The sequence below is a fragment of the Agrobacterium sp. V1 genome (assembly GCF_030518355.1).
In the GTDB taxonomy this organism is placed as follows: Bacteria; Pseudomonadota; Alphaproteobacteria; order Rhizobiales; family Rhizobiaceae; genus Agrobacterium; species Agrobacterium cucumeris.
This window is the reverse complement of the sequence record NZ_JAULSF010000002.1, coordinates 1,666,450-1,724,120: the sequence shown is the minus strand read 5'-3', so window position 1 is coordinate 1,724,120 and position 57,671 is coordinate 1,666,450. Positions and strand designations below refer to the sequence as shown.

The 57,671-nt window shown below is 57.8% G+C and carries 47 protein-coding genes, 1 tRNA gene, 2 rRNA genes and 1 pseudogene (2 of these 51 only partly in view); 27 read left to right on the top strand and 24 right to left on the bottom strand.

Annotation, left to right across the window (positions count from 1 at the left end; translation table 11 throughout):
• The 3 genes from QSV77_RS21745 to QSV77_RS21735 all read left to right on the top strand — a co-directional run.
• Positions 1 to 1,068, top strand: a 23S ribosomal RNA gene (locus QSV77_RS21745); it begins 1,731 nt to the left of the window's first position.
• A gap of 252 nt (positions 1,069 to 1,320) precedes the next feature.
• Positions 1,321 to 1,435, top strand: a 5S ribosomal RNA gene (gene rrf / locus QSV77_RS21740).
• Positions 1,436 to 1,658: 223 nt separating this feature from the next.
• Positions 1,659 to 1,735: transfer RNA gene (locus tag QSV77_RS21735), tRNA-Met, on the top strand.
• Between the two features lie 481 nt (positions 1,736 to 2,216).
• On the opposite strand, the gene ureG is transcribed toward QSV77_RS21735, so the two are convergent.
• The 4 genes from ureG to QSV77_RS21715 all read right to left on the bottom strand — a co-directional run bounded on the left by ureG (position 2,217) and on the right by QSV77_RS21715 (position 8,036).
• Complete coding sequence (ureG, locus tag QSV77_RS21730; protein ID WP_269702265.1) at positions 2,217 to 2,828, bottom strand: urease accessory protein UreG; 612 nt, start codon at positions 2,826 to 2,828, stop codon at positions 2,217 to 2,219.
• 870 nt (positions 2,829 to 3,698) lie between these two features.
• Complete coding sequence (locus tag QSV77_RS21725; RefSeq protein WP_302735030.1) at positions 3,699 to 4,760, bottom strand: AI-2E family transporter; 1,062 nt, start codon at positions 4,758 to 4,760, stop codon at positions 3,699 to 3,701.
• Positions 4,761 to 4,904: 144 nt separating this feature from the next.
• The gene (locus QSV77_RS21720; protein WP_302735029.1) at positions 4,905 to 6,716 is read right to left on the bottom strand and encodes an SLC13 family permease; all 1,812 of its coding nucleotides are present in this window, start codon (positions 6,714 to 6,716) and stop codon (positions 4,905 to 4,907) included.
• A 216-nt stretch (positions 6,717 to 6,932) separates the two neighbouring features.
• Positions 6,933 to 8,036, bottom strand: a complete 1,104-nt coding sequence (locus tag QSV77_RS21715) for an alpha/beta hydrolase (RefSeq protein ID WP_283159208.1) — start codon at positions 8,034 to 8,036, stop codon at positions 6,933 to 6,935.
• Positions 8,037 to 8,351: 315 nt separating this feature from the next.
• On the opposite strand from QSV77_RS21715, the gene QSV77_RS21710 reads away from it, so the two are divergent.
• The 6 genes from QSV77_RS21710 (at position 8,352) to QSV77_RS21685 (ending at position 18,294) form a co-directional block, all read left to right on the top strand.
• Entirely contained in the window at positions 8,352 to 10,181 is a 1,830-nt protein-coding gene (locus QSV77_RS21710; protein ID WP_302735028.1) for an SLC13 family permease, read from the top strand.
• 118 nt (positions 10,182 to 10,299) lie between these two features.
• Positions 10,300 to 11,082, top strand: a complete 783-nt coding sequence (locus QSV77_RS21705) for an alpha/beta fold hydrolase (protein ID WP_302735027.1) — start codon at positions 10,300 to 10,302, stop codon at positions 11,080 to 11,082.
• A 241-nt stretch (positions 11,083 to 11,323) separates the two neighbouring features.
• The gene (locus QSV77_RS21700) at positions 11,324 to 12,388 is read left to right on the top strand and encodes an AraC family transcriptional regulator (RefSeq protein ID WP_302735026.1); all 1,065 of its coding nucleotides are present in this window, start codon (positions 11,324 to 11,326) and stop codon (positions 12,386 to 12,388) included.
• 316 nt (positions 12,389 to 12,704) lie between these two features.
• Positions 12,705 to 13,769 (top strand): helix-turn-helix domain-containing protein, encoded by a 1,065-nt coding sequence (locus tag QSV77_RS21695; protein WP_302735025.1) that lies wholly within the window; start codon positions 12,705 to 12,707, stop codon positions 13,767 to 13,769.
• Positions 13,770 to 14,014: 245 nt separating this feature from the next.
• Positions 14,015 to 15,151, top strand: a complete 1,137-nt coding sequence (locus QSV77_RS21690; RefSeq protein WP_302735024.1) for an efflux RND transporter periplasmic adaptor subunit — start codon at positions 14,015 to 14,017, stop codon at positions 15,149 to 15,151.
• On the top strand, positions 15,148 to 18,294 hold the full coding sequence (locus tag QSV77_RS21685; RefSeq protein WP_302735023.1) for an efflux RND transporter permease subunit: 3,147 nt from the start codon (positions 15,148 to 15,150) through the stop codon (positions 18,292 to 18,294). Before QSV77_RS21690 ends, QSV77_RS21685 begins: the two co-directional genes overlap by 4 nt.
• A gap of 197 nt (positions 18,295 to 18,491) precedes the next feature.
• On the opposite strand, the gene QSV77_RS21680 is transcribed toward QSV77_RS21685, so the two are convergent.
• From QSV77_RS21680 to QSV77_RS21635, 10 genes are all read right to left on the bottom strand, one after another.
• Entirely contained in the window at positions 18,492 to 19,523 is a 1,032-nt protein-coding gene (locus QSV77_RS21680; RefSeq protein WP_302735022.1) for an urea transporter, read from the bottom strand.
• Between the two features lie 86 nt (positions 19,524 to 19,609).
• On the bottom strand, positions 19,610 to 21,313 hold the full coding sequence (gene ureC, locus QSV77_RS21675; RefSeq protein WP_269702285.1) for an urease subunit alpha: 1,704 nt from the start codon (positions 21,311 to 21,313) through the stop codon (positions 19,610 to 19,612).
• Between the two features lie 9 nt (positions 21,314 to 21,322).
• Positions 21,323 to 21,628 (bottom strand): urease subunit beta, encoded by a 306-nt coding sequence (locus tag QSV77_RS21670; protein WP_142842997.1) that lies wholly within the window; start codon positions 21,626 to 21,628, stop codon positions 21,323 to 21,325.
• 10 nt (positions 21,629 to 21,638) lie between these two features.
• Entirely contained in the window at positions 21,639 to 21,941 is a 303-nt protein-coding gene (ureA, locus tag QSV77_RS21665; protein WP_142842996.1) for an urease subunit gamma, read from the bottom strand.
• 25 nt (positions 21,942 to 21,966) lie between these two features.
• Entirely contained in the window at positions 21,967 to 22,725 is a 759-nt protein-coding gene (locus QSV77_RS21660; RefSeq protein WP_269702289.1) for an urease accessory protein UreD, read from the bottom strand.
• A 135-nt stretch (positions 22,726 to 22,860) separates the two neighbouring features.
• Positions 22,861 to 23,421 (bottom strand): YqhA family protein, encoded by a 561-nt coding sequence (locus QSV77_RS21655; protein WP_269702290.1) that lies wholly within the window; start codon positions 23,419 to 23,421, stop codon positions 22,861 to 22,863.
• Positions 23,422 to 23,487: 66 nt separating this feature from the next.
• Positions 23,488 to 24,168 (bottom strand): urease accessory protein UreF, encoded by a 681-nt coding sequence (locus QSV77_RS21650; protein ID WP_302735021.1) that lies wholly within the window; start codon positions 24,166 to 24,168, stop codon positions 23,488 to 23,490.
• Between the two features lie 83 nt (positions 24,169 to 24,251).
• Positions 24,252 to 24,830 (bottom strand): HupE/UreJ family protein, encoded by a 579-nt coding sequence (locus tag QSV77_RS21645; RefSeq protein ID WP_269702293.1) that lies wholly within the window; start codon positions 24,828 to 24,830, stop codon positions 24,252 to 24,254.
• Positions 24,831 to 24,914: 84 nt separating this feature from the next.
• The gene (locus tag QSV77_RS21640) at positions 24,915 to 26,351 is read right to left on the bottom strand and encodes a GntP family permease (protein WP_302735020.1); all 1,437 of its coding nucleotides are present in this window, start codon (positions 26,349 to 26,351) and stop codon (positions 24,915 to 24,917) included.
• Between the two features lie 630 nt (positions 26,352 to 26,981).
• Positions 26,982 to 27,899 carry a LysR family transcriptional regulator gene (locus tag QSV77_RS21635; protein ID WP_271362870.1) on the bottom strand — a complete coding sequence of 306 codons (918 nt, stop codon included), beginning with the start codon at positions 27,897 to 27,899 and terminating at the stop codon, positions 26,982 to 26,984.
• A 155-nt stretch (positions 27,900 to 28,054) separates the two neighbouring features.
• Here QSV77_RS21635 and QSV77_RS21630 point away from each other — a divergent pair, with 155 nt between their 5' ends.
• Both QSV77_RS21630 and QSV77_RS21625 read left to right on the top strand, forming a co-directional pair.
• Positions 28,055 to 28,828, top strand: a complete 774-nt coding sequence (locus tag QSV77_RS21630; RefSeq protein ID WP_302735019.1) for a type 1 glutamine amidotransferase domain-containing protein — start codon at positions 28,055 to 28,057, stop codon at positions 28,826 to 28,828.
• A 358-nt stretch (positions 28,829 to 29,186) separates the two neighbouring features.
• Positions 29,187 to 32,234, top strand: coding sequence for an autotransporter outer membrane beta-barrel domain-containing protein (locus tag QSV77_RS21625; protein WP_302735018.1), 3,048 nt, complete (start codon positions 29,187 to 29,189; stop codon positions 32,232 to 32,234).
• A 54-nt stretch (positions 32,235 to 32,288) separates the two neighbouring features.
• On the opposite strand, the gene QSV77_RS21620 is transcribed toward QSV77_RS21625, so the two are convergent.
• Positions 32,289 to 32,747, bottom strand: coding sequence for an Lrp/AsnC family transcriptional regulator (locus QSV77_RS21620; protein ID WP_302735017.1), 459 nt, complete (start codon positions 32,745 to 32,747; stop codon positions 32,289 to 32,291).
• A gap of 123 nt (positions 32,748 to 32,870) precedes the next feature.
• Here QSV77_RS21620 and QSV77_RS21615 point away from each other — a divergent pair, with 123 nt between their 5' ends.
• On the top strand, positions 32,871 to 34,154 hold the full coding sequence (locus QSV77_RS21615) for a cystathionine gamma-synthase family protein (RefSeq protein WP_302735016.1): 1,284 nt from the start codon (positions 32,871 to 32,873) through the stop codon (positions 34,152 to 34,154).
• Positions 34,155 to 34,273: 119 nt separating this feature from the next.
• Here the strand turns inward: QSV77_RS21615 and QSV77_RS21610 are convergent, their stop codons facing one another.
• From QSV77_RS21610 to QSV77_RS21575, 8 genes are all read right to left on the bottom strand, one after another.
• On the bottom strand, positions 34,274 to 35,002 hold the full coding sequence (locus QSV77_RS21610) for an ABC transporter ATP-binding protein (protein WP_302735015.1): 729 nt from the start codon (positions 35,000 to 35,002) through the stop codon (positions 34,274 to 34,276).
• Entirely contained in the window at positions 34,999 to 35,868 is an 870-nt protein-coding gene (locus tag QSV77_RS21605) for an ABC transporter permease (protein ID WP_271362875.1), read from the bottom strand. The genes QSV77_RS21610 and QSV77_RS21605 overlap by 4 nt, the downstream gene beginning before the upstream one ends.
• A complete protein-coding gene (locus tag QSV77_RS21600; protein WP_142842987.1) occupies positions 35,865 to 36,860 on the bottom strand; it encodes an aliphatic sulfonate ABC transporter substrate-binding protein in 996 nt (331 codons plus the stop codon). The genes QSV77_RS21605 and QSV77_RS21600 overlap by 4 nt, the downstream gene beginning before the upstream one ends.
• Before the next feature lie 149 nt (positions 36,861 to 37,009).
• Positions 37,010 to 38,338, bottom strand: coding sequence for an LLM class flavin-dependent oxidoreductase (locus tag QSV77_RS21595; protein ID WP_269702307.1), 1,329 nt, complete (start codon positions 38,336 to 38,338; stop codon positions 37,010 to 37,012).
• A gap of 310 nt (positions 38,339 to 38,648) precedes the next feature.
• The gene (gene ggt / locus QSV77_RS21590) at positions 38,649 to 40,403 is read right to left on the bottom strand and encodes a gamma-glutamyltransferase (RefSeq protein ID WP_302735014.1); all 1,755 of its coding nucleotides are present in this window, start codon (positions 40,401 to 40,403) and stop codon (positions 38,649 to 38,651) included.
• A gap of 292 nt (positions 40,404 to 40,695) precedes the next feature.
• Positions 40,696 to 41,799, bottom strand: coding sequence for a DUF4037 domain-containing protein (locus QSV77_RS21585; protein WP_302735013.1), 1,104 nt, complete (start codon positions 41,797 to 41,799; stop codon positions 40,696 to 40,698).
• Positions 41,800 to 41,909: 110 nt separating this feature from the next.
• Positions 41,910 to 42,812 carry a LysR family transcriptional regulator gene (locus tag QSV77_RS21580; protein ID WP_302735012.1) on the bottom strand — a complete coding sequence of 301 codons (903 nt, stop codon included), beginning with the start codon at positions 42,810 to 42,812 and terminating at the stop codon, positions 41,910 to 41,912.
• A 141-nt stretch (positions 42,813 to 42,953) separates the two neighbouring features.
• A complete protein-coding gene (locus QSV77_RS21575) occupies positions 42,954 to 43,532 on the bottom strand; it encodes a hypothetical protein (RefSeq protein WP_302735011.1) in 579 nt (192 codons plus the stop codon).
• Positions 43,533 to 43,659: 127 nt separating this feature from the next.
• Between QSV77_RS21575 and QSV77_RS21570 the strand changes: the two genes are divergently transcribed.
• The 11 genes from QSV77_RS21570 to QSV77_RS21520 all read left to right on the top strand — a co-directional run bounded on the left by QSV77_RS21570 (position 43,660) and on the right by QSV77_RS21520 (position 54,321).
• The gene (locus QSV77_RS21570) at positions 43,660 to 43,998 is read left to right on the top strand and encodes a hypothetical protein (protein WP_302735010.1); all 339 of its coding nucleotides are present in this window, start codon (positions 43,660 to 43,662) and stop codon (positions 43,996 to 43,998) included.
• Between the two features lie 26 nt (positions 43,999 to 44,024).
• The gene (locus QSV77_RS21565) at positions 44,025 to 45,038 is read left to right on the top strand and encodes a zinc-binding alcohol dehydrogenase family protein (RefSeq protein WP_302735009.1); all 1,014 of its coding nucleotides are present in this window, start codon (positions 44,025 to 44,027) and stop codon (positions 45,036 to 45,038) included.
• A gap of 110 nt (positions 45,039 to 45,148) precedes the next feature.
• Complete coding sequence (locus QSV77_RS21560) at positions 45,149 to 45,868, top strand: L-dopachrome tautomerase-related protein (protein WP_302735008.1); 720 nt, start codon at positions 45,149 to 45,151, stop codon at positions 45,866 to 45,868.
• Entirely contained in the window at positions 45,869 to 46,213 is a 345-nt protein-coding gene (locus QSV77_RS21555; protein WP_302735007.1) for a hypothetical protein, read from the top strand. It abuts the gene before it with no gap.
• A 51-nt stretch (positions 46,214 to 46,264) separates the two neighbouring features.
• Positions 46,265 to 46,573, top strand: coding sequence for a putative quinol monooxygenase (locus QSV77_RS21550; RefSeq protein ID WP_302735006.1), 309 nt, complete (start codon positions 46,265 to 46,267; stop codon positions 46,571 to 46,573).
• Between the two features lie 18 nt (positions 46,574 to 46,591).
• Positions 46,592 to 46,732 (top strand): hypothetical protein, encoded by a 141-nt coding sequence (locus QSV77_RS21545; protein ID WP_302735005.1) that lies wholly within the window; start codon positions 46,592 to 46,594, stop codon positions 46,730 to 46,732.
• A gap of 134 nt (positions 46,733 to 46,866) precedes the next feature.
• Entirely contained in the window at positions 46,867 to 47,445 is a 579-nt protein-coding gene (locus QSV77_RS21540; protein WP_302735004.1) for a nuclear transport factor 2 family protein, read from the top strand.
• Positions 47,446 to 47,648: 203 nt separating this feature from the next.
• The gene (locus QSV77_RS21535; RefSeq protein ID WP_302735003.1) at positions 47,649 to 49,619 is read left to right on the top strand and encodes a TonB-dependent receptor; all 1,971 of its coding nucleotides are present in this window, start codon (positions 47,649 to 47,651) and stop codon (positions 49,617 to 49,619) included.
• Between the two features lie 2 nt (positions 49,620 to 49,621).
• Complete coding sequence (gene cobN / locus QSV77_RS21530; RefSeq protein ID WP_302735002.1) at positions 49,622 to 53,518, top strand: cobaltochelatase subunit CobN; 3,897 nt, start codon at positions 49,622 to 49,624, stop codon at positions 53,516 to 53,518.
• 18 nt (positions 53,519 to 53,536) lie between these two features.
• Entirely contained in the window at positions 53,537 to 53,995 is a 459-nt protein-coding gene (locus QSV77_RS21525) for a MotA/TolQ/ExbB proton channel family protein (RefSeq protein WP_271362890.1), read from the top strand.
• Positions 53,995 to 54,321, top strand: coding sequence for a DUF2149 domain-containing protein (locus tag QSV77_RS21520; protein WP_271362892.1), 327 nt, complete (start codon positions 53,995 to 53,997; stop codon positions 54,319 to 54,321). Before QSV77_RS21525 ends, QSV77_RS21520 begins: the two co-directional genes overlap by 1 nt.
• A 359-nt stretch (positions 54,322 to 54,680) precedes the next feature.
• Here the strand turns inward: QSV77_RS21520 and QSV77_RS21515 are convergent, their stop codons facing one another.
• The gene (locus QSV77_RS21515; RefSeq protein ID WP_046801073.1) at positions 54,681 to 54,986 is read right to left on the bottom strand and encodes a hypothetical protein; all 306 of its coding nucleotides are present in this window, start codon (positions 54,984 to 54,986) and stop codon (positions 54,681 to 54,683) included.
• 259 nt (positions 54,987 to 55,245) lie between these two features.
• Here QSV77_RS21515 and QSV77_RS21510 point away from each other — a divergent pair, with 259 nt between their 5' ends.
• From QSV77_RS21510 to gst, 4 genes and pseudogenes are all read left to right on the top strand, one after another.
• Positions 55,246 to 56,934, top strand: coding sequence for a dihydroxyacetone kinase family protein (locus QSV77_RS21510; RefSeq protein ID WP_302735290.1), 1,689 nt, complete (start codon positions 55,246 to 55,248; stop codon positions 56,932 to 56,934).
• 39 nt (positions 56,935 to 56,973) lie between these two features.
• A complete protein-coding gene (locus tag QSV77_RS21505) occupies positions 56,974 to 57,153 on the top strand; it encodes a hypothetical protein (protein ID WP_142842982.1) in 180 nt (59 codons plus the stop codon).
• Between the two features lie 35 nt (positions 57,154 to 57,188).
• A pseudogene (locus QSV77_RS21500) lies at positions 57,189 to 57,481 on the top strand (hypothetical protein).
• 174 nt (positions 57,482 to 57,655) lie between these two features.
• Positions 57,656 to 57,671, top strand: the 5' end (the start) of a protein-coding gene (gene gst, locus QSV77_RS21495; protein ID WP_302735001.1) for a glutathione S-transferase. Its footprint extends 683 nt past the window's final position; 16 of the gene's 699 nt are visible here — the first part of the coding sequence; its start codon is at positions 57,656 to 57,658; the stop codon falls past the right edge of the window.

Here is a 57,671-nt window from a genome sequence, read left to right as displayed (position 1 = left end):
ACGACGTATAGGGTCTGACGCCTGCCCGGTGCTGGAAGGTTAAAGGGAGGGGTGCAAGCTCTGAACTGAAGCCCCAGTAAACGGCGGCCGTAACTATAACGGTCCTAAGGTAGCGAAATTCCTTGTCGGGTAAGTTCCGACCTGCACGAATGGCGTAACGACTTCCCCGCTGTCTCCAACATAGACTCAGTGAAATTGAATTCCCCGTGAAGATGCGGGGTTCCTGCGGTCAGACGGAAAGACCCCGTGCACCTTTACTATAGCTTTACACTGGCATTCGCCAAGGCATGTGTAGGATAGGTGGTAGGCTTTGAAGCAGGGACGCCAGTTCTTGTGGAGCCATCCTTGAAATACCACCCTTATCTTCGTGGATGTCTAACCGCGGTCCGTTATCCGGATCCGGGACAGTGTATGGTGGGTAGTTTGACTGGGGCGGTCGCCTCCGAAAGAGTAACGGAGGCGCGCGATGGTGGGCTCAGACCGGTCGGAAATCGGTCGTCGAGTGCAATGGCATAAGCCCGCCTGACTGCGAGACTGACAAGTCGAGCAGAGACGAAAGTCGGTCATAGTGATCCGGTGGTCCCGTGTGGAAGGGCCATCGCTCAACGGATAAAAGGTACGCCGGGGATAACAGGCTGATGACCCCCAAGAGTCCATATCGACGGGGTTGTTTGGCACCTCGATGTCGACTCATCGCATCCTGGGGCTGGAGCAGGTCCCAAGGGTATGGCTGTTCGCCATTTAAAGCGGTACGTGAGTTGGGTTCAGAACGTCGTGAGACAGTTCGGTCCCTATCTGCCGTGGGTGTAGGAATATTGACAGGATCTGTCCCTAGTACGAGAGGACCGGGATGGACGTATCTCTGGTGGATCTGTTGTCCTGCCAAGGGCATAGCAGAGTAGCTATATACGGAATGGATAACCGCTGAAGGCATCTAAGCGGGAAACCAACCTGAAAACGAGTGTTCCCTATCAGAGCCGTGGAAGACGACCTCGTTGATAGGACGGGTGTGGAAGCATGGCAACATGTGAAGCTTACCGTTACTAATAGCTCGATCGACTTCTTCGTTCCCATTGTTCATGCTCATCGAACGCAGTTCGATGATCTGTTCTGTCCTGACGCCCGAAGGGCTCAGGACGGAGCCGCGCCACAGGGCGCGACGACCTCTGGTCTGTATGGCTGCCATGCTCAACCTCGAGCAAAGGTGGAATACGGATCGGTCACGGAAAGACGTGTTAAATTAAATAGGGCCTTGAGCTCTCCAGCTTCTCGAAACAGCAGTTTCCATGTGAAAACATGGAGCATGTTGCGTTTTGCCGACCTGGTGGTTATCGCGGGGCGGCTGCACCCGTTCCCATTCCGAACACGGCCGTGAAACGCCCCAGCGCCAATGGTACTCCGTCTCAAGACGCGGGAGAGTAGGTCGCTGCCAGGTCTGCAAAACGCAACATCTAATCTTCTCATTCACATTCTTCGGCCCAGCCGATAAAAAAAGGGCCGCTCAAGCGGCCTTTCGTCGTTTAAGACCAGAATAAAAAAAAGACGCCTCGTGCGTCCCTTAAAGGAGACAAATCGCCTTCGGCAATTTGCTCCGGCACCAAGCATAACCGCCATGCGGTTACGCTCTCGCGACAAGTTCTGCGAACTTGCGCTGGTAACGCGGGGTGGAGCAGCCCGGTAGCTCGTCAGGCTCATAACCTGAAGGCCGCAGGTTCAAATCCTGCCCCCGCAACCAAATCCCCTCAAAGACGACAATACAATAAAATACCCTCCCGCCGCGGAGGGCTTTTGCGTTCCAAGCACTCAAACCTATGCATCTTCTGGGTCGTAATCTGCATCTCTTTCTGTGCCGATCCAGCCGTTCGAGATTGCCATAAATCCGGATTTGGCCATGATGCGCAAATCATCCAACGCAGAAGAAAGACGCCGTGACCGCCGAACCTTTGCAGATACTCAAGACCATCTACGGCTATGATACGTTCCGTGGACGCCAGGGCGAGCTGGGTTCCGTGCTCGAGCCGTGTCTTCGAGGATTGCTCTAATTAGACCCAGACCGCGCGCCGGGTCTTATTTGAACATGCGGCATTTCGTAGGCATGGGATCGCCCTGGAAGGGGTGGCCTGCGAGGCTATCATTCAGGAAGCTGGGATGCCGGACACTTGGCAGAATGGCTGCCGGAGCATACGTCGATTGTGTGAGAAGCCGCGGCATGCAGTCTAAAGCCCGCCCTGAACCTGCAGGAACTGCAACACCCTGTCGACCCCGTCTCCGCGTTTCATGTCAGAGAAAACGAAGGGCAATGCCGCGCGCATGCGCAGTGCATCCTTGTTCATGACATCAAGATCGACACCGACATGAGGCGCGAGGTCCATCTTGTTGATAACCAGAAGATCGGACCGGGTGATGCCAGGTCCGCCCTTGCGAGGGATTTCCTCACCCTGGCAGACCGAGATAACATAGATCGTCAGGTCTGCGAGATCCGGTGAAAATGTTGCGGCGAGGTTGTCTCCGCCAGATTCGATAAACACCACGTCAAGATCAGGAAAGCGGCCATTGAGGTCTGCTATGGCCTGAAGATTGATCGAGGCGTCCTCACGGATTGCCGTATGCGGGCATCCGCCGGTTTCCACGCCGACGATGCGGTCGGATGACAAGGCCTGCATGCGAACCAGTGCCTCGGCGTCTTCCTTCGTGTAGATATCATTCGTGACGACGGCGACCGAATAATGGTCGCGCATGGCCTTGCATAATTTTTCGGTCAAAGCCGTTTTGCCCGAGCCTACGGGACCACCGATGCCGACACGCAGGGGACCATTCTTCGACGTCATCGCAACCTCCAACGTTAGAGCGCGGGAAAAATCCCATCAACCGGTTAACAGTGTTTTCGCATGGAAAAACCACGCTTATTACGGATTTCGATACAGCAGGCATGAGAGCAGTTAGAGGAACTGCAACGCATATCGGCCCAGAATCTGCCGCAGGGTCTTTCAGACAAGGTACAACCTTTCACGGGAGGACGTGCGACGTCATGACCAGTGCGCAGGTGAGCAGGTCGCTATTCTCATGTCAATCCACACAATTCTGGCTGCCGAGAATTCACGTCGGTCTGCAGAAGCCGAAATGAAATCTGAAATGACCACATCGCGCCTTTCTCGCATGTGATGCGTAAATCGTCCCCGAAATTGGCGCTGCGTCCCTAATATATCCATGATTTACGCCCCGTTGTTGACATCGTCCCGCAGACCCAAACTATTCCCTGAGCGTCTCACTGGTGGAGGAAACAAGATGCGCCCCGCAACATGGTCTGCGTTTGCTCTCGCTGCTTGCCTTATCTTGCCTGTATCGGTACCGGCTCCAGCCTATGCCGTGTCGATCAACATTCATGTCGGTTCCAATCTCAATTTTGGCCGCGCGATAACGTGCAGGCAGGGTCAACAGCTCATTCAGAATCGTGGCTTCCGAAATGTCCGCCGCGTCGATTGCAGGGGCCGGACATTCGTCTATCACGCCAGGCGAGGCAGCGGAGATTTCGAAATTTCGCTCAGTTCCCGCACTGGACGCGTGATGGAGATACGACGGCTTCGTCGGTAGTAATCCAAGCCGGTATTCGGGGCTGATGGTCCGTTGGGTTGCTGCGAATGTATCTCCCTGGATACTATCTATGCGTTCCTGCCGATACCGTGAAAGAGACCCGACAGTCATGTCTGGCTGCCGCTGTCAGGCACGTCGTCTGTTGTATCTCGCCCGGAAGGTGCGCCAAGAACCACTGCTATCCAGCGGGTTCCGGCGAACTGTGCGCAGAACGTGATGATCGCGATCGTGATCGGCACGCCGATGAATGCGCCGAACACACCCCATATTGATGACCAGAAAAACACCGAGAACAACACCAGGAAAGGCGACATCGCCAGCGCATATCCTGCAACACGCGGCTCTATATAACTTCCGATCGCGAATTGTATCACGTTCAGGCCGGCGAAAATAAAGATCGCGGCCTCCGGCGATCCAAACTGCGCCAGAGCGTAGGCACTCGGCAGAAGCGTCGCAATGAACGGCCCCATAAAGGGAATGTAGTTCAGCGCAAACGCAATGACGCCCCATTCTGTTGCAAAGCGCAATCCGAAGACCGCCGACAACACCCAGACCATAATACCAGTCGTAAGGCTCATCAGCGTGCGTACAAACATGTAGCGTCGGAGCTTGGCCGCGGTCTGCATAGCACCACCAATGACGGCATCCGCCGTGTCTTTTGCCAATGCCCTTCGGATATTGCGCGCGACGGCGTCGGTATCGAGGAGCCCGAGCAATACATAGACGACGACAACGATCCAGAAGGAAATCGTCGTATTCAGCCGGGCTGTCACGCCCTGCAGCATTCGAAGCAGCCAACCGACGTTAAAATGTTCGGCCCACAGCCCGGCGACAACGATGCCATGTCCTTCCAGCCACGTCACAAGATTGCTGTAAAGCATCTGGAAGCGGGGGGCGTCGCTGACGACGGAGCGACCGATGCGGCCGAAACCCCATGCACTGACGGATGCAAGCGCTGTGAAGACACAGATGATTATCCCGACCACAATCGCCAGTGCCAGCAGTCTCGGAAGGCGGTTCTGGAGAGTCTTCTGAACCGGCCAGACAAGGGCAATCACAAGAAGTGCACCGGCGATCGGTGCAAAAACCGCAGCGGCGATCTGCAGCGCAGATATAAACGCGATCGTTGCGATCAGAAAAACAGGGCCGACCAGCGTTGGGTTACTCATAAAGTCGATGTCCCTTCCTGGAGAGGATCGCCAAGGGCTGCGACCTGCGGTGCAGGGCAATCAGGCATAGTTGCAAAAATCCGAGTTGGAACAATCGGTTCACTGTCCCAAAACCATGCGTTCCGTCTCAAATCTATCATGCGACTAGAACGGCCAGATCAGCGGAACCATGAAAACGGCGATCAGGAAGAAAAACACCATGAGCGGCGTCCCAAGCTTCCAGTAATCACCGAACCGGTAGCCGCCTGGTCCCATCACCATCATGTTGGTTGTCGTGGCAATCGGCGTCATGAAGGACGCGGAACCGGCAACACAGAGGCTCATGAGAACCGGCTGCGGATCAATTTGCATGGCAGATGCAGCCGCCATTGCGATTGGAATGACAAGCATGGTTGTAGCCGTATTGCTCATCACCTGCCCAAGAGAGGCCGTGAGCACAAATAAACCGGCAACGAGCGCCGTCGGACCGGCTGAGCCGATTGCCGAGACAAGCTCATCGGCCACGAAAGCTGCCGTACCCGATTGCATCATGGCGGTCGAAATCGGCATCATCGCCCCCACGAGCATTACCGTCGTCCAATGAACGGCGCGATAGGATTGCTCGGGCGTAATAACGCCCGACGCGACCAGAACACATGCGCACAGAATGCCCGCAACCGCGGGCGGCACGATATTGGTCGCCAGCATCACGACAAGGCGGATCAGTGCCACTACCGCAACCTTTGCTCCCGGCCCCATTGGAACGGCCTGCCGGCGAACGAGGTCGGGTGAATCAACAACCAGCACATCGGGATCGTTGAGGCGCAGGTCGAGCGCTTCCCAACTGCCTTCGAGAAGAATGGTGTCACCGGCCTCCAGCGTCGGGTTGGCGTAATCAATTTCCTCGCCCCTTCGATGTACCGCCAAAACGATCAGATCACCACTTTCCGTCGCAACGCCTGGAAACATCGGGCGCCCTATGAGGCCGGAGCGTGGCGGAACCATCACCTCCGCCAGGCCGGAGCGCCGGTTGAAGGCCGAATTTCCACCCTCTACAGGCGCGTCCTCGCGAATGGCAAGATGAAGCCGTGCGGCTGCTTCCGCAACAGCCTGTGCGGTGCCTCGAACCAGCAGATAGTCATCCGGCGTGATGCTCCTGCTTCGAGCAGGTAAACCAGAGGCAAGTGCCTGAACGGCCATGACCTGTATCTCGCTTCCACCGCCCAGATCGACGTTGTCCGCCATTACTCCGACCAGGGGAGAACTGTCGCGGATCCTCAACCGGAAGAGCCCGTCCCGCAGACCGTAGTGTTCGACAAGCGTCTGGGCATGGCGGCTGAAGTCGGCGGGCAGCCGGACATTGCTTTTACGTGGAAGCAGGTCTCTTCCGACCAAGAGTACGATCAGGATTGTTCCGGCGAGAAGCGGCACGCCGATATAGGCAAATTCGATGAAGCCGAACCCCTCTCGTCCGGAATCTTCTAAAGCCTCCGAGACGAGGAAATTCTTGGGCGAACCAGTCAGAAGCAGATTGGCCCCGGCGTGAGCCGCAAAAGCGAGCGGCATCAGCAATTGCGCAGGCGATTGACCGAGGCGAACAGCCGCCAGCACGGCAACTGGCATCATCGCTGCAACAGCTCCGCTTCCGCTGACGAGCGACGTCAGGCAACCGACGGCAAGCATGAGAATAAGCAGGAGCCTGGTGCGATTGTTTCCGCCCGCCTGAGCGATCAGCATTTGTCCGCACCATGCGGTTACGCCGGTCCGTTCAAGCGCAGCGCTGATGATGAAGAGACTGGCGATAAACAGAACGGCACGATCCCCGAAACCCGCAAAGGCCTGTTCCAAAGTAACAAGCCCTGCGGCCCAGAGCGAAAGTGTCGCCGCGAAAGCAACAGCAATAACCGGCAGCCTGTTCCATGCGAAAAGAGCGATTGTCGCAAAGATTATCAGACCGGTGCTCTGGATTGGCGACAAACAAAATCTCCCTGCTCGCAGCGCCGGCCTCGTTCACGCCCGCCTTCAGTGCCGAGTTCCGGGACATCACGTGACCGGATCTCTCTGCCGGGCAAGGTCACCTCGCTACGCTAGCAACTGCGGCAACATTAATGATGAGCGACAAATCCCAAAATTGGGCTGATCGTCCCATTTTCAGCGCCGCATCGAGGGCTCCGCAAAGCAGAATTGGAAAATCTAGGGGGTCGTGGCCATGTCGAATATCAGGATCGGAGCGGTCACCGCAAAGGTTGCGACAGCACCAAGGGCATCAATTGTCGTTGCCGGACCTGCAACATCGACATCCGAGATTTTCTGGCCTCGCAGCAGCCGATCGCCGATCAAGCGGACGGCCTCGGGCCGGGTGGCATAGAGCGCGTGGTTGGTACGATCTCCCGAACTCAGCGCGCTGAGATCAAGAACGGTCACGCCGGAAAGATCAGCCAAGGCTCGCCGGTAGTCTTCCTGCGATGGATCGATCCCCCCGAGACGGGCACCACCGCGCGCGATAAACTGCGAAAGCCGAAGGGCCCGGTCTGTCTGCGCCGCGAAAATGGTGATCTGCGGACGCATCGCCCCCATGTCTTCGACCTGCCGCCGGAAGACGCCGACGTCGAGATCCGGAGATGCAAGGATGAGGTTGGAGATTTTACGCGGGACACCGTGTCGTTGAAGAGCAACCTGTCTGACCGCCTCAACCGCAAGCCAGGCACCCATCGAATGGGCCAGCACGACAACTTCATCGATGGATTTGCTATCTATGGCGGCTTGCAACAGGTTCGCCAGATCCGATCGGGAATAGGACGCGTTGTCGAAGTCGCGCTTGTAGTCCAGAAACTGCCCGCGAGATGGCCAGGAAAAAAGGATCGGAACGGCGTCTGCATCCGTATCGTGCACTAGTTGTGCGAAGCGGAAAACGGAGCGGTCAAACGTTGTTCTGAAACCATGCACATAGACGAAAGCCTTGCGCCGGTGTGGCCCCCGGAATGCAGCCGCAACATCCTCAGTTTTGATCGAGGTCACCGATGTCGCGACAAAATTGCGATCCGGATTTCCCGGCGGCCGCCGGGGGAGTTCAAGGGTACCGGGTTTTCGATTGCGAGGGACTGAAACGACGATCCTGCTATAGGAAACCGAGGCGCCGCGATCACCGCCGAACAATACGCCGGGATCTTTGACCGGCTCCCGCGTTGTTGCGGCAATAAGAGTAATCTGATCGGCGTTCGCGACAGGCGACGTTACGGTCAGCAATCCCGTTCGTGGTGCACAGGCCACCAGACAGGCAGAAAAAACAGCAACCAAGAATATGCTTCGCCTGCGCATTTTTACCTCAGTGAGCCGAAGCGCTGGTGCATTACCTTCCGGCACACTCAAAGCCACTGAGCGACCGGCGGCATACTAACTCAGCTCAAACCGGTCGTCACATGGGATCAACGGCTTACCACGAAAAATCGCCCTTGTTCCGCCAGTCCGGGACGGGTTGCGTAGATTCGGGACTGTGATCCCATGACTTATCGCGGCCTCCGGCTCATCGTGATCATCAGGGTTCAGGCGTGCTGGCGTCAGGCAGCCGTATTGAAAACCGTATCAAGTCGGGTTTGTCAAAGGGAAGCAGGATTGAGCCCGGTAGCCCTCGTTGCAATCATCATCGTTGCCGCAATAGTTTTGTTCATCTCGAACAGGGTACCGGCCGTTGTCGTCGCCATGCTGACTTGCCTGTCCCTGTGGGCGACAGGCCTGCTCAGTCTTGACCAGACCCTTGCCGGCTTCGGTGATCCCGCTGTCATTTTCATAGCAACGCTTTTCGTCGTCAGCTCCGCACTTGAGCTCACCGGCGTCACGGTCTGGATGGGCAAGCGGTTATTGTGGAATGCCGGGAAAAAAAGCCGCAGCCGGTTCTTCCTTGTCATGATGAGCCTAGTTGCCATGCTGACGGCACTGACGGGTATCTATGGAGCGGTGGCGGCCTTTTTACCTGTCGTTGTCGTCACTTCGGTTCGGCTTGGACAAAAAACGTCCCAATTCCTTCTCCCGCTCGTCTTCGCCGCCCATGCGGGATCGATGTTGACGCTGACCGGCACCCCGGTAAATGTTCTTGTCTCCGACGCGAGTATCGACGCCGGCGCTGAAGGTTTCGCATTCTTCGAATTTGCTCTTGTCGGGCTACCCCTTCTCGTTGGCAGCATGCTGATCATCATCCTGTTCGGCGAACGACTGTTACCGCAACGAAACGGTCCTTCGATCCCGTCGGATTTCAGCCGTCATGCACGGACGTTGGTGGAACAATACGGGATTGGAGCAAATCTCCACCGCCTGCGTGTTCGCTCCACCTCGCCCTGCATGGGCAAGGCTGTCTCGACGGTCGACATGGCCCCCTATGTCGGCGCCCGGCTGGTGGCGGTGCATGAGGGTGACACCGCCCAGCCGATAAGACGGCCGCATATCGGGGAAAATGATCATCTCCTTTTGAGCGGAAATCCCGACGCGATCGCAAAATTCGCCGTGGACCTGCATTTGTCGTTTCGGGAACACGAGGAAAACTCGGACGATATCCTTTTCAATCACCAGTCCGGACTGGCGGAAGTTGCTATCCCGCCGCGATCGCAACTGATCGGCCAGACAGTCTTTCCCGGCATGGTCACCGAAAGTGGTGATCTTATCATTCTTGCCGTCCAAAAGGCGGGCAAGTCTGTCGATGGCCTCAATGCCAACGGCGATGCAGGGGCGACCTCGCTGGAGGCCGGAGATACGATGCTACTGCAGGGAACATGGAAAGCACTTGATGTGCGCCTGAACGACCCGGACGTGCTCATCGTCAGTTCGCCCGAACTCGTTCGCAGGCAGGCTGTCCCCATGGGGGCCGCTGCCAGGCAAACAGTCGCAATCCTGGCCGCCATGATCGTTCTGCTTGTAACCGGTATCGTTCCTCCAGCCGTCGCCGGTATTCTCGCGGCAGGCGCGATCGTTCTTTCCGGCATCCTGACACCAGAACAATGCTTCAGGGCTATAGGATGGAGCACTGTCATTCTCATAGCAGCAATGAAGCCGCTTGCTGCAGTCATGATTGAGACGGGCGCTGCACCGCTGATCTCGAGGCAACTTGCCAATCTGGTTGGAGACATCAGCCCGACGGGACTTCTGGCCGGCCTGTTCCTGCTGACCGCAATACTTGGACAGTTGATCAGCAACACGGCAACCGCCCTGATCATGGTCCCGATTGGGATCGCAGCAGCGACCGGCATGGGCATCTCACCGCGTCCTGTTCTGATGAGCATCGCAATTGCAACTGCGGCAGCGTTCCTGACGCCGATAGCATCACCCGCCAACGCAATGGTCATGGGGCCTGGCGGTTATCGCTTTCGTGAATACTGGAGGCTTGGTCTGCCGCTGTTCGTCTGGTTCTTCATCGTTTCAGTCTTCGTCGTCCCACTCTTCTGGTCTTTCTAGGATGAGGGACTGGTGGCGTCATTACCTTGCACTGGTCGAAATCCACGAATGAATTTCGCGCTGCTCATGAAGGATGGTCATATACAAACGTACACTCTGAAAATTTTGGAGTAACGGCATGCTGGCGTCAGGACACACGAAAGCCATGACGTATCTTGTCATGCTGATGTGGCTCGTTCTTCATGGAGAAACGGCAACCGCAAAACCGCTTCGCAATGGTTCGGGGTGCGTCGTCCTCGTGCATGGCCTCGCCCGCGGCACCGGTTCTTTCTGGCTGATCGATAAGGCGCTGAGCCGGCAGGGCTATCAAGTGGTAAGCGCCGAATATCCCTCAACGACAGCAAAGGTTTCAGAACTGGTGGGCTACATAGGCCTCGCGGTAGAACGCTGCAGCGCACAACCCGTGCATTTCGTCACACACTCGCTCGGCGGCATTCTCATTCGTTACTGGCTGGCACAAAGGCCAGCCCCCGAATCTCTTGGCAGGGTGGTAATGCTTGCCCCGCCCAACCATGGCTCCGAGATCGTCGATGTGTTCGGCGATTTTCCGCCTTTCGACTGGATCAACGGTCCGGCCGGGCAGGAGCTCGGCACCGGAGCGGGTGCAATCTCGCGTATTCTCCCATCACCTGATTATCCGGTCGGGATTATTGCCGGTGACCTTTCCATCAATCCGCTGTTCAACTCGATTTTACCCGGCCCAAACGATGGGAAGGTGACGGTTGAATCCACCCGGCTCAGCGGCGCGGCAGATCATCTCGTCGTGCACGCAACGCACACCTTCATGACCTACAATCCAATCGTCGTCATGGAGACGATCAGTTTCCTGGAAAGAGGATCGTTCCGGCACGGACTGTCATTCATCACCGCGTCGCAGGAACTAGGATCGATCTTTGAATGAAACAGGCGTAGTCGAGCTGCCATATTTGCTGCTTTGCAACACGTTTGCCGCGAAGCGGGAGTTTTTGCATCTTTTCTTTACAGACCTTGAATTGTAATAATAACATTCACTTGCGCTTAACCTTCGGCACACGGTCAACATTGTGCTTCGTTAAAAATCGGCTTCCTATCACGATGCACCAGCGCAGCGTCGATGCTGGTTACTTCATGTTTTTTCACTCTTGGGTTCAAGGAGAGATATCATGAATGCACGGGTAGAATGTGGGCAGATGTCATCCGCCGAATTTGCGGATGATCCGCTGAGAAGCACGGTAGAATGTGACACGGCCGGCGTCAGCGCGCTTGAACGCTTCGAGTTTTTCCGGAACTGGCATTCGGATATCATCGATGTCGGCCTTGCGGAGGGAGAAACCGCCACCTTTGAAGCCAGCGAGAAAATCTGGCAGATCGCCGATATTGCGTTTGCCGTAATCGATACCTCCCCCGGCCATCTGCTTCGCTGGGAGCACAAGAAAAAGCCAGCCGTCGACAATTGGGTCGTGACAGTCAGGAGCAGTGAGGCATCCGGCCCGAAGGACGGATCACCACGGCGACGGCTTCGCATGGCCAATCTTGCCGCGCCGGGTGACTTCGAGAGCAAAGGACGGCTGATTGCACTGTTCTTTCCCTACGGCGCGGTTGACGCGCCTCTCCATCCCGAGATCGCTGAAAATGCTGTCGAATTTCTTGCCGACTATCTCATCCTGCTTCATCAAAATCTTGTTCACCTCAAACAAAGCAGTGTCTCCAGGGTCGCCGAAGCCACCACCCACATGCTGGCAGCCGTGCTTTTGCCATCGCACGAAAAACTCGTTCAGGCACAGGCACCAATCGACGCCGTGGTTACGACCCGCGCCATTCGCGCGATAGGCGTCCAGATTGCGGATCCGGATCTGAGCCCCGAGCATCTTTGCAAAAGCGTTGGCGTCTCTCGTTCACGCCTTTACCGGATTTTTGAGCCGGCTGGAGGAATCTCCAACTACATTCGCCGCAAACGCCTGTTGGAAACATATCGCGCGCTCGCAGATACGACCAACGTGAACTCCATTTCACAAATTGCCGAGAATGTCGGCTTTACGGACCCATCCAGCTATAGCCGTATGTTCAAACGCGAGTTCGGACTTTCACCGAAAGAAGTCAGAGCTCTTGGTTGGCAGGGAATCCGCCATCCACTGGCCTTTAGCTGCAACCACTTGGATACCGGCGCCGCCACGTTGAACACCTTGCTCATCAGCAATGCGCTTGGCTTGTCGGACGCCAGCGCGTGAAAAAATCGCAGTTTGCATGCTTCGGGCGCTGCCGAACGAGAAAGGGACATCCTGCACATAATTGGGATTAACTGCATATATTCAAATTCACTAATGTGAATAAAGTCGGCCATAACGTTTGTCCTCGACCATCCAATTCCAGCCCTTAAGCTTTTGCTTGAGTTCAGTTTTTATATAACGGTTGTCCTCAAGAGTTGTGTCCGGCCTTTTGTTGCTGGTGAGGTGGCCTTCTGGCAGGCTCGTAAAAAACATGCGGCTTTCTGGATATCTCCCGGTTGCGATCTGCCTTACGCGCTCAAACGGTAGAGTGCCCCTAATGCAGCACCACGCTGATATTGCCGAAGAGAACGATGGCCAGGCCCGCCTGAACAGCATCATTGACATCGATACCCGCGAAGCACCGCCTGCCGAACAGTTCGATCTCTATCGGTCCTGGAACTCAAATCTGGGTGATGTCACTTTATTACGGGAAAAATTCGAGGCATTTGCGGTGCGCCAGAGGGTATGGCAACTGGGCAACCTCGCGCTGCTGTCACTGGAATATCCCCGCACCGGCTATCGGCGGAGATGGAATAACAAGAAAGTGCCGGTCTTCGACCACTGGGTGTTAAGTATTCCGCTGACCCTGTTGCCGGACGGCCTGCTGAACCACAGTGGGCAATTCCACTGGCATTGCCTTTCTTCGCCATACGAGGCGGAAGGCGAAGATGACGGAACGATTGCTCTCATCCTGCCGCGTGATTTTGCGTTCTCGCAGCCCTATGATCTCGCGATCCGGCCAGAAATGTCCGCGCTGATTATCGACTACATCCAGCTGCTGCATCATTCGCTCCCCGGTCGTGTGGAGCGGGATGCCGAACATATGGCCGTCGCGACAACCTCTTTGCTGTCGGCCTGCATCACGCCGACGCGCGACCGTGTGTTCGAAGCGGATGGACCGATCAACGCCGTGATCATGATGCGCGCGAAAAAACTTATCGCCACACAGCTGGCAATGCGCGACCTTTCTCCCGAAAAATTGTGCCGCGACCTCAATGTCTCACGGTCCAGGCTTTATCGGATATTCGAGACCAGTGGCGGTATTTCCAACTACATCCGCCGCCAGCGTCTTTTACGGACCAGAGACATTCTGGCCAATGAAAATGACAGGCGGTCCATCTCCGTAATCGCCGAAGAGTGGGGGTTTACAGACCCGTCGACTTACAGTCGCACGTTTCGACGTGAGTTTGGTGTCACACCCAAGGAGGCACGCGAAGCAGGACGGCTTCGCCCGAAACGGTCGTCGTTTCTGTCCGCAGAACCCTATGGAGAAGAAGGGCCGCCTCTTTACGCTATGTGGGCAAACTGCCGTGTTCCACAATATCAATGGTCGTCGGTGTGAGAGGTTACAGCAAGCAATCGAAGGTCACGGGTCAAACAGTCTTGTGCAGTTTATCCCGGTCTTGTGCACAGTATCCCTATTTAGCTAAATGGCTGCAAAATCCGTACTTTAACAGGATTTTTTGCTTCCCGACCCGCGCTTTACAGAAATATGCTCTGGCTGCCGACCTCGGGGCAGGGCGATGGCAAGCACGCTCGCATTTGCCGTATCTGCCCTGGCCACTAACGCTTTCCGGAGGGTAACGCATGGGAATTACCGGCAGGTTTTCTAAAGTTCTCCTCGCCTCCATGATCGCGGCCTCAGTTGGCATGACGGTTCCGGCACGTGCGCAGGACGCGCCCAAAGTCGCAACGATGAAGGTCGCCGTGGATGATGTTTCTCCGGAATACGAGTTTGTGGGACGCATTGAGGCATTGAATGCCGTCGACATCCGCTCGAGGATAGATGGCTTCATTGACGCAAGGTCATTCGAAGAGGGGGCCGAAGTCGAAGAAGGCCAGGAACTTTTCAGAATTGACAGCCGGGCTCTTGAGATCGCGCTTTCCGATGCGCGAGCTAATCTTACCCGCGCAAATGCGACCCTTCTCGATGCCGAACGGCAGCTTGCGCGCAATCAATCCCTGAACCAGAGCGTCGCGCGCGCAACCGTGGAACAGAGCGAAACGGCACGTGACACTGCGTCGGCAAGTGCGCAGTCGGCAGAAGCGGCCGTGAAGCAAGCCGAGCTTAATCTCAGCTACAGCCATATTACCTCGCCCCTGAAGGGACGGATTGGAACAGCTGCGTTTTCCGTCGGCAGTTACGTGACGCCATCATCAGCGGCGCTGGCGCGTGTCGTTCAGCTTGACCCCGTCCGGGTGGTTTTTTCCGTCAGCGATCGTGCATTGCTGGATTTGCGCGAAGCGGCAGGCGGGGCGAGCAAGGATGAACTTGCCCTTCGCTATAATACGCGCCTGAGGCTCTCCAATGGCCAGATCTATCCCCAGACTGTACCGGTCACGTTCCTCGGCAGCGAAGTCGATGAGGGAACAGGGACGCTGCCGATCCGCTCCGTTTTCCCCAATAGCGATTTCCTGCTGATCCCCGGTCAGTTCGTAACGGTGGTCGTCTCGGAAAACACACGGTTGGAGCGCCCGATTGTGCCACTTGGCGCCGTACAGCAGGACCGGGAAGGACGTTACGTCATGTTGGTGACGGCGGATAAAAAGGCCACTCAACGCCGGATCACCGTGTCCGAGCAACGAAACGGAGCCTGGATCGTCGAGAGTGGTCTGGAGGGAGGTGAAGACGTCATCATCGAAGGTCTCCAGAACGTTGCTGAAGGGTCGGTTGTCGACATCATCGCAGACAAGACGTCATCTCAGCCAGTGGTGCCAAAATGAACATTTCCGCCCCATTCATTGGCCGCCCACGTTTCGCGATGGTCATCGCAGTCGTGATGCTCATCGCCGGCACCGTAGCGCTTCTTCAGATCCCGGTGGCCCAGTTTCCGCAGATCACACCACCTGAAGTCCAGGTGACAGCCAGCTATCCCGGCGCCAGTGCGACCGTGATGACGGACAGCGTTGGCGCTCCGATCGAAGAGCAGGTCAACGGGGTAGAGGGCATGATGTACATGTCTTCGTCGAGCACCGATAACGGTACCTATTCTCTTACTGTGACCTTCGAGGCCGGCACTGATCCGGCTATTGCCCAGGTCAATGTCCAGAACCGCCTTGCACTTGCAACGCCCCGCCTACCCGCTGCCGTCACACAGGCCGGCGTGACGGTTCGGAGTCGCTCGTCAAGCATGCTGCTCGGTTTGGCGATCTATTCACCGAAGGGAACGCAAAGCGAAGTCTTTATCAGCAACTATGCAACGGTAAACATTCGCGATGCCCTTGCCCGGCTCCCCGGGGTCGGCGAAGCGAGTGTCTTCGGCCCGACCTACAGCATGCGTATATGGATGATGCCTGACCGGATGGAGGCACTCGGTATCACTGCTGCGGATCTCACCGCTGCGATCCGAGCGCAGAATGCCCAGGCATCCGCTGGCCAGATCGGCTCGCCACCGGCAATGTCCGGACAGCAGCTGCAGCTTACCGTCATGGCGCGGGGACGCCTCGCCAACGAGGCGGAATTCGGCGATATCATCGTTCGCAGCAACCGTGATGGCGGCGTTGTCCGGCTCCGCGACGTCGCTCGCGTGGAACTTGGCGCCCAGTCATATGATACGGCTTCGACCCTCAATGGTCATCCAAGCGCGACCGTCGTCGTCTATCAGTCATCGGATGCCAATGCACTTGCGGTATCGAATGCAGTGCTCGGCGAACTCGAGAGGCTATCCACACAGTTCCCCGATGACGTTGCCTATACGATGGTATTCGACACGACGTCCTTCGTGCGGGAAACCATCCGCGAAATCTTCGTGACGCTCGCGATCACCTTCGTCCTCGTGGTAGCCGTCGTGTTCGCCTTCCTCCAGGATTGGCGTGCAACGCTGATCCCGACGCTGACGATCCCAGTTTCGCTGATCGGCGGGTTCGCCGTCCTCTACGTTCTTGGTTATTCTGCCAACACGATCACGCTTTTCGCAGTCATTCTGGCAATCAGTCTCGTCGTGGACGACGCCATCATTGTCGTTGAAAACGTCCAGCGACTTATGACGGAACGGGCGATAGACATTCGTGCGGCAACGCTTGCGACCATGGAGCAGGTCACTGGTCCGATCGTTGCGACCACGCTCGTTCTCGCTGCGCTTTTCGTTCCGGTCGCATTTCTGGCAGGGATCACGGGGGAACTCTACCGCCAGTTCGCCGTGACGATCCTCGTGACGGTCCTTTTTTCAACAATCAATGCGCTGACATTGAGCCCGGCTCTTTGCGTGCTCATTCTCAGGCCCGGTCGGGAACACAAGACCGGACTGTTCGGCAGGTTGAACAATGGCCTGGACTCCTCGCGTCGGTTTTATCTGAAAATGTTTTCGCTGTTCGCACGACGTTTTGTGCTCGCGGGCGTGCTGTTTGCCGCAGTCCTGGTCGGCATTTTTGGTTTCTACCGCATGCTTCCGACCGGGTTTGTTCCTGCCGAGGACCAGGGATATCTGTTCATGAACGTGCAGCTTCCCAATGCTGCATCCCTCGAGCGCACCCAGCAGACAATCACGCAGGTAAGTGCGCTGCTGCAGCAAACGCCGGGGATTGCCAACACGATCGGTATTGCCGGTGTCAGCATGGTTGGTGGTGGCGGTTCAAACAGTGGAATGATCATTTCCGCACTGAAGCCATGGAGTGAACGTGGATCCGACCAGAGCGCATTTGCGTTGATCAACCGGCTCCGCCCACAGCTCGCGGCCATTTCCACGGCTTCAATCGTGCCCTTCAATCCCCCGGCAATTCCCGGTCTCGGCACGACAGGCGGCTTTGACTTCCGCCTGCAGGCCCAGGCGGGCCAGAGCCAGCAGGAACTGGCCGAGGTCATGCGAAATCTCATTATGCAAGCGAACCGGACACCGGGACTTGCCGGCGTTTTCAGTACCTTCTCCGCTGAGGTGCCGCAGCTTTATCTCGATATCGACCGGAAGCGGGCCGAGCTCTATGGTGTTTCGCCCGCCGCGATTTTCGCAACGTTGCAGGCTCATCTGGGGTCAACATATGTTGACGATTTCAACATTTTCTCGCGTGTGTATCAGGTCCGGCTGCAGGACGAGGCAGCCTATCGCCAACGTATCGATGACATCCAGCGCCTGAGGGTTCGCAGTCAGTCGGGGGAACTTGTTCCGCTCCAGAGCATGCTTTCCATCTCGACGGTCTACGGGCCGAGCTCGGTCAATCGTTATAATCTGTTCTCATCAGCCTCGATCAACGGTCAGGCAGCAGCAGGCACCAGCACCGGGCAAGCCCTGACGATCATGGGTGGACTGGCAAACGAGGCACTGCCTGCCGGTTTCGGGTTCGAGTGGACGGGTCTGGCGCTTCAGGAGCAGCAATCGGGGAACGAGACGGTCATTATCCTCATCATGGGCATCGTCTTCACCTATCTTTTCCTCGTCGCGCAATATGAAAGCTGGAGCGTCCCGGTTGCCGTGATGTTGTCAGTTGCGGTCGCAGTGGTCGGCGCTCTCGGCGCCCTCGTCGTCGGTGGCATCGATCTCAACATCTACGCCCAGATCGGCCTGCTGCTGCTGATCGGGCTTGCGGCAAAAAATGCGATCCTGATCGTGGAATTCGCCAAGGAACGCCGTGAAGAGGGCATGAGCATTTTCGATGCGGCGTCCGAGGGCACATCCCAGCGCTTCAGACCTGTCCTGATGACGGCACTCGCCTCCATTCTTGGCGTTGTTCCGCTGGTCATTGCAACCGGTGCCGGTGCAGGCAGTCGCCAGGCAATCGGCTCCACGGTGCTCGGCGGCCTGCTGCTGGGTACCGTGCTCGGGCTTGTCGTCATTCCCGTACTTTACCTGGTTGTCCAGACCGGTCGGGAAAGGCTGAAGGAACGGCTCTTCGGGGTCAAACCGGATCCTGTTACCGAGGTAGCCGGCGAATAGCCGGGAGGCTCCGAGGCTCCGAGGCTTCAGCCAGACAACAACGGCGCCCTGTGGCGCCGTTTTGTGTCTTGTCCGAGGAGCATGGTGGTCGATGGAAAGCACTGCGGCACAAATCCTGTTCTTCGGCAGGTCGTCGAAAAATCAGAACAGTCATGTCGACAAAAATGACAGGCATCCTGTGGACGTCGTTTTGAAGATCAACCCTGGTGTCCGAGACAGCGCGCGCGATTATCTTCCGGTGTAGTGGATTCGGCGGGTGGGACTGGCACGAGTGCCTTGAATGCACCCTGACCCAGCAGCATAAGCCAGGTTACGAGAACAAAGGTTGACGTCAGGACCGGCATGCCGATCGGCGTCAGGAAGATGGCAACCGAAGCCCAGAGCCAGCTTGCTATGACAGCGCCAAAAATGGCGTAGAGGAGGCTGCGCCAAGTGAAAACCAGAAAAATGCCGCCGAGCGCCATGGCAGTCAGGGCCGAGTTGTAGCCAAAAAGGCCGTCACGCACCGCCCCTTCCGGTCCTCCATACAGGGCAGCCACCAGCGTGCCGACAATCGCTCCAAGTAAGCCCATTGCGGCGCAAATGCGGGAGTTCAGGCCAATGGCGATCAGGATGAGATATCCGGAAATCCAGTTGTCCTGGAAAAAGATCTGGCCGATCGACGTGCCGATCCCTTCGTACCAGGTTGAAAGGACATAAGGCACCGTGTCGGAAAACTGCTCGGGCGAGATGGGTTTGGCCATGGGGCCGGCATCGATGGCATCGAATTTCAGAACGGCGAAGAGAAAGAGCCATCCGACAAGGACGAACGGCATCGTCAGCGGCGCCACCTTGTGAGGCGCGAGCAATGCACCAATGCTGGCAAGCGCCATTGTGGTGAAGGCGGCAGCACAGATGATGTAGACAACCATCGCGATGGACGGGATGGAGCCGGCCCGAAAATCCTCGCTGGTGAAGGCAACGAGCGCCAGGCCGACCAGCGCGCCATTGAACCCGTAAAGGCCATCACGCAGCATTCCTCTGTCAGCCTTGAGGATCACCGCCGTCAAGGTGCTCGAGATGACCCCGAGAATACAGATGACGGCGTAAATCCATGAATTCCAGACAAGTGCGGCCAGGATGACGAGGCCTGACAGCGGGTTGTTCTGAAAGACGACCTGCCCGATGCCCCGCAGCGACCAGTCCACGAAAGAAAACAGGGGGTGATCCGGAAAATGGTTCAGCTTCATGAATACGTGCTCCTGTCGCGCAGGCTCGAGGCTTCTGCCCTGTTGTTGGAAATACCGGACGCGTAAACGCCCGGTATTCCCGCTTTCTAGAAGAGGAAATACCGCTGCGACATCGGCAGCACGTCGGCCGGTTCGCATGTGATCAGCTCTCCGTCGACGCGCACCTTGTAGTTTTGCGGATCGACCTCGAGCTTTGGTGTGCGGCTGTTGTGGATCATGTCCTTCTTGCGCACCGTCCTGGTACCGCTGACAGCGACGAGCTGCTTGTTCAGTTTAAGTTTCTCACCGATGCCGTCATCAAGCGCCGCCTGCGAGACGAATGTGACACCTGTCGAACCGAGGGCGCGGCCGAGCACGCCGTACATCGGGCGGTAATGCACGGGCTGCGGTGTGGAAATCGACGCATTCGGGTCACCCATCGGGGCCATGGCGATCATTCCACCGATCATCACCAGTTGCGGCTTGATGCCGAAAAATGCTGGTTTCCAGAGAGCGAGGTCTGCTCGTTTTCCCACCTGAACGGACCCGATCTCATGAGCAAAGCCGTGCGTCAGAGCCGGATTGATCGTATATTTGGCGATATAGCGCTTGACACGAAAGTTGTCGTTTCGCTCGCTGTCTTCCGCCAGTGGACCACGCTGGACCTTCATCTTGTGCGCGGTCTGCCAGCAACGAAGCGTCGTCTCGCCGATGCGACCCATCGCCTGCGAATCCGAAGACATCATCGAAAAGACGCCAAGGTCGTGGAGAATGTCTTCCGCCGCAATTGTCTCGCGCCGGATACGCGACTCGGCAAAGGCAACATCTTCCGGGATCTGCGGGCTGAGGTGGTGGCAGACCATCAGCATATCGAGATGTTCGTCGATGGTGTTGATCGTAAATGGCCTGGTAGGATTTGTAGACGACGGAAGGACGTTTTCTTCACCGGCTGCGGTAATGATGTCAGGCGCATGCCCGCCGCCAGCGCCTTCGGTGTGGAAACTGTGGATGGTACGACCCTTCATCGCCGCCAGGGTATCCCGAACGAAGCCGCTCTCGTTGAGCGTGTCACTGTGGAGCGCGACCTGAATGTCCATCTCGTCGGCAACCGTCAGGCAATTGTCGATGGCAGCCGGTGTCGTTCCCCAGTCTTCATGCAGCTTGAGACCAACAACGCCGGCGCGAATCTGCTCCCGCAGCGGATCGGGTTTGCTTATGTTGCCCTTTCCAAGCAGGCCGACATTGATGGGCAGCGCTTCCGCTGCCTCAAGCATCCGGTGAATTGCCCAGGGGCCGGCGGTAACAGTTGTCGCGAGCGTACCGACCGTCGGTCCCGCACCTCCGCCAACAAGCGTCGTCGTGCCGCTCGCGAGCGCCTCTTCGGCCTGTTGTGGTGCGATGAAGTGGATATGGGTGTCGACGCCGCCTGCGGTGAGGATGCGCCCTTCGCCGGCGATGACGTCGGTGGCGCCACCGACAATAATCGATATTCCCGGCTGGATATCGGGGTTGCCTGATTTGCCGATGCCGGAAATTCGGCCATTCTTGATGCCGACATCCGCTTTGATGATGCCCCAGTGATCAATGATGATGACATTGGTGATGACGACATCGGCAACCTCGGCCGCCGGCCGCTGGCTTTGACCCATGCCGTCGCGGATCACCTTGCCTCCACCAAACGTCACCTCCTCGCCGTATATGGTGTGATCTTCCTCGATCTCGATGACGAGTTCCGTGTCCGCCAACCGAAGCCTGTCGCCCTTGGTCGGACCGTAGAGATCGGCGTAGTTCTGCCGTGTGATCGTTACCATCCTTGCCTCCTAGAGCTTGCCCATAACCTTGGCGTTGAAACCGTAAACCTCTCTTCCACCATCGAGCGCCACGAGCTCGACCGTGCGCTCCTGCCCCGGCTCGAAGCGGACTGCCGTTCCGGCAGGAATATTGAGCCGGAAGCCACGGCTGGCCTCCCGGTCGAACAGCAGCGCTTCATTCGTTTCATAGAAGTGATAGTGGGACCCCACCTGGATCGGTCTGTCGCCGGAGTTGGCAACGTCGATCTTGCGCGTCTGCCGATCCTTGTTGAGCTCGATGGAGCCATCCTCGATAAAATATTCGCCGGGAATCATGATAGCCTCCTCAGGGAATGGGGTTGTGGACGGTGACGAGTTTCGTACCGTCGGGAAAAGTCGCTTCGACCTGTATGTCGTGGATCATCTCCGGCACGCCCTCCATGACCTCTTCACGGGTCAACAATGTCGCGCCATATGACATGAGATCGGCGACGGTTCGCCCTTCGCGGGCGCCCTCCAGCAGTGCCCCTGAGATAAAGGCTACCACCTCTGGGTAGTTGAGTTTCAGGCCCTTTGCCCTGCGCCGTTCTGCGAGCAGTGCAGCGGTAAAGATCAGGAGTTTGTCCTTTTCACGCGGTAGCAGTTCCATGGGTAGCCCTCATCGTTTTGCTGGTTCACGTTGCCCAGATGCGTGGAGCGACGGCCTTTTTCATGAGGCCTCGTTCGCGAAGAATGCTCCACGCCTGGAGAAAAAGCGCCTTGCCTTCGGACATGCGCTGGCCGAGGTAACGGCAGACGATCACATGCTCGAGCTGGCTGACCGAAAAAACACCTGTCGCCTGTGTGCCAAGCGTCTCGCGAATACATTCAACGGTGTTTTCGAGCGCGGGTCCCGCGTAGACCATTGTTCCGACGATCGGGCGCCCGGCAAAAAAGACCGGGGCGTCCAGAATCTCCGGTGAGCGCGAAAACGCCATTCGCTCGAACCAGATAAGCTCGCCATCGCGAAATATCTCGACACGTTGCTGAAGCCCACCGGTCACGAAACGCTCCCCCGCCGCTGGGCGGCCGAGGCTGATAAAGTCCCAGCCGGCATAAACGGCATTGCCCGCAAGCGTGACGCGGGTGTTGATGGAAGCATCCGCACCCTCAAAAAGAATGGTTTCCTGCGGGAGATTTTCGCAGATACCGTTTTCGCCAACGTCGATCTGCGTGCGTTGCACGCTCGCGCCGCCATCGGTGCGGTAGAATTTCGTCGCACCGGGGGTGGTGAGGACGCAGCGCGCCTGCGGAGCAAGGCGACAATTGATGTCGAGGACATCGCCACCTGCAACGCCGCCCGGCGGATGCAGAATGTAGACATGCGCGGAGCCATCGCTTTCGGGATGAAAGGCACGTTGAACCGCAAGCGGCCCGCTATGGCGTCTGTGCATGAGGCGGGTCTTCCCGTGGGATTGCGCAAACCACAATTCGAGCTGCGCATTCCATCCGTTGACCATGGGCGAAAATCCCTCTCGTGATCGCTCCTGGCGGCCTGCGCTACGATTCAAGTCCACCGGTACCTCCAGCTATTCGGAAGGTGGTTGCTCAGACGGCTTTGCGCCGGCTTGTCGCACCACGTCCTTCGTGTGATCGCTCCGTTTTTCGCTCCGTGTCCCTTCTGCCAAATGGTGCGAACTCGCGGTCAGCTTCATTGCTCCTGCCAAAAGGAGCGCGGATATCGGAAGCACCAGCGCTTCCCATTGCAAAGGCATCTGCATTTCACCGACCTGGGCGGCAAAATGGACAACGAGATAAAGGATGATCATCTGGAAGAAGAGGTTCTTGAGCTCCGCTACGGTATCGATGATCATCCATTGCGGCAGCTTCGATCGCTGCTCGGGCGGGATGTCGAGCGCAAAGCCAAGTGCAATACCGCAGCCCACCACCATCAACACGATGCCCAGGAGAATTTTGTCCGTTGCGCGCAGCACCGCGACGATGACGGACATATCGGGGTTCAGCCGGGCCATCCGGAAACTGTCCACAAGCATAAGTATGGCTTCCCAGAACATCAGGAAGGCGCCGAAAAGCACACCCGCGGCGGCAAGGATGAGAACGGACCGGAGGCCACGAAACAACGAAATCAATGCATAGCCCTCCCTGGACTATCGTGTGATACCGGCAAGATGCGTTCCTGCGGACTCCATTGGCACCTAGGAACGAAAGAGCCGGCTGTATTGCGTTTCATGCCAGGCACTCGCCATGGCCATGACGGGTGCGGCATTGCCTATTTCATCGTCGGTGACCGTCTCGGCCTTTCTCGCCGCCCGCTCGATGACGTCATCTGCAGCAATAAGGAGGCGCTGGCCGGCCGTGTGCCCCAGCGGGACCAACCGAATGGCCGCAGACACCTGGCCTTCGACCGTACTCCATAGAAGCCCCCGCAGCGCATCGGTCTCCGAGATGTTCCAGTGCGTCGCCGCCAGCGTGAAGGCTGCCGGATATGTCAGCTTCGACCCCTTGAAGGATTTGGCGGACGAAACGCCGAGATCCTGCAGAACCTTCAACATCGATGCGCCCATCTGCTTGTCTTCCAGTTCGATCTCCCGGCTTTCCCGCGCCGCCGACAGCCAAGCATCAGCCTTCAGGAACGCGTCACGATCCCCGACCTTCATCGCCCGCATCATGCGCAGGAACAAAGCCGCATCGCAGACAGAGTAGCTGTGCTCGACAAGACCGAATATCCAGGCCGCAGCACTTGCCTCATCGTAAACATTCCTGTCGTGCACTGCCCATTCCAGACCGCGGGAGTAGGAAAACGAGCCGACGGGCTGGCTTGGGCTCACCAGGCGCAGAAGCTGGATGGGCAGGCCACCGGATGTCTGTTGCGTCACATGGTTCTCCCGGAGCTATCGCTAAAGCCGGCCCTATGCCGACCCCTTTGGCTTCACATGTTTCATCACGTGCATTCGGCCAGTCAGCTTGCGAGTAAAAGGACGCCGCCAAGTGCGGTCGCGCCACCGGCCAGGCGCAAAGCAGCTGTCCCGCGCGTCAGCCGCTCGGCGACGATGCCCGTTCCCATTCCGATCATGTGCAGCAATGCCGTCGCGATACCAAAACCTGCTCCGAAGACCAGGGCGCTCTGGTTGGCCAGTTCGGTGCCATGGGCGTGTCCGTGGAAAAAAGCGAACCCGCCGACAATCATGGCGACGAGCACCGGCGAGACCGGGCGCGCAACCGCGACCGAAAGACCGATGATGATTGTCGAAGCGAGAATGACCGGCTCGACCAGGGGGATGTGCACACCCGCAAGCGCCACGATAAAGCCGACCAGCATCAAAGCGACAAAAGTCGCAGGAATGGCGATCAGGGAACGTCCCCCGAGCATGGCGGCTGAAAGGCCGACCGCGACCATGGCAAGGATGTGATCCCAGCCGGAAAGCGGGTGCATGAACCCGGACATGAATGAGCCATGGTCGCCATGGCCGACATGTGCGAGTGCCGGGGTGCTGGCCATCAGTAACGGTATCAGGATCAGAACGGACATTTTCTTCATGGCACGGTCTCCATAACGTTGAACGGGTAAGCCTATGAATTGTCACCGGATCCCGAACAGGCGGGATCAGCGTGCGGTGCCAGCTCAGAATGAGCCGAACATCGAACCGAGAAAAAAGACTGCGATGAGAGACAGGATGACGCCGACAATGACCGTCATGATCATGTCGAAATAGCTTCCGGCGTGCGTCTGCTTGCTGATCTGCAGGAGGAGCAGCACCGTACCATTGTGCGGCAGGGCATCCAGCGTGCCGGCGCTGATCGTCGTCAGACGATGCATCAGGGCAGGGTCGATGCCGTATTCGGCCGCAAGGCGCATATATTCCGCGCCGAGCGCATTGAGTGCGATTGCCATCCCGCCAGACGCTGTCCCGGTCAGCCCGGCCAGGGTGTTCATCGCCACGACCAGTGAAACGAGTGGACCGCCCGGTATTTGCAGCACCGCGTCCCGCACGACCATAAAGGCCGGCATGGCCGCGACAACGGCGCCGAAACCGACAAGGCTCGCCACTGTCATGATGGGAAGAACCGCTGAGTTTGATCCTGCATCGAGGCTCTCGCGTAATGACCCCAGCCGGCCGAAATTGATCGCAATGACGGTGATGATCGCCGCTGCCAGGGCAAGAAGGACAGCCCAAACGCCAATGGTCGAGGCGATATTGATCCCGAGCGCGGTTTCGGCCCGCGAGAAATCGACCCTCGGCAATATCACCAGGGCCATCAGGAAGTTGACCCCAATCACGACGATCAGCGGCAGAACGGCGAAAAGGAACGATGGCGCCTGTTTGCTCCTCTGTCCGTGGGTCAACTCGTTTGGATCAAAGTCCCCTGAAATGGTCGCCTGTTCGCGGGTCTTTTCACTGATGACAACCGGCTTTTCATCATCTGTATATCCTTCTCCGGCGGCGCGGGCTTTCGCCTCAATGCGCGCCAGCCACCACATTCCGAAGGCGAATGTGATAATGGAGGCAATGATACCAAGACCGGGCGCCGCAAACGTCGTCGTGCCGAAATATGGCATCGGTATCGCGTTGTTTGTCGAGGGCGTGCCCGGCATCGCTGACATGGTGAAGGTAAAGGCGCCGAGACCGATGGCCGCCGGCATGAGGCGTGCCGGGATATTGGCAGCGCGGAACATTTCCCTTGCCATGGGCACCAGCACGAAAAATGCAACGAAGACGCTGACGCCGCCATAGGTGACGACGGCGGATGCCAGGACAACGGAGAGCATGGTTCGCTTGACACCCAGACGCTCCGTCAGGAAACGAGCGATCGACGTAATCGATCCGCTGTCATCCATCATTTTTCCAAAGATGCCACCGAGCAAAAACATGGGGAACCATTGCATCACGAAACGTGCGGTACCGCTCATGAATGTCGACGTCCAGTGTGGCAAAAGCGGCTCGCCGGAAAAGACTGCGACTATAAGAGCTGCCGCAGGCGCCAGGAGCAACACGCTCCATCCGCGGTAGGCAAACCACATCAGAAAGCCTAGTCCGATCAGAATTCCAAATAGCCCCATCAGCTCTGCCTCTCAATCTGATCACGTCATCGGCTACGCTTTCAGCGTGCGATCCCATCAGAATTATCACTCTAATTTCATGAACTACCATGGTGCATTAGTCGACGGCGCGCGCGCCAGCAGCACTCATATTGCTGGAGAAATGGACGCCGTGCTTACTCATGGGATTCCGGACCCATCAAAAGCGTTGCCCGCGACACATGGGGCTCCGTTGCAAAAATTCCGGTTGGTTGGAGAGCTCCTGCTTCTCCGCCGTCAAGCGGTCTGAGCTTCGAGATCCTGCGCGAGCAGGGCTACCGCTTTCGTCAATGCGCTCGGTCCGACGCCGAACGCACGTTCAATGATGTGTGCTTCTCGAGAGCGTCGCGTTGTTTTCTCGCCAGGGTCAGGACTCGTTGCTCAGAAACAGAAGATAATAGTTGCGGCGAGAGCGATGGCGGAGAAGAAGGCCATTGGGCACCTGTCGTAGCGCCACGACGCAGCCAGAAGACCACGACGGCCAGCCCCCGGACATTCTTGAGGCTGCTGCAGGCAGACCTGATTTAAGGAGAGGCTGGATGTTGTTTCCAAGCCTGACAGTGCGCGGCAGGGCCGGAGGCATCACCGCTTATGGTCGGAATTAAATATACATCACGTCACTGACTTGGACTGTTTGCGCAGCTTCGAGCAGGTGTCAATGAATGCCCGTAACTTGGGCTGGCTTTGGGCGGCCTTGGTAAAGTAGAGAAAGAGGCCATCGCCGCCGGGAGAGTAATCGAGCAAAGCGGGTTCGAGCAGACCCTGGGCGAGTTCGCTGGAAGTGTGGAACGTCGACGAATAGATGAGGCCCAGACCCTGGCAAGCGAATTGCCGCATAAGCTCCCCATCGTTCACTGTGATTGGTCCACTCGGTTCCAACCGGACGGTCTGACCCTGATCGAGAAACTCCCACCGGTAGATGTCTCCTTTTTCCGGGCGTCGAAATCGAATGCATCGGTGCTGTGTAAGCTCACCAGGTGTTTTCGGTTTCCCATGCACTTTGAAATACTCTGGAGAACCGAAAACGGCCCAACTGAACGGTGGTGAAAGCCTGATAGCGATCATTTCCTGGGCAACATAGGATCCGAGTAGGATGCCAGCGTCATAACCTTGGGCAACAAAATCGTGATGCTGATTGCTGACCGTCACGTCCACATTCACCAGCGGCCAAGATCGTCTGAAAATGGGCATGACAGGATCCAAAACATGCGGAATAGCAAGCCTCTCAACGATAAGCCGTAACGTGCCGGACGGCTCGCTTGAAGACTGAAGCGTCTCCTCAAAGCTTGCCTCGATCAGATGAGCCGCCGGGCCTATCTTCCCCAAAAGCCCTTCGCCTGCTTCTGTCAGCGACATTTTTCTGGTCGTGCGATGAAACAAGGGTGTCGACAGCCTTCGTTCCAGCCGCTGCAACGCCTGGCTGATCGCGCCTGGCGTCACGCCAAGCTCCAATGCTGCCTTGCGGATGCTTTTATGCCTGGCGATTGCCAGGAATTCCGACAGTCCGTCGAATGCATCGTGACGCGTCATTTGATCTTTCCATTCGGACCATTGGCGAAGGCAACACTATAAGGCTCCAGATAGATAACGAAGGTTTTCTAAACAATCCATATAGAAGTGTGGCACTTATGTTTTTAATCGAAGCTGGACATATGGAGAGCGTGTCAACAATTTGAGGAATGGATATGTCGCTCTTTAACCACGTCGCAGGCATCTGCGTCGCCATTGCCACCCTTGTCGCGCTGCCCGCCACCTCGTTCGCGCAGACTGCTGAAACCGCGAAGAAAAAAATCCTGATCGTCGTGTCCAGCCTGGACAAGAAAACCCCCGAACTCGTCGGCGGATATTGGTTCCCCGAGCTAACGCACCCCGTAGAAGTGTTCGATGAAGCCGGTATCGATTTCGACATTGCAAGTCCGAAGGGCGGATTGTCGCCTTTTGACGGGTTCGATCTAAAGGACCCTGCGACGCTTGCATTCTGGACCAATCCGGATCACCGCAACAAGATCGCAAATTCGATCAAGCTTTCAGAGGTCGACGCCTCACAATATGCGGCTGTCCAACTTGTCGGCGGACATGGACCAATGTGGGATTTCGTCAATGATACCGATCTTCAGGATATCATTCGCAAGATTTACGAGGGCAACGGCATCGTCAGTGCCGTTTGCCACGGTCCGGCAGGTCTTTTGAATGTGAAGCTGAGCAACGGCGAAAGCCTTATCAAGGGACGCCAGCTCACGGGCTTCACTGCAGAAGAAGAAGTCTCCCGCCAATATGACAAGATCGTTCCTTTCGAGCTCGAGGGCGCGCTGAAGAACGCTGGGGCGATATTTGAAGAGGCACCGATTTTCGAGAACAAGGTTGTTGTCGATGGCCGTCTCATCACAGGCCAGAACCCTGCCTCGGCCAGGGCATTCGGTGAGGCCATTGTGAAGGCCCTCGAAACAAAGACGCAGTAAACAAACGATCATGATGGCACGTCCGACGCCCTGAGGACGTGACATCGCGATGCAAAACCACGACTTGAACCAGGAATTGGCCATGTATTCATCCAGGCCGAAAACAAGCCGGGCAATGCTCATAACCCTGGGCGAAACTGCATGCTCGATACGACTGTTTATCGGTCTCAGAGACGCTAAACAGCGGTTAAGCGATTTCGCTGAAAACTTCCTTCAACCTGGGTAGAGCGAAAGCATGCTGGTTGTCCGATAAACCGGGGAATACAACCGGAAAGCCACTTTCTGTTAACCATAAACCCTTCTTATATGAGGAGATTCGAATGTGATTCATTCAAGGTAGTCTGCTTCGGGGCGCGCGATGCTGAAACAACGACGTCCGATGCCGGACAAGCCAAGTATCCGGAACTCGGGAAGCCCAAAAGCGAAGCACCTTCGTTCGTCGCGCAGCCTCCTGCTTGGATGCCTTTTTACAGCCGCCTCTTATCCAGCCCTGGCGCAAACTGCGAGCTGGACGGGTTCAGCCGGAAACAATGACTGGTTCGATGCCGGGAATTGGGACACGGGCCTTGTCCCGGACGCCTCAACTGACATCGGGATGGTTTCAGGAACGGCACTGATCTCAGGCAGTAGTGCTGAGGGTAACTACATTAACATCGATACGGGTGCCGTCGTCACAGTGACCGGTACAGGCTCGAGCCTGAGCACAATGGAAACGAGAACCTCCGGGGGCACTCTCAACATCAACGGCGGTGCGGTTGTGACCAACAGCAGCGGAGTTGTGGGCGGCACTGTCATCGTATTCGGAAAAGACGCAGGCGGTAGTTCGTCAACCTGGACCAATACGGATTATTTTGTAATCGGCGACGGTGCGGCCGGTGGTTTGGAAGTCCGAGCAGGCGGCAAGGTCAATGTCACCGCAGATGCGAGCCTTGGTGGGACGTATTTTGGAACTGCGCTTGTTTCGGGTGCGGGTTCCATGTGGGAAACCACCGGGCGTCTTTCGATCGACAATGGCAGCTTACGCATTGAGGACGGCGGAAGTGTCAGCAATGGCCTGGGGATCATAGGTGACACGTTCTTAGCGGGCAGCGTCATCGTGACCGGTCAGGGTTCAAAGTGGGTCAATTCTGACCAGCTTGCCGTCGGCAGCTTTTCCAGCGGTACGATGTTGATCGAAGATGGTGCGACCGTCTCAAGCACCCAGGGATATGTTGGTGCAAATCCTGGTAGCGTCGGAAGCGTCACGGTGACAGGGATCGGCTCAAACTGGCAGATCACCAGCTCCAGCCTCACTGTGGGAAATCATGGTGTTGGAGACATCACCATCGAAGATGGCGGTCTGGTTTACGCGAAATCCGGTGTCTTGCTTGGTTCCTCGGCGACAAATGCGTCCGGAACGGTCACTATAAACGGTACTGCGACGGCGCGCGGCGTGCTTGAGACCAGCTTTTTTCGTGGAGGTTCGGGAAGCGCAAATGTCACGCTTGACGGTGGTATCGTACGGGCCATCGAAGACAAAAATACCTTCTTCTCGAATTTCGACGGCCAACAGCTGCGCCTTGCGTCTGGCGGAGGTTTTTTTGATACGAACGGTTTCAGCATCGGGATCGAGCCAGAAATATCCGGCGTTGGCGAGTTAACCAAGCTTGGTGCCGGAACCTTGACGCTGACCGGCACGAATACATATGCAGGTGGCACAACGATCACAGCTGGAACCCTGAAGCTGGGCGATGGCGGGACCAGCGGCAGTATCATCGGCGACGTTGCCAATGACGGTATTCTGGCCTTTGACCGTTCGGATGTGGTCACATTCGGCGGCACGATTTCAGGGGCGGGTGGCGTGCAGCAACTCGGTAGCGGACAAACCACGTTGACCGCCAACAATTCGGCGCTCCTTGGCACGTCTGGCGTCTATAACGGCATCCTCTCCGTAAACGGCTCCCTTGGCGGATCGATGCAGGTGGTTGGCGGTCGTCTGCAGGGCACTGGCCAGCTGGGCACGACCACCAATTTTTCAGGCGGCACCATCGCGCCGGGCAATTCCATCGGCACGCTCACTGTTGCAGGCGACTATATCGGCAGTGGTGGTACACTCGAAATCGAAACGGTGCTGGGTGACGACAGCTCTGCCACCGACCAGCTGGTCGTTACTGGCAACACGTCTGGCACGACCAATGTCCGCGTGATCAATCTGGGTGGCGCTGGGGGCCAGACGATTGAGGGCATCAAGATCATCGAGGTTGGAGGCGTGTCAGCCGGCAATTTTTCCCTGCTGGGCAGCTATCTGTTTAAGGGTGATCCGGCGGTGGTGGCCGGAGCCTACGCCTACCGGCTTTATCAGGGCGGCGCCTCCACACCCACCGATGGCAATTGGTATCTGCGCTCGGCTCTAACCGGTTCAGGAGGCTCGGCAACTCCGCTCTATCAGCCCGGCGCACCTGTTTACGAAGCCTATGCCTCGGCGCTGCAGCGTTTCAACAGTCTGGACACGCTTCAGCAGCGCGTCGGCAACCGCGTCTGGAACCGCAACACGAACGAGGTTCAGGCTGCATTTGACGAGGCTGACGATAGCGGCATCTGGGCGCGCATGACCGGCAGCCATGATCGTATGACGCCGAAATCTTCGACAACAGCGGCAGACTACAGGGTCGATACCTGGCAGTTGCAGGCCGGTTCGGATCTGGAGCTTCACTCTGGAAAAAGCGGCAGTCTGGTTGGTAGCCTTTCTGTGCATTACGGCACCATTGACAGCGATGTCACCTCGGTTTTCGGCGATGGTTCGATCAGGGGAAATGGCTATGGTTTCGGTGGCTCCCTGACTTGGTATGGCGAAGGCGGTTTCTATCTCGATGGGCAGACCAATCTGACCTGGTACGACAGCAATCTTTCGTCTTCGACTGCAACGACAAGACTCGTCTCCGGCAATGATGGTTTCGGTTACGCGCTTGGTCTTGAAGCCGGTCAGCAGATCGTCATTGGTCGGGGCTGGGCAGTGACGCCGCAAGCGCAGCTTGTCTACTCCAATGTCAGCTACAAGGATTTCGACGACGTCTTTGGCACAAAGGTATCCCTCGATAACGACGATGATCTGACCATGCGTCTTGGCCTGTCGTCCGACTTCGAAACCACATGGGTTAGCGATACGGGAGAGATCAATCGGATCCACGCTTATGGCATTGCCAATCTCTATTATGACGCCCTGCCTGAGACCAGAACCGATGTGGCAGGCGTGGCATTCACCAGCGGGCACCAACGGCTCCGGGGTGGTCTCGGCATAGGTGGAACATACAGTTGGGCGAACGGAAAATACGCGATTTATGGAGAGGCGAACGTCAAAACTGCCCTGCGCGATTTCAGCGAAAACTATAGTTACGCCGGCAGGTTCGGTTTGAACATTCGTTTTTAAGCGGAAGACGCCTCTGGGAGCGCGAGAGCCGGGTGAAGGCAGGAATTGCAACGCTCAGATGCGTCGTGCCTTGATTGTGTTCATGACGAAGCTTGTCTCGATGGTGTCGACACATTTCAGCTTTGCGATCTTGTCCTTGATGAAACGCTCATAGTCTTCCAGGCCGCCACACATGACCTTGAGCATGTAATCCTTCGAACCGGTGACCAGATGACATTCGAGAACCTCGTCCCAGTTGAGAACGGCCGCCTCGAACATTCGGATTTCGTCGTCGTGCTGGCGGCTGAGGCGGACGGATGCAAGGGCGGTCATCGTCCATCCCTCGATTGCCGGATCAATGATCGCGGAATACCCTTTGATCGCCCCTACCTCCTCCAGCCGCCGGAGCCGCCGCAGACACGCAGATGCCGACAGTCCGACCCGCTCGGCGAGTTCGTTGTTGGTGACTCGCGCATCGGCAGACAATTCCCCGAGTATCCGTTTGTCGATCTGATCCGCAATTTTCTGCGACATAAAAGAAGATCCTCCGCAATATATTGCGTTATCAGACATGTCTGCGCCTTAAAATGCAAGTTATTTTGGCCTGATTGCATGTAACCTGCAGTGAGTTCAACGCCAGTCAAGGGATCATCGGAAATGACCGCGCCGCATCCGTCCAAAACCCACATCGGCAATCACGCTCTCCATCCTGAAACCCAGATGCTCAATTATGGATATGATCCTGAATTGTCGGAGGGTGCCGTAAAGCCGCCTGTGTTTTTGACGTCGACTTTCGTCTTCAAGTCGGCAGAAGACGGGCGCGATTTCTTCGACTACGTATCCGGGCGCAAGGAACCGCCGGAGGGCAGGGGCGCGGGCCTCGTCTATTCGCGTTTCAACCATCCCAACAGCGAGATCGTTGAAGATCGTCTTGCCGTTTATGAACGTACCGAGAGCTGTGCGCTCTTCTCCTCCGGCATGTCCGCCATTTCAACGACGCTTTTCGCCTTCGTCCGACCGGGCGACACCGTGCTGCATTCCCAGCCCCTGTATGGCGGCACGGAGACGCTGCTGGCGAAGACCTTCCATAATTTCGGTGTGTCGGCAGTGGGCTTCGCCGACGGTGTCAGCGAGGCCTCGGTGATGGCTGCGGCAGAGGAGGCGATGGCGAAGGGCAGGGTGTCTGTCATCCTTATCGAAACCCCCGCCAATCCGACAAACAGCATTGTCGACATCGCGATGATGGGCCGCGTCGCTGACGTGGTCGGCCAAAAGCAGGGGCACAGGCCGATCATCGCTTGCGACAACACGCTCCTTGGCCCGGTGTTTCAGCGGCCCATCGAGCACGGTGCCGATATCTCGCTCTATTCGCTGACGAAATATGTTGGCGGGCACTCCGACCTCATTGCCGGTGCCGCGCTTGGTCGGAAGGATGTCATGAAGCAGGTGAAGGCCTTGCGTGGCGCGATCGGCACGCAGCTTGATCCGCATTCATGCTGGATGCTTGGCCGCTCCCTCGAGACGCTGCAGATCCGGATGGAGCGAGCGGACAACAACGCCAGGGTCGTGGCTGAATTCCTGAAGGAGCATCCGAAGGTGGAAAAAATCCACTACCTGTCTTTCAGCGAGCCGGCCTCCGCCGTCGGCAAGGTGTTTGCGGCTCAATGCACCGGTGCGGGATCGACATTCTCGTTTGACATTATTGGCGGCCAGGCTGCATCCTTCAAGTTCCTCAATGCCCTAACCATATTCAAGCTGGCGGTAAGCCTTGGCGGTACGGAGTCTCTTGCTTCCCATCCGGCAACCATGACACATTCGGGAGTTCCCGCCGATGTTCGCCAGCGCATCGGCGTGCTGGATTCCACAATCCGGCTGTCAATCGGTATCGAACATCCCGACGATCTTGTCGCTGACCTGGCCCTCGCCTTGGACAAGTCATGACTCGGAGAAAGATGTAGCCTCGAACGGATGGAGGAACGGCGAATGCTGCGGCAGACTTTCGGGCTGCTCAGCTTCGCCTGCCAGCTTCACGCCGACTATTCGGGTGAGGCGCACAGCCGTCAGATGACATGGGCGTTGTGCAGGGCGGTCAGCACCTCGTTCTTGAGGCTGGCTAGTTGCGGCGACCTTCGGTCGCGCGGGCGCGGCACGTCCACCTCTATCCGCTGCTGGATACGGCCGTCATGGGCGCCCATCATGTAGATCCGGTCACCGAGATAGAGTGCCTCGTCGATATCGTGGGTGACGAGCAGGAAGGAAATTCCGCGCTGTTCGATGATTTTCAGCACCAGGTCCTGCAGTTTCATCCGCGTGAAAGCGTCCACCGCACTGAAGGGTTCATCCAGCAGCAGGATGCGCGGCCGGGTATAGAGCGCCCTTGCGATGGCCACCCGCTGCGCCATGCCGCCTGAAAGAGCCTTTGGCAGCGCGCCGGCGTGGCCGCTCAGGCCCACATCGTTGATCAGGCCTTCCACCCGCTCGACATCATATTTCTTGCCGGCGGCGTAACCTATATTCTCGGCAACCGTCAGCCAGGGCATCAGGCGAGGTTCCTGAAACACGAAGGCGATGGGCGGCGAGGCCTCATCTTCCTCTGCCTGCTGAACCCTGACCGTACCGGAAAAACGTCGGTCGAGACCGGCGGCAATGCGCAGCAACGTGCTCTTGCCGCAGCCGCTGGGGCCAAGAAGAACAGCCGCCTCACCATCACCAAGCGTCAGGTGGATATCCTGAAGGACGACCGTATCGCCGAAAGCTTTTTCGCGCACATCGACATTGAGCAGGCTCATCGCAGCCGCCCTCCTTCATTGAGGGAATAGGTGTCACGCCAGCGCAGGCAACGCTCCTCGACGATCTTGAACAGGCTGTCGGAAATCTTGCCCAGCACCGCAAGGCAGATGATGGCGATCATCACCAGATCGGGCCGCGAGAGTTCCCGTCCGTCGGACAGCATGTAGCCGATGCCTTCAGACGCGGCCAGAAGCTCGGCTGCGACAACGCTCAGCCAGGCGAGCGACAGCCCGTAACGCAGGCCGGTGAACAGATGCGGCAAAGAGGCGGGAATGAAGATCCGCCACACCAGAACGGGCAGCGGCTGGCGATACATCTCGCCCACTTCCACCAGCTTGCGGTCGACATTTCTGATACCGGAGAAGAGGTTGAGATAAACCGGAAAAAACGCGCTTTTGGCGATCAGCACGATTTTCGAGGTTTCTCCGATGCCGAACCAGATCATCAGCAGCGGCACCCATGCAAGGCTGGGCACGGCGCGCAGCGCCTGAAATGTCGGCTCGAGATAACGCTCGGCAGCAATCACCAAACCGACCAGCGAACCGACGACGACCGCCAGCAGCGAGCCGATGACGAAGCCGACAAAGACGCGCGCGGTACTGGCCGCAACATTCGTCCACAATGGACCTTCGGCTAGCCGCAGAAACGTCTCGTAAAGTTCGGAAGGCGGCGGCAGCACATAGGGGCTGACCCAGCCCAAACGAACGAAAAGCTCGAGCAGCACCAATGAGCCGACCGGCACGATTGCACCGCGCAAATCGAAGCGGCCAAAGAAATTGCCCACCCGCTGCAAGAACGGCAGGCGGGAGGGGAATTGTTTGGCAGGCTGCTTCACGCGCTGGAATTCGCGCGGATGGGAATTCATGCGCCGAGTGCCTTTTTCGCCGGTGCCGGATCGATCAGCGATGAAAGGACATTATCAACATTGACGCCCGGGCGCAGAACATCATCGCCAAGCAGTGGCGTGACAATGCGGATGGAGTTCAGCAATTCCTCACCGGGAACAGGATCCTTCCAGTCGCGCTTGTTAATCGTCAGCTCGGTGATCTTGGGATCGTTGCCGGTGACCTTGGTGACGAAATCGATAAATTCGCGGTTATTCTCGCGGATCCACTTCTGCGTCTCCACCCAGACGCCGAGCAGTCGCTCGACTGCTTTCGGATGCTTTGCCAGAAATTCTTCCGAAACGCTGAAGACGCTGCCGTCGCGCCAGCTGCGCTCATCGAAAATCGCCCTGTCGCCGGCAAGCTCCGCCTGGGATGTATGCGGATCGATACCGACCCAGGCATCGACCTGACCCTGCTGCAGCGCGTTGAAGCCTTCCGGATGTTGCAGGTTCACGACCTTCAGGTCGTCGATCGACAACTTGTTCTGGTCAAGCGCACGCACCAGAGTGAAATAAGGAGCCGTTCCCTTGGTGACTGCGATGGTCTTGCCCTTGAGATCGGCAACGGTCTTGACCGGCGAATCCGGGCGCACCTGAATGATGGAGGAACCACCCCAGCTGGCCACATAGATAACCTTCAGCGGCACGCCGTTGGCACGGGCCAGAAAGGCTGACAGTGCGGCCGAACCGGCAAAATCGGTCGAGCCGACCTTCAGGAATTCCAGTGAATTGTTGCTGCCACGGGACTGCACCCAGGTGATCTTGGTGCCGACATCCTTAAAAGCCTCTTCGAGCCAGCCCTTGTTCTTTATCAGCAGTGTGTGGGAGGAGTAAAATCCCCAGTCCAGCTTCAGCTCCGCAGGGAAATCCGAAGAGGCTTGAGCGAGCGCGCGGCCCGTGACCAACGGTGCTGCGAGTGCGCCGGCAAGGCCGAACTTGAGGATCTGGCGGCGGGAATGTTCAGCCTTCATATTAATTCACCTAATTTATGTATTTTGTGTAATTAAAGGGTAAGGGCGGGTGTTTTTGAGGTCAATCCGCCCTTCTGGAACCTCATGCCAAACTTCGCGGCGGGTGTGGAAAATCTCCCTAGCTTTGTCGCAATCGGCGCGATGACCCTTTATTGCGGGAAAAAACGATTGGCTGGCCGTTGCAGCCCCAGATGATCACGCAATGTCGGCCCCTCATAGTCCTTTCGAAACAGACCACGTCGCTGTAGTTCTGGCACTACGCGCGTGGTGAAGTCGTCAAGGCCATCAGGCAGGAAAGGGAAGGTGATGTTGAAGCCGTCCGAACCCTCTTCATGCAGCCATTTTTCCATCTCGTCGGCTATGGTTTCCGGCGTGCCGACGAAGGCGAGGCCGGCATAACCGCCCAGCCGCTGGGCAAGCTGGCGCACCGTCAGACCTTCGTTTCTGGCGAGTTCGATGACCCTTTCGCGGCTGGATTTGCTCGCATTCGTCTCCGGAATATCAGGCAGGGGAGCATCGGGATCGAAGCCGGAAACATCGTGGCCGAGCGCAATCGACAGCGAGGCGATCGCGCTGTCATAATGGACGAGGCTGTCGAGCCTGGCGCGTTTGGCCCTGGCCTCTTCCACGGTATCGCCGACCAGAACGAAAGCGCCCGGCAGTATGACAATCCCGTCTCGGGAACGGCCCGCAGCGACAGTCCTGTCCTTGACGTCCTTGTAAAAGGCCTTTCCCGCCGCAAGCGTGGGTGTCGCCGCAAAAACCACCTCGGCTGTTTCGGCCGCAAGCTGGCGTCCCGGCTCGGATGCGCCGGCCTGAACGATGACAGGCCAGCCCTGCACCGGACGCGCGATATTAAGCGGCCCGCGCACGGAAAATTCGGGTCCCTTGTGATTGAGGACGTGCATTTTTTCCGGATCGAAGAACAGCCCGCTATCGACATCGCGGATGAAGGCGTCGTCAGAGAAGGAATCCCAGAGGCCAGTGACGACATCGTAAAATTCACGCGCCCGCCCGTAGCGCTCGGTGTGGTCAGGCTGTTCGTCGCGGCCGAAATTCCGCGCAGCATCCGGGTTTGACGTGGTGACGATGTTCCACCCGGCACGACCATTGCTGAGGTGATCGAGAGACGCAAAACGCCGTGCCACATGATAGGGCTCGTCGAATGTGGTTGAGGCGGTGGCAACCAGCCCGATGCGGGAGGTGACGGCGGCGAGCGCCGAAAGCAGGGTAAAAGGTTCGAAGGACGTTACGGTGTGGCTGCGGCGCAGGGCTTCCGTTGGCATGTTCAGCACCGCCAGATGATCGGCCATGAAGAATGCGTCGAATTTCGCGGCTTCCAGCTGTTGCGCAAAGCGCGCCAGATGGGCGAAGTTGAAATTCGCGTCCGGGAATGCACCCGGATAACGCCATGCGCCGGTGTGGAGGCTGACGGGCCGCATAAAGGCGCCGAGATGCAGTTTGCGATCATTTGCCATTCGGCTTTACCCTCTCGTCGATGTTTCTGATCCGGGCCGCTGGCCTTGTCGTGGGAGGGCAAGGCAGGCCCGATTGCCATCGCGACGATATCCCTGCCGCGAACCGGGCGCGGCAAAGACCATTCCGATTATTGGTGGCAAACCGAAAGATTTTTCTTCGGGGCTGGATAGCCGGGTTCAGCAGCGTGTGAGGTCAACCACGATATTGAAATGACGGGCTTTGGCGCAGCCGAGATTTTGAAAGACGTTAGCAGTCACGATGAAGACAAGGTCCTCACCCCTTTCGGGCGGTGTCCGCTGCGCCCGTTTCTCATTCCCCAACAACCACTCCTTCGCGTCGTGGATCGGCACTGCCGACGAAACCTCGAGCGGTTAGTTCGATAGCATGCAAACCGGAATTCATCTCACCCGGTTTCACCTCGTAGCCCAGTGCCTTCAGCGGACCGACCAGTTCTTCCGCGCTGGTACCGGCCTCTATGTCATAGGTGCCGAACCGGTTGATGAGATGCGGCTGGGCGACGATCGCTTCCACCGGCATGCCCCAGTCGATATAGGCGATCAGCGCCTGCGCCACATAGCCGATGATCTGGCTGCCGCCGGGCGAACCAATGGCGAGCAGCGGCTTGCCATCCTTCATCACGATGGTCGGGGCCATGGAGGAGCGCGGCCGTTTGCCGGGCTCGACGCGGTTGGCGATCGGCAGGCCGCCATTATGGGTCTTGAAGGAAAAATCCGTCAATTCGTTATTGAGCAGGAAGCCATTCGTCATAAGCCGCGAGCCAAAGCCGCTTTCGATCGTCGTCGTCATCGAGACCACGTTGCCCTCCTTGTCGGCAATGACAAAATGGCTTGTGGAGGGCAATTCGAGCGCGGCATCCCGGCCGAAAAGGAGCGCGTGGTCCCATTCCGGTTCGCCGGCCTTGACGGCATCGGTGGCCAATGCCTTGTCGCCGTCGAGCAGCTTTGCCCGCTCGCCCAGATAGGTCTTGTTCAGCAGACCCTTGATCGGCAATGGCACGAAATCGGTATCAGCGACGTAACGCTCGCGGTCGGCGAAGGCGAGACGCTGCGCATCGCCGATAATACGCCAGCTTTCGACATTTTTCGGCCCCAGGGACTTGAGATCAAAATTCTCCGCCATGCCGAGCATCTGGCCGATGGCGATGCCACCCGACGATGGCGGTCCCATGCCGCAAACATCAAGAGTACGGTAGGTGAAGCAGACCGGCTCGCGCTCGATAATGCGATAGTTGGAAAGATCGGAAAGCGACAGCACGCCGGGATTGTCGGTCGTCTCGCGCACAGTCTTGACGATCGCCTCGGCAATTCTCCCCTTGTAGAAGGCATCGGCGCCACCTTTGGAGATTGCCGCAAGCGTCTCGGCATAGGCCGGGTTCTTCAACGCGGCGCCGGCCTGGAGGGGCGCTCCGGAGGCGTCAAAAAAATAGGAGCGGGCCTCATATTTTTTCAACCGATCGCCCTCGGACGCGATCAGGGAGGCAAGGCGCGGCGACACTTTGAAACCCTCGGTCGCCAGCTTTTCCGCCGGCTTCAGCAGGCTTGCCCATTCCGCCCTTCCATAGCGTTTATGGGCTTCCTCTAAAAGTCGTACCGTTCCCGGCGTGCCGACGGAACGGCCGCCGATTACGGCGTCCATGAATTTAAGCGGCTGACCTTTGTCATCCAGGAAGAGCTTTGGTGAGGCCTCCATCGGCGCCGTCTCCCGGCCGTCCAACGTCGTCAGCTTGCCGCTTTTCGCATTGTAATAGACGAGGAAGGCTCCGCCGCCGAGACCGGAGCTTTGCGGTTCAACGAGGCCCAGCACGGTCTGCACCGCCACCATGGCATCTATGGCGTTGCCGCCCGCGGCGATCACATCGCGCCCAGCCTCGGCTGCCAGCGGATTGGCTGCCGCGACCATGAAGCTTCCCGACTCGACACGTCTGGCCGTCGCGATATCAGTCGCCTTCTCGGGCGCGACCATGTCGGACGCCTGCTGGGCGGAGGCGATAGCGCTGGAAAGCATGAGGGCGAGAAAAGCCTCAGCGAGAAATCTTACTTCCATTAGATTTATCCTCCAGAGGCGCGTCATCGGTAATGTAAGCAGGGCATCCAACTGAGCTAACAGGCAGATCGAACCCGCAATGACTGAGATACGGATGACTTCCGAACTCGTCCTTCGCTCTCCGAAAAGACGCCAGCCTCTGGCACTATGATGGCTGCTTCGCCACATGTCCATCATGTCTAAGGGTCGATATCCCGTTGGAAAATTGAAAGGCGTTGAGGTGGCATCGCTGCTTAAGTCGTCACCGAGTGCCCCGCCAGACGCAGATATTGCAGACGTAGCAAGTTTCTCATTAGCCGCCGATGTCTTCGGCCAATTCGAAAAGCGAAGCGGTCGCGGCGCTTGAATACGCTGGAACAGCGAGGAGGAAATTGCTGGTCAAAAACTGATCGGCTGCCCCGAATTCCGGCAATTGACGCAACGTTTCATCCTTGATCTTGGAGCGGAGCGCGGAAAAAATCGCAAGAGAATCGACAAATTGGTATGGCCTGGCGTTTATCGCACCCATCTTCGGTGCAATGGCGCCAGGGATGCCGTTTGTAATCTGTAATTCAGCCACAAAGCGGCAAGCCTCGATCAGTCCGTTCTCCCGCCCTTTCCAATTTTCAGCGCGCATCACGCGATCCAGCAACGGTTTGAGATCAGATGCGCAATCCAGTTCGGAAAAAGCTGTCCCAAACCATTTGGGATAAGGCGCGTATCGGCGTTCGATCAGCATAGCAAGACGCATGATATTCCCGACCATTCGTCCTGCAATGACACGCGAGCCAATGTCGTCGCCAGCATCGCCAGTGCGGCCGACATAAGCGCGCTCTTCGGCAATGCGGCCCCACTGTGCCGCCAGCTTGTAGAGCCAGACATCGCGGGGAAAATAGGCGAGACGCCTGCGCAGTGATGTCAATTCACCAAAATCATCGCGAAAGACCGCGCCTGCGGTAACGGTCAAGAATGTTTGCTCCGAATAGGATAGCCAGTCTTGTACTGTCAGTTCGTCTGGAAACTGACGGCCCCAGAACCGGTCACACCAGGCTGCAACTGTATAAAGCTCAGCACCGTGATCTGCACCCAACATCCCTGAACCTGGATTTTCTGCCGGTGGCCGGACATTGGTTGAGTAACGGACGGGCCAGCCTTCGAATGATGGCGGTAAACCGGCGTCCAGTCTCTTCATGATGTCCGGTGCAATCGTGGAGAAGCCCGTTGCAGGAAGGAAAAGTTGCACACATGGACCGTAATCATGGTCTGCGGAGATCTCGGAATCGAAACCAAGAATTTCCGAACCCAGGCCGATACGCGCTGCGGCATAAGACAGATGCGGGAAGTTCTCATGAAGGATGGGGGCAACGATCTTTTCATAAAAGCGCTGCGATAGGCCAATTCCAATTCCTTGAGCCATTGTCTTTCACCTGCTTTGATCATGCCTGAAAAGGGACGAAACCATGAGTTTTCCCGCTCAGTCGAAATCCGTGGCCAAAGCTTTGGAGCGGCAGGATTGAAAAGTGCCTTTTACGGTTTCGCGATGTGCACAGTAGACAGCGCCTTGGCAATACGATCAATCAACATCCGAACGCGCCGCGGCTGCACAGCGCTCGGTGGATAGACGATTTGCAATGCCGTGCTGCCGGCGGCAAAGTCCGCGAGTAATTCGACAAGCGTACCCGAAGCTAGGTCGGCATCCACATCGCGGATGGATTTTAGTGCGATTCCACGGCCCTGCCGGCACCAGTCGCGCACCACTCCACCGTCATTCACCACTCGCCGCCCACGCACGGCAACCTTGCGCATCGCGCCATCGATGACAAATGGCCATTCGCGATCAAGATTTTGGCCGAAACGCATGATGATACAGTCGTGTTGCGCCAGGTCATCCGGATGCTCCGGTGTGCCGTTTTCTTGGAGATATGATGGTGCCGCGCAGACGATGCGCCGGTTTTCACCAAGAGACCTCGCCCGCATGCTGCTGTCGGCGAGAAGGCCGTGCCGAATAGCAAAATCGATGCCTTGTCCAACCAGATCCAGATTACCGTCTGTGAGATTGAGATCAATCGTTACGGCGGGGTGCTCGTCCAGGAATGTATCGATGATCGGCAATAGCAGCCGGCGGCCGATGTCCTCCGGGGCACTGATCCGGATCGGCCCGGAAATGACGTCTACGCCGTGGCGTACGCGGCTTTCAAGCTCCTCGGCCTCGGCCAGAAGCCGTCGCGCTCCATCGACAAGAGCCTTTCCCTCTTCCGTCAAGCTTATTGCCCGCGTCGTGCGGGTCAGGAGCGTTGCGCCGTAATAGGCCTCCAGCGATGCGAGACGCTCCGAGACGGTTGCTGCCGAAAGGCCTGCTTCACGCCCGGCCACGGAAAGGCCGCCCTTCTCCACGATACGCAGGAAGAGGGAAAGATTATCGAGAAGCATATTTCGGCCTTTCCGAAGACTGTTTTCGAAACCCACTCAATTATCTGGAAAGTACAGCATTGTTATCGGGTGGCAAGAAGGAGGTGTTGTGCACCTCGACCATGCCGGCATCGTCAGCCGCTTTCTCGAGGGGGAGGTGAATTAAAGGCCCATGACCATCCTCGTGTGCACAAGGTCAGATGCGCGCGGGGTAATTGTTCCCACAAGGCCAGCATAGAGTTCGATCTCGCCAAGGATCACACCATGTTCCGTGGTCAAGACGGCTTCATGCGTTCCTGCGATAAAGCGGATATGGCTGTCGTAAATTACCTGCTCGACCCTGCCGCCATTCACCTCAGCATTTGTGACCACTCTTTCGAGCACCTCGATCCGCGTGACTGGGCGGGAGAAGTAGTGTCCGTGAAAATGCGGATAGCCCTTGAAAGGGTATTGCCCTTGGCCGGGAACCGCGATCCGTTGCCCAGCCTCTGATGGAACGGAAACTCGAGTGACGCACAGTTGGTGATAGTCATCGCCGAGGCTCGTCTGGTGCCATTCCGTCGATATCTCGATGAATTCTCCACAATATGCCGCTCCTGCACTGAAATCCCCGGTTGGGATGGCAAGGACGTGAGCTCCGACGAACATTCTGCCCTCATGCGTCAACCCAGCCGACGTCCGGGACGAAAGAAACGTGATGCTGTGGCCGAGCAGGTCTGTAAGATGATGAAGTCCTGACATCTGCAACGCAAACTCCTGTCTTCAAGCGGGAAAAAGATGAAGGGCGATTATGTAGCAGGGAGGGAGGAAATTATAATACGGAATATCCGAATTATAATTTTGGTTTTATGTCAATTATCAAAATACCATGAATGAAACTACCTTGAGCGGGTGTTCAACGACGCTTGCCCAAGGAAGTTGCCATGAGCAGTCATTCCATCGTCACCATTGTCTTTGCGATATCTCTGGCGGCGTCTGCAGCCCAACATTGGCTGCGGATTTTGCGTTCACCGGTCCTGATATCAGCGAGGGCGCTGCGATCAAGCCCGCCCGCTGGTCGAAAGCACACTACACAGTACATGCGTTGAAAACCGGGAAACTGGAGGTTCCGGCAGGCGCAACCGCGCCACTCACCGGCTTCTTCATCTACCAAAACACAATTGCGACCGCGACTCTGGGTGTTACCGCGGGACCGCGTCAGCAGTAATCCACTATAGAAACAGGAAGAATGTTATGCGAGCCGTTGGCTACCATATTCCGCAATCCATCGACGCCAAAACGGCGCTTGTCAATTTCGACCTGCCGCGCCCCGAACCAACCGGACGCGACGTTCTCGTTGAGGTGAAGGCCGTTTCGGTCAATCCGGTTGACACCAAGATCCGTGCTTCGGCGAAGCCGGAGCCCGGCCAGTGGAAGGTGCTGGGCTGGGATGCGGCCGGCATCGTCACCGCCGTCGGTCCGAAGGTGACGCTCTTCAAGCCTGGCGACGAAGTCTTTTATGCCGGCGCGATCAACCGCTCCGGCACCAATGCGGAATATCATCTCGTTGATGAGCGTATCGTCGGTAAAAAGCCGGCCACGCTTGATTTTTCGGCCGCAGCCGCCCTGCCGCTGACTTCGATCACTGCCTGGGAAATGTTGTTCGACCGTCTGGATGTGAGCCGTCCCGTACCCGGTGCTGCAAATGCCATTCTCATTATCGGCGGTGCCGGTGGTGTCGGTTCCATCGCGATCCAGATCGTCCGGGCGCTGACGAATCTCACCGTCATCGCGACCGCTTCGCGACCAGAAACGCAGGACTGGGTGAAGGCGCTCGGTGCCCATCATGTCATTGACCACCGCAAGCCGCTTGCTGCGCAGGTGGCGGCGCTGGGTGTCGGCCAGCCGGCATTTGTCTTCTCCACGACGAATACCGACGATCACCTGAGCGAGATTGTTGACTTGATAGCGCCACAGGGCCGCCTCGGCCTGATTGACGATCCAAGGGAACTTAGTGCCCTGCCGCTGAAGCGCAAATCGATCTCGCTGCATTGGGAACTGATGTTCACCCGCTCGCTCTATGCGACGGCTGATATCGAGAAGCAGCATGAGCTTCTGAACCGCATCGGCGCACTCGTCGACGAAGGCAGGATCAAATCGACCCTCAACGAGAGTTTCGGCGCGATCAACGCGGAAAATCTCAAACGGGCCCACGCACTGATCGAATCCGGCAAGGCCAAGGGAAAGATCGTTCTCGCCGGGTTCTAACAGAAACAGGAAACGGGCGTCTTACGGCGCCTGCCATCACACCATCTCCGGTTCCATAACCGCAGTTCATACGAAACGGCGCAGGAACCCTGTTGTCGAAAGGACAGCTTATGATCAAACACACTTTATCGGTAGTCGCAGTCTCGTTTCTCTTTGCCACCGCTGCCATTCCCGCAATTGCACAGACCGCGGTTGCTCCGCAGCTCGATGTTGTTGCCGCTCTTGAAAGCCGCCCCGGCAATGTCGCCGTTTCAAGCGGCGGGCGCGTCTTTACCACTCTTCACCCGCTTGGCTCACCGGCCATGCAACTGGTGGAAATTGTCGATGGAAAACCCGTCGCCTACCCCAATGCGCAGTTGCAGCGTAAGGGCGGGAAATCTTCCGATGCCACGTTTGATACATTGCTCGGTCTCGTCTTCGACAAGAACGATCGCCTGTGGGTGATGGATATGGGGCTGGATATCGGCAAGACCCGGGTGTGGGCGATCGATATCGGGACCGGCGCTGTTGTGGAAAAAATCGAAGTTCCCGCGGATGTCGCGCCGAAGGGAAGTTTCGCACAGGATCTAGCAGTCGATGAGACCAATGGCTGGGTTTATCTTGCCGATATTGCCAATCCCGGCATCATCGCCATCAATCTGAAAGACAAAAGCGCACGCCGCTTCGGTGGACATCCGTCGCTGCAGGCCGAAGATATCGACATGGTCATCGATGGCAAGGTTACGCAGTTCGGGGGCAAGCCCGCGCGGGTGGCCGTCGATCCCATTACGCTTTCCAGCGATCGTGAGACGCTGTTCTTCGGGCCGATGAACGGAACGAGTTGGTACTAGGTGCCGGCAAATCTTTTCCGTGAGGGCAAGGATGATACCGCCATTGGCGCCGCCATCCGGAAAGCCGCGGATAAGCCCGTCAGTGACGGTGCGGTGACCGATGCGCAGGGAAGCCACTACTTCGGCGACCTGCAGAACCACGCAGTCGTCAAAGTACAGGCAGGCGGCACAGCGCCCGAAACGCTGGTGAAGGATAAGCGCATTCTGTGGCCCGACAACATCGCACTGGGTCCGCAAAACTGGATCTATGTCTCGGCAAACCAGCTCAATTCGACGCCAGCCTTCACCGGTGCGGGCGACGAAGGAAAGCCACCCTTCTTCATCTATCGCTTCAAGCAGGACTGATCGGGCGGCCGACGTTCATCGGCCTGCATAACTCACAAGGACATCAGCATCATGAATATGACTGCCGAGAAAATCATATCGATCGCCATCTTGAAGGCGAAGCCCGGTAAACGGGAAGCTTTGCGGGAAGGCCTGCTCAAGCTCATCGAGCCGACCCGCCAGGAGGTGGGAAACCTCGATTATGTTCTATTCGAGCTGAAGAATGAAACGGGCACTTTCTATATGCGCGAGGCTTTCACGAACCAGGATGCGCTCGATGATCATTTCAAAGCCCCATACTTCCAGGCGTTTGCCGCAACCATCGAGGATCTTCTCGAAGAACCCCTTCGCCTGATCTTCCTGGATCAAGTTTCGTCCTGACTTTCAAAGGAATTGAACGTGAATACCGATATTGAGAAGATCCGGACGCTGCTGCGCCTCAGCCCGTCAAGCACCAATATCCAGCCCTGGCAGGCCGACTACAATGCAGACCTGCCCAAATCACGACTGCCGGCCAACAGCATCCTGGCCGAGGTTTGAATCTGTCGGCCCCGAGATGCCGGTCGCATCAAGTGGCCTGCCCATAGGCTTCCCGTCACTTAACCCAGATTTCGCAAGATTTACCCTTTTAGAGCATTCCGGAGAGCGTCAGTTCTCCTGAAGGAGGAATAAACGTGAATAAAATCATCAGGATCACACTTGCATCTATCGCTCTTTCGGTTCCGACGCTGGCTTCTGCGGGATCATCTCAGGAGGCAAATAGTTCGGACACGCCCAGCGTTCGAAACGCCGAAGCGCTATCCTCCAACAGTGTTACCAGCATCTCTGCGACCGCCGACGAGAAACAACGGGTTCTGGATATTGTCCGCAAATATACCCGGAGCGTGAATGAGGGCGATGTACGGCCGGAAATCATCGATGAACTGTGGGAACACAGTCCGGATGTCTCCAATATCAATATCAGAGGACATCAGAAGGGGTTTGAAGAAATCAAAAGCGGCTTCTATGCGCCCCTGTTTGACGTCCTGACCGACCGCAATCTGCGAATGGTGACCGACGAGCGGGAGCCTGCCATCTACATTTTCGACAATACCGCGATTGTGGAGTTTTACTGGAAGATTGACGCCAAGCTCAAGGAAGGAGAAAAGCCGATCAGTGGTGCCGGTCGCGAGACCCATGTCCTTAGAAAGACGGATAACCACTGGAAGCTGGTGCACCTGCATTATTCAGGCATGCCGGTGAAGGGTTTCTAACCGCTTCCTGGATACGGGCGCGTTTGCTGTCTCATGATTGTTAGACAGTTGGTTTTGGCAACGCGCTCAGACCTGACCAGCACACCAAAGGTGGACAGCGGACCTTGGGTGTTGACAAAATATTAATGCTGCCTTAGCTGTTCCGGAAACACATGTTATGATATAACATATCTAATTGCTTGCCATATACCGGAAGGCTATCGATGAACCGCCGTTGCCTGTTACATACGTTAATGCTTGCCGCTTCCGTTTCTGGAGGCGCGATTGCCAAAGCCCAGACCATAGAACCGACGACAACCGTGCTCGACCCGATCGTTGTCACGACCACGTCGGGCAAGCGTTTCCTGCAGGATGCACCGGCCAGCGTCACCGTCGTGACGGGAGAGGAGCTGCGCGAGCGGCCGGTTCACGACCTTGCCGCCGCAGTCGAGGGTACGCCGGGCGTACAGATCACCGGGGTGGGCCTTGGCCGCAAGGGTATCTCCATTCGAGGCATGTTGCCGGACCAAACCCTTGTGCTTGTCGACGGGATGCGGATCAGCGGCTCGGCGTCGGCAATCGCGCATTCGGATTTTGAGCTAGGTTGGGTGCCGGCTGAGGCGATCGAGCGGGTTGAGGTGGTGCGCGGACCAATGTCCTCGCTCTACGGATCGGAGTCGCTCGGCGGCGTGGTCAATATCATTACCCGAAGTGCCACCGACAAATGGCACAGCTCGTTTTCCACTCTCGGCACCCTGCCGGGACGCGGGCTTGGTGGTGACGGCTATAATTTTTCAGCCTATGCCGGCGGCCCAATCGTTCCGGGTGTTCTCGGGCTCAACCTCTGGGGAGCGTTCAAGGGGCGTACCGAGCTGGCCTCCGGTCAGGATGTGCGCATCTCGTCGATGAATGACGAGAAGGCTTTCATGGGTAATGCGGCGCTGACATGGACACCGGATGAGCGCCAGCGCATCGATCTTTCTTATGGCGCCGGCTTTGAAGAGCGCTGGAGAAACAGCGGGTCCGGTACCGGACGGTTCCCGACCTTTTATCGCTCGGATGATGATATATGGCGCCAGCGCATTTCGCTGTCCCATCAGGGTGACTGGGACTGGGGCTCAAGCCGTGTTCGAATTTACAACAGCACTCTGGAACGCAAGAACAGGCGCAGCGACGGCGCCCCGACGTCAGATCCGCAGGAGCTGATCGATACGGTCGGTGACGCCCAGGTCAGTTTTTCACCCTTTGACAGCCATCGGTTCACGGTCGGTACTGAAGTTCGGCAGGAGCGGCTGAGGGACACGACCGTCAACAGGACCGGCCGGGCGGATCAGATGCATTACGCCGGATTTATCCAGGACGAGATTTCTCTTGGCGAAAAATGGGAGATGGTCCTGGGTGGTCGATTTGACCATCATGAAGCTTTCGGCTGGCATGCAAGTCCACGCGCCTATCTTCTCTATCACGCCGATGAAGCGCTGACTTTCAAAGGTGGCGTCGGCGCCGGCTTCAAGGCACCGACGCTGAAGCAGCTTTCGGCGGGCTATGAAGCGATTGGCGGGGGCGGCCGTTTTACCATCGTCGGCAATCCCGATCTTGAGCCGGAGACCAATCTCTCCTTTGAGGCCGGTGTCGAGTACCAGCGCGATATCTGGTCGGCCCATGCAACGGTTTTCCAGAACGATGTCGAAAACCTCATCCAGACTGTCTGCATTTTGCGTTGCGACCGCGCCTCGGGTGCGGTGCGCACCTACGAGAACGTGGACAAGGCACGCATAAGGGGCATTGAATTGGGTGGTGGCGTTGAGCTTCCCTGGGACCTGAAGCTGGACGTCAACTACACATTTCTCGACCCTTTCGACAGGACGACGGGCGAACGCCTGCCCGACCGCTCCAAGCACATGGCAAACGCCACGCTCGCCTGGTCGCCGCTGGACAATCTGACAACCTCCTTCAAGGCTCAATATGTCGGCACGCAGGACTATAGCGAAACGATCCGTGGAGCGGTCGTCAAACGAGAACGGCCCGATTACGTGATCCTGTCTGCCTATGCGGACTATCAGTTCCACGAAAATGCCAGCCTGCAATTCGGTGTCGAAAACATTACGGATGTCCGGCTTGCAGATGAAACAGGCGGTTATACCTTTGTGGATGAAGGCCGGCGCTACTTCGTTGGCCTGCGGGCGACGTTCTGACCATGCGCCTCTTTCACCTGCTGCCACTCGTGCTCACCCTGCTGGTCTCTCCCGCCGCGGCTCAGGAACCGGCTGCCACCGACCGTCCGCTCGTACGCGTGCTGACCAACAGCTTCGTGCTGCCAGAGAAGTTTCGCGGGCTGAAGCCGCTTGCGGCAGAGGAGGGCGTCACCCTGGATTCCATTGATGTCGAGGCCGCGACATCATCGCCCGATGAATGGCTGGCCGGTGCCGATCTTATCGTTCTTGATGTGCCGAGGCCCAGTGATCGTGCGCGTGTCGAGGAAGCACTCGGCACAAGACTGGCATCGTCTGTGGCGCCGGTCATCACGATCGGCGGCGGACGCCCGGCATGGCGGCAGATCAGCCCGGACGATGCCCGTATGTTGCTCGGTTATTATGCCGGAGGCGGCCGGGAGAATTTTCGCAATTTCTTCGCTGCGGTCCGCCTCTGGAAAACGGGTGGTGATCTTTCAGCGCTGCCTGCCGTTGAGCATCGGTCTGAAACGGGCTTCTGGCACCCGGATGCACCGCATGTGTTTCAAACACTCGAAGCATATCTGACCTGGGGTGAGAAACGTTGGCCCAAGGCTGCCGGGCGGGTTGGTTTTATCGTGGGGTCGAGCGCGATTGGCAACATGCAGACCGGGTTTCTGGATGGGTTGGTCAAACGCGCGGAGGCGGCCGGGCTCATCCCTGTCATGTTCTGGTTTGATGGTGAGGATGCGCATGGTCTCACAGATATCGCACGTCCGGCACGGCTGGATGCGATCGTCAATCTCACCCACCTGCGTGGCGGGCAGGCCCGCAGCGCCGAATTCCTCGATCTGGACATTCCCGTCATCCAGACTGTCGGTTACCGCGAGGGTGGAGCCGCGGCTTGGGCGTCGGCGGCATCGGGTATCCCGGCGCGTACGAGCGCCGTCTTTCTGGCCGGGCCGGAAGGTTGGGGCATGATTGATCCACTCGTTCTGACGGCGGTGGAAAATGGGGTCGAAGTTGCCCTGCCGGCACAAGTGGACGCACTTATGGGCAAGCTGGTGCGCATTGCCGCCCTGCGGCACAAGCCCGCCGTGGACAAACGCCTGGCGCTGTTGTTCTGGAATTATCCGACCGGTGAAAAGAATCTCGGCGCATCCAACCTCAATGTGCCACTCAGCATCGAGACGATGGTTCAGGCTTTGGGCGGCGCAGGTTACGACGTGCCAGCGCTCGCCGAGAAGGAGATGATCGATGCGGCCCAGGCCATGCTGGGCGGCCTTTATCGCACCGTTGCGCTTGAAGATTTGCTGGCAAGGGATCTCGCGGCGGTTTTTCCGGTCGCCGATTACAAGCGCTGGCTTGAAAAGCTGCCGGTATCCAAACGCCACGCTTTTTCCCATGGCGGAGATCCCGGCAGGCACTGGGCCGTGCGCATGGTGGAGGGCGTGCCAAGTTTCATCATCCCACGCCTGAAGCGCGGCAAGCTCGTCATCATGCCGCAGATGCCGCGCGGGGAAACGCCCGGCGCGCATTATCACGATACGGCGTCTCCGCCTGATCACCTCTACATGGCCGCTTATCTTTATCTACGCGAAGCGGTCGGCGCTGACGCCATCATACATCTCGGCACACACGGTACGCAGGAATGGCTTCCGGGCAAGGACCGCGGGCTGGCTGCCGATGACGAGCCGTTTCTGGCGGTCGGCGATGTGCCCGTCTTTTATCCCTATATCCAGGACAATGTCGGCGAGGCCCTGCAGGCAAAGCGGCGCGGAAGGGCAGTCACGATCAGCCATCAGACGCCGCCCTTCCTGCCTTCCGGCCTTTATGACGAACTGCGCGACCTCCATCATCTCATCCACGATTATGTTCAACTGGACGAGGGGGCGACGCGTGACGGAACCGTTGCCAGGATCGTCGACGCGGCTGTGGCGGCGGGCATGCATGCCGATCTGGGATGGACTGAAGACGCCGCGCGGGCGGAGTTTGGCGCATTTCTTTCCAAACTGCACGATCATCTTCATGAACTGGCGCGCACTGCGATGCCGCTTGGCCTTCACACATTTGGCAAACCCTCCGATCCCGACCAAAGGCTCGCGACGATCATGCAACAGCTCGGCCACCCCTTTTACGATGCAGTGGGTGCGGGTGGCGATGAGCTGTTCGTGGATGATTTTTCGAAACTCAAGGAGACGAAACCCTTCGCCACACTTCATCAGTATCTGCGAGAGGGCAAGGATCGCGCTGGGTTGGAGCCGTCTTTGCAGGAGTTTCTGACACGCGCCGACAGGCTGGATGCAAACCTTGCAACGCCGGGCGAAACCGAGGCACTGCTAGCCGGACTGGAGGGCCGCTTCGTGGCGCCCGGCGCAGGTGGCGACCCGATCCGTAACCCGGAGGTCAAGAGCGGCAAGAACCTCTATGCCTTCGAGCCGGACAGGATACCGACGGCAGCGGCGTTCGATGCCGGGGCGGAAGCCTTCAACCAGCTTGTCGCGTCCTTCCGCAAGGATAATGGTGGTGAATTTCCGCGCAAGATCGCGTTCAGCCTCTGGTCTTCGGAAGCGATCCGCCATCTCGGCGTCACCGAGGCGCAGGTGCTCCATGCGCTCGGTCTTCGCCCTGTCTGGGATGAGGGCGGACGCCTGCGCAGTCTGGAGATCGTGCCGGTGAAAGAGCTTGGCCGACCGCGCGTCGATGTCGTGGTGCAGGTGACGAGCGTCTATCGGGACCAGTTCGACGGTTTTATGCGGCTGCTCGCCGGGGCCATCGAGCGTATTGCCGCCATGGATGAGGAAGACAATCCGGTTGCGGCCAACAGTTCCCGCATTGCCGCGGCACTCGAGCAAAAGGGTCTGCCCGGCGCGCAGGCACGCGAGCAGGCCGATCTGCGCATCTTCTCGAGTGCACCGGGAAGCTACGGCACGGGCCTGCCGCATCTGGCGCTTGATTCCACAGCATGGGACGACGATTCGGCACTGGCTGAGCGTTTCCTCGCCAGCACACAGTTCGCCTATGGCGCGCGACGCTGGGGGGAAGCTTCGCAGGGCGGCAATCTCTTTGCCGAACAGTTGAGAGGCGCGCAGGCTGCGGTCATGTCACGGTCATCCAATCTTCATGGCGTGCTTTCCACCGACCATCCATTCGAATTTCTCGGAGGGTTGTCGGTGGCGATCCGGCATCTCGACGGAACGGCCCCATCGCTTTACATCTCCGATCTTCGCAGCGCCGGCGCCACGCGCACGGCGTCACTCGCAGGTTTTCTGTCTGACGAGTTGCGTGTTCGCTACCTTAATCCGAACTGGATCGAAGGCATGAAGGCGGAGGGTTATGCCGGTACGCTGGAAATGCTGAACGCCGCCAACAATCTTTTCGGCTGGCAGGTGGTCGATCCGTCGACCGTGCGCGCCGACCAGTGGCAGGCCATGTTCGACACCTATGTTGCCGACAAACGCGATCTTGGCATCAATGCCTATTTCGAGGCCCATAATCCGTCGGCGCAGGCCCAACTCATGGAGCGCATGATCGAAGCGATCCGCAAGGGCTACTGGGACGCGCCGGAGGAAACCCGCCGGCAGATCACCGAGCGCTGGCAGGCGCTTGCTTCGGATCATGGCGTTGCGGTCGGGGCCGAAGCGACGAAAGCCTTCGTCGAACGCATGGCGGCAGGTTTTGGCCTTGCCGTGGCCGCGCCCCGCGGGACGGAAACGCCGATGGATGCACCAGCCAACGCGGATGGCGCGCCAACTGCCGTAACCTCGACAGCCGTTGCCGGGCAGGTGCTCGGAGAGGTCCAGCCCGCCGGCGAGACACAGGATCGCTGGCAGCCCTGGCTGACCCTGTCGATCATATTCGGCCTGACCCTGTGCGGCGCCGGCTTGCAATGGCGCATGAATGCCGCGCGCTCCAACCCATGAACCCTCCGAACGGATATTATGAACAGTCTCGAACTCAGCCTTTATGAGGCTTCCCGCCTCTTCCTTTTCCCCATTCTCCTGCTGATTGCGGCAGCTCTTGCCTATGCGTTCGTGTCGCTCGGCATGTTCCTTGCCGAAGCCTTGCAGCGATGGCGCGGCAGTCACCGCACTGTTCTTGAGGCTGGTCACTCGGACGATATCGAGCTGGCGATCATGAAGCGGCTCGAACTGCTTAGGATCGTCTCACGCACCGCGCCCATGCTGGGGCTTGTCGCGACGATGATCCCGATGGGGCCCGCGCTTCTTGGCCTTGGCCGCGGGGATGCAGCATCGGTGGGCGAGAACCTCGTCGTTGCGTTTTCTTCCGTCATCCTGGCTCTTGTCGCCGCAAGCATCACCTTCTTCATTCTCACGATCCGCCGGCGCTGGTTGCTGGAGGAGTTGCGTGTGATCGAGCGTGCACGGGGGGTGGTCTGATGCGCTTTCTCGACCATGACGAGGCCGACGATCCCATTCTCTCCGTCGTCAACCTGATCGATCTCTTTCTTGTGGTGATCGGTATCCTGATGATCGTCATCATCCAGAATCCGCTCAACCCGTTTTCGTCGCAGAAGGTGACGGTGGTCGAGAATCCCGGTGAGCCGGATATGCGGATCACCGTCAAGGACGGGCAGGAACTGACCCGCTACAGCGCCAGCGGCGCAATTGGCGATGGGCAAGGCGTTCGTGCTGGCGTCACCTATCGTCTTGACGACGGGCGGATGATTTACGTGCCTGAGGACGCGAATACTCCGGCGCGTTGATCAAGATTACGAATGTTTCCGCCTGACGATGGAGATGGCCATGTGTGCGGCTTAGCGCATCATGGCTGTAACGCGGTCGGGATTGGGTTCGGGCTGATTTACTCGAATGGAACCGAAACCGCTGGTGTCGTCGGCAATCCCTCATAGCTTACGGTAATCGTCTGCCCGGCCTCGAGAGGGAAGAGTGGCGAAAAGGAACCGATGCTCACAAGGTCTCCAGCCTTCAGGCTGCGTCCGGATGCGGCAAAGCCCTGCACCAGCCAGAGCACGACATTGAGTGAATGCCTATACCGCCGGTCGGCGATCGAGAGACGACGATCGACAATGCTCTCTATATCGGAGCGTGGCCGTACCCTCGCTCATATCCCCGATCCATCGAGCTCGCGATCATCCTCGCCTTTCCAGGGAGATGGCATTGCGAGACCGTCGGCATTGGCGAGGGGGACCGGCATCCAACACTTCAATTCCGGCTCGGCATATTCGATGATCCGGCCCGGCGACGAGTCTGAAGCGCGCCAGCCTTCCGAGCCGAACCGGTCGCTCTTGGCCCAATAGGCAAGATCTACCTGGGCTGGTCCCTGTTCTGACGAGCGTATCGTTACGAGGATCCGGTTACCGTTTTTCGGCGCACTTGCCATGTGGCGCCATTGCTGTGCCTCGTCCATCATCTTCCTCCCTGTCATTTGCTACAAGTGTCACCTCACCATTGAAAACGGTCAACTCAAACTTTGCGGCGGCGATTGGTTTACAAACCAGCAGCCCATCCATGCCGGGCGTTTTTCTCGCAACATTTATTGGGCAGCGGTTCGCACGTGATGAATGCCCGAGCTTGAAATTGGCCGGGAGATCGTGCTTGTTCAGGGCCAGCAGGGCGCGCGGCTCGTCCTCCACCAGCAACCGGCGACCCGAATCGAGGAATACGGCATGAAGAAGCTCATCAACGACCCATCCGCCGTCGTGCGGGACATGCTCGAAGGTGTGGTGGCGTTCAGCCCTGCCACAGTCCTGCTTGCAGACGAGAATGTCGTTATCCGCTCCGGCCTTCCGGAAACGGAAAAGCGCAAGGTGGCGGTTCTGTCGGGCGGCGGCAGTGGGCATGAGCCGGCTCATGCAGGTTATGTCGGCGCGGGCATGCTGACTGTTGCCGTGGCAGGCGATGTCTTCACATCGCCAAGCACCGATGCGGTTCTTGCCGGTATCAGGGCTGCGGCTGGACCCGCTGGTGCTCTGGTCATTGTCAAGAATTACACGGGTGACCGGTTGAATTTCGGACTGGCAGCCGAACTGGCAAGGGCTGAGGGAATTCCGGTCGAGATTGTGGTCGTTGCCGATGATGTTGCATTAAAGGACACGGTTCCCGCTGATCGTCGCCGGGGTATTGCAGGCACAATCCTTGTTCACAAGCTCGCTGGCGCGGCCGCGGAGCGGGGACTTCCCCTGCATGAAGTGGCTCGGATTGCACGGGACGCTGCCGACAGAACATCCTCCATGGGTATATCGCTCGGTTCCTGCACGCTGCCCGCCGTGGGCAGGCCGGGTTTTGTGCTTGGCGAAGCGGAAATCGAAGTCGGGCTTGGAATTCATGGCGAACAGGGTGTCCGGCGGATGCCTATAGCATCGAGTGACGAGCTTGTGAAACTGGTCCTAGAAACGATTAAAGCCGATGGCAGGCTAAAGAGCGGAGACCGGGTCGCGTTGCTGGTCAACGGGCTGGGATCGACGCCGCCAATGGAACTCGCAATCGTGGCGCGATCTGCGGTCGCGCAACTGGAAGAAATGGGTGTCGTGGTTGAGCGGGCGTGGGCCGGCACCTTTCTTTCCGCTCTGGATATGCCGGGTTTTTCGTTGTCGCTCATGCATGTCGACGAGACAGCGCTCGGCCTCATCGACGCACCAACCGATGCCGGCGCATGGCCACGCGGCGGTGTGGTGAACCGAGAGCGGATCCTGCCCTCGGCAAGGGCCGAGAAAAGCCTGCCTGCCGGAAACAAGATGACCGCAGCCGGTGATCGCCTGCGCTCCACCGCAGATCGGATTGCCAAGATCTTGATTGCAGCAGAGCCCAAATTAACCCAGCTTGACAGTGTTGCGGGTGATGGTGACCTTGGCGCAAGCATGGTTCGTGGTGCCGAGGCGATCCTTGCACTGCCAAAGGAAAACTTCGGCGATGTTGCCGATGGGCTGATGGCGATGGCGAATGCGATGCGCAGGGCGATTGGCGGAAGTTCTGGTCCCTTTTACGCGACGGCTTTGATGCGCGCCTCGCGCCATCTTGCCGGGATTGAAAGCCCGACGGCTCAGCAGATGGCGGAAGCATTTGTGGCGGCGGTTGTCGCGATCTCGGAACTTGGCGGTGCGAAGCCAGGGGACCGCACGATGATAGATGCGCTTCATCCGGCGGCAGAAACGTTTCGGGATAAACTTGCAGCGGGAGCTTCGACGGAAGAGGCCTGGCGGTCCGCAGTGGCGGCGGGCGTTGCGGGCGCCGAGGCAACGACATCCATGAAGCCACGGCTCGGGCGCGCCAGTTATCTCGGTGAACGGGCTGTCGGCCACCCCGATGCGGGCGCAGTCGCCGTCAGCATCTGGCTTGAAGCAATCGGCAGGGAATAGCCGGTGGACGATACGTCCACTCGTAGCTTGGGGGAAATCATGATCGCCGCTTATATCGACGAATTCATCATGTTTTGTGCCGGTCTGTGGATGACCGCCGTAGGTTTCGGTCATCTGCCCCTATCGAAAAATCCGACGCAGCCGCCGGTGGTTCGTCACTTCAGGTGGATGGGTCCGTTGCTGCTCGCTATTGCGGTCATTTTGGCCGCTGCGTCATAGGGGCACCGTCAGATGCGCTCGGGATCTGTTTTGCAATGAACATCATGCTGGCCTGCACCTCGTGCGGATTGGACGAAACCGAATCTGTCATCCATTTCGGCTCGTATATTCTGCGATGTGCCACTTGCGGCCAGCACCTTGTCGCGACATCGTTCATGGCGATGCTGAATTCGGATGACGAGTGTTCAGCCTTTATCGATCCAGGCCCTGGAAAAACGCCTTCGCCGGAAACGCTTGTCGCGCGCGGACCGCTCCGGTTGATTGCACAATCAGCGCCGTGGCGACTGACGGAACCCTGATACGCGTGATCTTCGAACCAAAGGATTGAAGTCGCGGCTGATAGCTCTGAGCCCAGGCGCGCCCGGTTGTCATCGTCAGCAATGCGTTAGAACATCGAGCCGACGGCTGCGTGCAGCGACTCGTCTTTCCTTACAGGGGCGCCGTGGTGGAACTGGCGATAGCCAGTGCCGTTAGTGGTTTGCGTAATGAGCAGGAGGACGATATGAGCGATTTCGACC

Coding starts and splice junctions, on each gene's coding strand:
- cobN (WP_302735002.1), top strand. CDS start 49,622: ATGCGCCTCTTTCACCTGCTGCCACTCGTGCTCACCCTGCTGGTCTCT.
- QSV77_RS21620 (WP_302735017.1), bottom strand. CDS start 32,747: ATGTCGCAGAAAATTGCGGATCAGATCGACAAACGGATACTCGGGGAA.
- QSV77_RS21575 (WP_302735011.1), bottom strand. CDS start 43,532: ATGTCAGGACTTCATCATCTTACAGACCTGCTCGGCCACAGCATCACG.
- QSV77_RS21515 (WP_046801073.1), bottom strand. CDS start 54,986: ATGGACGAGGCACAGCAATGGCGCCACATGGCAAGTGCGCCGAAAAAC.
- ureA (WP_142842996.1), bottom strand. CDS start 21,941: ATGGAACTGCTACCGCGTGAAAAGGACAAACTCCTGATCTTTACCGCT.
- QSV77_RS21635 (WP_271362870.1), bottom strand. CDS start 27,899: ATGACGCGTCACGATGCATTCGACGGACTGTCGGAATTCCTGGCAATC.
- QSV77_RS21615 (WP_302735016.1), top strand. CDS start 32,871: ATGACCGCGCCGCATCCGTCCAAAACCCACATCGGCAATCACGCTCTC.
- QSV77_RS21535 (WP_302735003.1), top strand. CDS start 47,649: ATGAACCGCCGTTGCCTGTTACATACGTTAATGCTTGCCGCTTCCGTT.
- ureC (WP_269702285.1), bottom strand. CDS start 21,313: ATGGTAACGATCACACGGCAGAACTACGCCGATCTCTACGGTCCGACC.
- QSV77_RS21680 (WP_302735022.1), bottom strand. CDS start 19,523: ATGAAGCTGAACCATTTTCCGGATCACCCCCTGTTTTCTTTCGTGGAC.
- QSV77_RS21695 (WP_302735025.1), top strand. CDS start 12,705: ATGCAGCACCACGCTGATATTGCCGAAGAGAACGATGGCCAGGCCCGC.
- QSV77_RS21510 (WP_302735290.1), top strand. CDS start 55,246: ATGAAGAAGCTCATCAACGACCCATCCGCCGTCGTGCGGGACATGCTC.
- QSV77_RS21660 (WP_269702289.1), bottom strand. CDS start 22,725: ATGCACAGACGCCATAGCGGGCCGCTTGCGGTTCAACGTGCCTTTCAT.
- QSV77_RS21600 (WP_142842987.1), bottom strand. CDS start 36,860: ATGAAGGCTGAACATTCCCGCCGCCAGATCCTCAAGTTCGGCCTTGCC.
- QSV77_RS21505 (WP_142842982.1), top strand. CDS start 56,974: ATGATCGCCGCTTATATCGACGAATTCATCATGTTTTGTGCCGGTCTG.
- QSV77_RS21525 (WP_271362890.1), top strand. CDS start 53,537: ATGAACAGTCTCGAACTCAGCCTTTATGAGGCTTCCCGCCTCTTCCTT.
- QSV77_RS21645 (WP_269702293.1), bottom strand. CDS start 24,830: ATGAAGAAAATGTCCGTTCTGATCCTGATACCGTTACTGATGGCCAGC.
- ggt (WP_302735014.1), bottom strand. CDS start 40,403: ATGGAAGTAAGATTTCTCGCTGAGGCTTTTCTCGCCCTCATGCTTTCC.
- QSV77_RS21550 (WP_302735006.1), top strand. CDS start 46,265: ATGAATATGACTGCCGAGAAAATCATATCGATCGCCATCTTGAAGGCG.
- QSV77_RS21585 (WP_302735013.1), bottom strand. CDS start 41,799: ATGGCTCAAGGAATTGGAATTGGCCTATCGCAGCGCTTTTATGAAAAG.
- QSV77_RS21705 (WP_302735027.1), top strand. CDS start 10,300: ATGCTGGCGTCAGGACACACGAAAGCCATGACGTATCTTGTCATGCTG.
- QSV77_RS21560 (WP_302735008.1), top strand. CDS start 45,149: ATGATCAAACACACTTTATCGGTAGTCGCAGTCTCGTTTCTCTTTGCC.
- QSV77_RS21580 (WP_302735012.1), bottom strand. CDS start 42,812: ATGCTTCTCGATAATCTTTCCCTCTTCCTGCGTATCGTGGAGAAGGGC.
- QSV77_RS21520 (WP_271362892.1), top strand. CDS start 53,995: ATGCGCTTTCTCGACCATGACGAGGCCGACGATCCCATTCTCTCCGTC.
- QSV77_RS21700 (WP_302735026.1), top strand. CDS start 11,324: ATGAATGCACGGGTAGAATGTGGGCAGATGTCATCCGCCGAATTTGCG.
- QSV77_RS21685 (WP_302735023.1), top strand. CDS start 15,148: ATGAACATTTCCGCCCCATTCATTGGCCGCCCACGTTTCGCGATGGTC.
- QSV77_RS21625 (WP_302735018.1), top strand. CDS start 29,187: ATGCTGAAACAACGACGTCCGATGCCGGACAAGCCAAGTATCCGGAAC.
- QSV77_RS21605 (WP_271362875.1), bottom strand. CDS start 35,868: ATGAATTCCCATCCGCGCGAATTCCAGCGCGTGAAGCAGCCTGCCAAA.
- QSV77_RS21610 (WP_302735015.1), bottom strand. CDS start 35,002: ATGAGCCTGCTCAATGTCGATGTGCGCGAAAAAGCTTTCGGCGATACG.
- QSV77_RS21595 (WP_269702307.1), bottom strand. CDS start 38,338: ATGGCAAATGATCGCAAACTGCATCTCGGCGCCTTTATGCGGCCCGTC.
- QSV77_RS21670 (WP_142842997.1), bottom strand. CDS start 21,628: ATGATTCCCGGCGAATATTTTATCGAGGATGGCTCCATCGAGCTCAAC.
- QSV77_RS21565 (WP_302735009.1), top strand. CDS start 44,025: ATGCGAGCCGTTGGCTACCATATTCCGCAATCCATCGACGCCAAAACG.
- QSV77_RS21570 (WP_302735010.1), top strand. CDS start 43,660: ATGAATGAAACTACCTTGAGCGGGTGTTCAACGACGCTTGCCCAAGGA.
- QSV77_RS21725 (WP_302735030.1), bottom strand. CDS start 4,760: ATGAGTAACCCAACGCTGGTCGGCCCTGTTTTTCTGATCGCAACGATC.
- QSV77_RS21690 (WP_302735024.1), top strand. CDS start 14,015: ATGGGAATTACCGGCAGGTTTTCTAAAGTTCTCCTCGCCTCCATGATC.
- ureG (WP_269702265.1), bottom strand. CDS start 2,828: ATGACGTCGAAGAATGGTCCCCTGCGTGTCGGCATCGGTGGTCCCGTA.
- QSV77_RS21630 (WP_302735019.1), top strand. CDS start 28,055: ATGTCGCTCTTTAACCACGTCGCAGGCATCTGCGTCGCCATTGCCACC.
- QSV77_RS21640 (WP_302735020.1), bottom strand. CDS start 26,351: ATGGGGCTATTTGGAATTCTGATCGGACTAGGCTTTCTGATGTGGTTT.